The 55,865-nt window shown below is 66.8% G+C and carries 55 protein-coding genes (2 of these 55 cut by a window edge); 24 read left to right on the top strand and 31 right to left on the bottom strand.

Annotation, left to right across the window (positions count from 1 at the left end; translation table 11 throughout):
• The 4 genes from tldD to TSH20_RS02055 all read left to right on the top strand — a co-directional run.
• On the top strand, window positions 1-10 hold the end of the coding sequence (tldD, locus tag TSH20_RS02070; protein WP_109073163.1) for a metalloprotease TldD. The gene continues 1,424 nt to the left of window position 1, outside the view; only the last 10 of its 1,434 coding nucleotides appear in the window; the start codon falls outside the window, past its left edge; the stop codon is at window positions 8-10.
• 150 nt (window positions 11-160) lie between these two features.
• Entirely contained in the window at window positions 161-721 is a 561-nt protein-coding gene (locus TSH20_RS02065; RefSeq protein ID WP_109073162.1) for a polymorphic toxin type 46 domain-containing protein, read from the top strand.
• A gap of 86 nt (window positions 722-807) precedes the next feature.
• The gene (locus tag TSH20_RS02060) at window positions 808-1,095 is read left to right on the top strand and encodes an immunity protein Tsi6 family protein (RefSeq protein WP_109073161.1); all 288 of its coding nucleotides are present in this window, start codon (window positions 808-810) and stop codon (window positions 1,093-1,095) included.
• Between the two features lie 130 nt (window positions 1,096-1,225).
• Complete coding sequence (locus TSH20_RS02055; protein WP_109073160.1) at window positions 1,226-1,765, top strand: ACT domain-containing protein; 540 nt, start codon at window positions 1,226-1,228, stop codon at window positions 1,763-1,765.
• An 82-nt stretch (window positions 1,766-1,847) separates the two neighbouring features.
• On the opposite strand, the gene sugE is transcribed toward TSH20_RS02055, so the two are convergent.
• Complete coding sequence (sugE, locus tag TSH20_RS02050) at window positions 1,848-2,165, bottom strand: quaternary ammonium compound efflux SMR transporter SugE (RefSeq protein ID WP_109073159.1); 318 nt, start codon at window positions 2,163-2,165, stop codon at window positions 1,848-1,850.
• A gap of 223 nt (window positions 2,166-2,388) precedes the next feature.
• Between sugE and TSH20_RS02045 the strand changes: the two genes are divergently transcribed.
• The 3 genes from TSH20_RS02045 to TSH20_RS02035 are packed head-to-tail and all read left to right on the top strand — an operon-like array spanning window position 2,389 to window position 7,368.
• Window positions 2,389-2,712 (top strand): succinate dehydrogenase assembly factor 2, encoded by a 324-nt coding sequence (locus TSH20_RS02045; protein WP_109073158.1) that lies wholly within the window; start codon window positions 2,389-2,391, stop codon window positions 2,710-2,712.
• A 59-nt stretch (window positions 2,713-2,771) separates the two neighbouring features.
• Window positions 2,772-6,413: a transcription-repair coupling factor gene (mfd, locus tag TSH20_RS02040; RefSeq protein ID WP_109073157.1), complete on the top strand. Its 3,642-nt coding sequence runs from the start codon at window positions 2,772-2,774 to the stop codon at window positions 6,411-6,413.
• A 1-nt stretch (window position 6,414) separates the two neighbouring features.
• Window positions 6,415-7,368: an ACT domain-containing protein gene (locus TSH20_RS02035; protein WP_109073156.1), complete on the top strand. Its 954-nt coding sequence runs from the start codon at window positions 6,415-6,417 to the stop codon at window positions 7,366-7,368.
• Between the two features lie 154 nt (window positions 7,369-7,522).
• On the opposite strand, the gene TSH20_RS02030 is transcribed toward TSH20_RS02035, so the two are convergent.
• On the bottom strand, window positions 7,523-7,720 hold the full coding sequence (locus tag TSH20_RS02030; protein WP_109073155.1) for a hypothetical protein: 198 nt from the start codon (window positions 7,718-7,720) through the stop codon (window positions 7,523-7,525).
• Window positions 7,721-7,777: 57 nt separating this feature from the next.
• Complete coding sequence (locus tag TSH20_RS02025) at window positions 7,778-8,188, bottom strand: HIT family protein (protein ID WP_109073154.1); 411 nt, start codon at window positions 8,186-8,188, stop codon at window positions 7,778-7,780.
• Between the two features lie 256 nt (window positions 8,189-8,444).
• On the opposite strand from TSH20_RS02025, the gene TSH20_RS02020 reads away from it, so the two are divergent.
• Together TSH20_RS02020 and TSH20_RS02015 are read left to right on the top strand one after the other, a co-directional pair.
• The gene (locus TSH20_RS02020) at window positions 8,445-11,057 is read left to right on the top strand and encodes a glycosyltransferase family 2 protein (RefSeq protein WP_109073153.1); all 2,613 of its coding nucleotides are present in this window, start codon (window positions 8,445-8,447) and stop codon (window positions 11,055-11,057) included.
• Window positions 11,058-11,145: 88 nt separating this feature from the next.
• Window positions 11,146-11,721: a hypothetical protein gene (locus tag TSH20_RS02015; RefSeq protein ID WP_109073152.1), complete on the top strand. Its 576-nt coding sequence runs from the start codon at window positions 11,146-11,148 to the stop codon at window positions 11,719-11,721.
• A gap of 248 nt (window positions 11,722-11,969) precedes the next feature.
• Here TSH20_RS02015 and recA read toward each other — a convergent pair whose 3' ends face one another.
• The 8 genes from recA to flgB all read right to left on the bottom strand — a co-directional run bounded on the left by recA (window position 11,970) and on the right by flgB (window position 19,346).
• Window positions 11,970-13,049, bottom strand: coding sequence for a recombinase RecA (gene recA, locus TSH20_RS02010; RefSeq protein ID WP_085089587.1), 1,080 nt, complete (start codon window positions 13,047-13,049; stop codon window positions 11,970-11,972).
• Window positions 13,050-13,201: 152 nt separating this feature from the next.
• Window positions 13,202-15,673: an ATP-binding protein gene (locus TSH20_RS02005; protein WP_247871540.1), complete on the bottom strand. Its 2,472-nt coding sequence runs from the start codon at window positions 15,671-15,673 to the stop codon at window positions 13,202-13,204.
• A 205-nt stretch (window positions 15,674-15,878) separates the two neighbouring features.
• On the bottom strand, window positions 15,879-16,955 hold the full coding sequence (gene flhB / locus TSH20_RS02000) for a flagellar biosynthesis protein FlhB (RefSeq protein WP_109073151.1): 1,077 nt from the start codon (window positions 16,953-16,955) through the stop codon (window positions 15,879-15,881).
• A gap of 13 nt (window positions 16,956-16,968) precedes the next feature.
• Complete coding sequence (gene fliR, locus TSH20_RS01995; RefSeq protein ID WP_109073150.1) at window positions 16,969-17,739, bottom strand: flagellar biosynthetic protein FliR; 771 nt, start codon at window positions 17,737-17,739, stop codon at window positions 16,969-16,971.
• On the bottom strand, window positions 17,736-18,095 hold the full coding sequence (locus TSH20_RS01990; protein ID WP_109073149.1) for a flagellar biosynthetic protein FliQ: 360 nt from the start codon (window positions 18,093-18,095) through the stop codon (window positions 17,736-17,738). The genes fliR and TSH20_RS01990 overlap by 4 nt, the downstream gene beginning before the upstream one ends.
• A gap of 42 nt (window positions 18,096-18,137) precedes the next feature.
• A complete protein-coding gene (gene fliE, locus TSH20_RS01985) occupies window positions 18,138-18,437 on the bottom strand; it encodes a flagellar hook-basal body complex protein FliE (protein ID WP_109073148.1) in 300 nt (99 codons plus the stop codon).
• A gap of 52 nt (window positions 18,438-18,489) precedes the next feature.
• Window positions 18,490-18,900: a flagellar basal body rod protein FlgC gene (gene flgC / locus TSH20_RS01980; protein WP_109073147.1), complete on the bottom strand. Its 411-nt coding sequence runs from the start codon at window positions 18,898-18,900 to the stop codon at window positions 18,490-18,492.
• A 41-nt stretch (window positions 18,901-18,941) separates the two neighbouring features.
• Complete coding sequence (gene flgB / locus TSH20_RS01975) at window positions 18,942-19,346, bottom strand: flagellar basal body rod protein FlgB (RefSeq protein WP_109073146.1); 405 nt, start codon at window positions 19,344-19,346, stop codon at window positions 18,942-18,944.
• Window positions 19,347-19,540: 194 nt separating this feature from the next.
• On the opposite strand from flgB, the gene TSH20_RS01970 reads away from it, so the two are divergent.
• The 6 genes from TSH20_RS01970 to TSH20_RS01945 all read left to right on the top strand — a co-directional run bounded on the left by TSH20_RS01970 (window position 19,541) and on the right by TSH20_RS01945 (window position 24,317).
• Complete coding sequence (locus TSH20_RS01970) at window positions 19,541-19,900, top strand: EscU/YscU/HrcU family type III secretion system export apparatus switch protein (protein ID WP_109073145.1); 360 nt, start codon at window positions 19,541-19,543, stop codon at window positions 19,898-19,900.
• Window positions 19,897-20,310 (top strand): hypothetical protein, encoded by a 414-nt coding sequence (locus TSH20_RS01965; RefSeq protein ID WP_109073144.1) that lies wholly within the window; start codon window positions 19,897-19,899, stop codon window positions 20,308-20,310. The genes TSH20_RS01970 and TSH20_RS01965 overlap by 4 nt, the downstream gene beginning before the upstream one ends.
• Before the next feature lie 21 nt (window positions 20,311-20,331).
• Window positions 20,332-20,670: a flagellar biosynthetic protein FliO gene (locus TSH20_RS01960; RefSeq protein ID WP_109073143.1), complete on the top strand. Its 339-nt coding sequence runs from the start codon at window positions 20,332-20,334 to the stop codon at window positions 20,668-20,670.
• On the top strand, window positions 20,667-21,455 hold the full coding sequence (gene fliP / locus TSH20_RS01955; protein ID WP_109073142.1) for a flagellar type III secretion system pore protein FliP: 789 nt from the start codon (window positions 20,667-20,669) through the stop codon (window positions 21,453-21,455). Before TSH20_RS01960 ends, fliP begins: the two co-directional genes overlap by 4 nt.
• A gap of 260 nt (window positions 21,456-21,715) precedes the next feature.
• Window positions 21,716-23,614 carry a potassium transporter Kup gene (locus TSH20_RS01950; RefSeq protein ID WP_109073141.1) on the top strand — a complete coding sequence of 633 codons (1,899 nt, stop codon included), beginning with the start codon at window positions 21,716-21,718 and terminating at the stop codon, window positions 23,612-23,614.
• A 157-nt stretch (window positions 23,615-23,771) separates the two neighbouring features.
• Window positions 23,772-24,317 (top strand): fasciclin domain-containing protein, encoded by a 546-nt coding sequence (locus TSH20_RS01945; protein WP_109073140.1) that lies wholly within the window; start codon window positions 23,772-23,774, stop codon window positions 24,315-24,317.
• 82 nt (window positions 24,318-24,399) lie between these two features.
• On the opposite strand, the gene TSH20_RS01940 is transcribed toward TSH20_RS01945, so the two are convergent.
• The 5 genes from TSH20_RS01940 to TSH20_RS36090 all read right to left on the bottom strand — a co-directional run bounded on the left by TSH20_RS01940 (window position 24,400) and on the right by TSH20_RS36090 (window position 30,623).
• Window positions 24,400-27,951: a tetratricopeptide repeat protein gene (locus TSH20_RS01940; protein ID WP_109073139.1), complete on the bottom strand. Its 3,552-nt coding sequence runs from the start codon at window positions 27,949-27,951 to the stop codon at window positions 24,400-24,402.
• Window position 27,952: 1 nt separating this feature from the next.
• Window positions 27,953-28,675: a flagellar motor protein MotB gene (locus TSH20_RS01935; RefSeq protein WP_109073138.1), complete on the bottom strand. Its 723-nt coding sequence runs from the start codon at window positions 28,673-28,675 to the stop codon at window positions 27,953-27,955.
• The gene (locus tag TSH20_RS01930; protein ID WP_247871539.1) at window positions 28,672-29,499 is read right to left on the bottom strand and encodes a hypothetical protein; all 828 of its coding nucleotides are present in this window, start codon (window positions 29,497-29,499) and stop codon (window positions 28,672-28,674) included. Before TSH20_RS01930 ends, TSH20_RS01935 begins: the two co-directional genes overlap by 4 nt.
• Before the next feature lie 4 nt (window positions 29,500-29,503).
• Window positions 29,504-30,211, bottom strand: a complete 708-nt coding sequence (locus tag TSH20_RS01925) for a protein phosphatase CheZ (RefSeq protein ID WP_109073137.1) — start codon at window positions 30,209-30,211, stop codon at window positions 29,504-29,506.
• Window positions 30,212-30,494: 283 nt separating this feature from the next.
• A complete protein-coding gene (locus TSH20_RS36090) occupies window positions 30,495-30,623 on the bottom strand; it encodes a hypothetical protein (protein WP_256379245.1) in 129 nt (42 codons plus the stop codon).
• Window positions 30,624-30,953: 330 nt separating this feature from the next.
• On the opposite strand from TSH20_RS36090, the gene TSH20_RS36085 reads away from it, so the two are divergent.
• Together TSH20_RS36085 and TSH20_RS01915 are read left to right on the top strand one after the other, a co-directional pair.
• Window positions 30,954-31,949, top strand: coding sequence for a patatin-like phospholipase family protein (locus tag TSH20_RS36085; RefSeq protein ID WP_109073136.1), 996 nt, complete (start codon window positions 30,954-30,956; stop codon window positions 31,947-31,949).
• 95 nt (window positions 31,950-32,044) lie between these two features.
• Window positions 32,045-33,625 carry a matrixin family metalloprotease gene (locus tag TSH20_RS01915; protein WP_109073135.1) on the top strand — a complete coding sequence of 527 codons (1,581 nt, stop codon included), beginning with the start codon at window positions 32,045-32,047 and terminating at the stop codon, window positions 33,623-33,625.
• 24 nt (window positions 33,626-33,649) lie between these two features.
• Here TSH20_RS01915 and TSH20_RS01910 read toward each other — a convergent pair whose 3' ends face one another.
• Window positions 33,650-34,621 carry an SAM-dependent methyltransferase gene (locus tag TSH20_RS01910; RefSeq protein ID WP_247871538.1) on the bottom strand — a complete coding sequence of 324 codons (972 nt, stop codon included), beginning with the start codon at window positions 34,619-34,621 and terminating at the stop codon, window positions 33,650-33,652.
• Window positions 34,622-34,828: 207 nt separating this feature from the next.
• On the opposite strand from TSH20_RS01910, the gene TSH20_RS01905 reads away from it, so the two are divergent.
• Both TSH20_RS01905 and TSH20_RS01900 read left to right on the top strand, forming a co-directional pair.
• Window positions 34,829-35,110, top strand: a complete 282-nt coding sequence (locus tag TSH20_RS01905; protein WP_109073134.1) for a (2Fe-2S)-binding protein — start codon at window positions 34,829-34,831, stop codon at window positions 35,108-35,110.
• Window positions 35,111-35,582: 472 nt separating this feature from the next.
• The gene (locus TSH20_RS01900) at window positions 35,583-35,888 is read left to right on the top strand and encodes a hypothetical protein (protein ID WP_109073133.1); all 306 of its coding nucleotides are present in this window, start codon (window positions 35,583-35,585) and stop codon (window positions 35,886-35,888) included.
• 58 nt (window positions 35,889-35,946) lie between these two features.
• Here TSH20_RS01900 and era read toward each other — a convergent pair whose 3' ends face one another.
• From era to rpoZ, 8 genes are all read right to left on the bottom strand, one after another.
• The gene (gene era, locus TSH20_RS01895) at window positions 35,947-36,852 is read right to left on the bottom strand and encodes a GTPase Era (protein ID WP_109073170.1); all 906 of its coding nucleotides are present in this window, start codon (window positions 36,850-36,852) and stop codon (window positions 35,947-35,949) included.
• A gap of 265 nt (window positions 36,853-37,117) precedes the next feature.
• Entirely contained in the window at window positions 37,118-37,903 is a 786-nt protein-coding gene (rnc, locus tag TSH20_RS01890) for a ribonuclease III (RefSeq protein WP_109073132.1), read from the bottom strand.
• Complete coding sequence (gene lepB / locus TSH20_RS01885) at window positions 37,904-38,671, bottom strand: signal peptidase I (protein WP_109073131.1); 768 nt, start codon at window positions 38,669-38,671, stop codon at window positions 37,904-37,906.
• Window positions 38,668-39,168, bottom strand: a complete 501-nt coding sequence (gene acpS, locus TSH20_RS01880; protein ID WP_109073130.1) for a holo-ACP synthase — start codon at window positions 39,166-39,168, stop codon at window positions 38,668-38,670. The genes lepB and acpS overlap by 4 nt, the downstream gene beginning before the upstream one ends.
• Window positions 39,165-39,917, bottom strand: a complete 753-nt coding sequence (locus TSH20_RS01875) for a pyridoxine 5'-phosphate synthase (RefSeq protein WP_109073129.1) — start codon at window positions 39,915-39,917, stop codon at window positions 39,165-39,167. Before TSH20_RS01875 ends, acpS begins: the two co-directional genes overlap by 4 nt.
• A gap of 178 nt (window positions 39,918-40,095) precedes the next feature.
• Window positions 40,096-40,476 carry a cytochrome c gene (locus TSH20_RS01870; RefSeq protein WP_109073128.1) on the bottom strand — a complete coding sequence of 127 codons (381 nt, stop codon included), beginning with the start codon at window positions 40,474-40,476 and terminating at the stop codon, window positions 40,096-40,098.
• A gap of 145 nt (window positions 40,477-40,621) precedes the next feature.
• Window positions 40,622-42,781 (bottom strand): bifunctional (p)ppGpp synthetase/guanosine-3',5'-bis(diphosphate) 3'-pyrophosphohydrolase, encoded by a 2,160-nt coding sequence (locus TSH20_RS01865; RefSeq protein WP_109073127.1) that lies wholly within the window; start codon window positions 42,779-42,781, stop codon window positions 40,622-40,624.
• A gap of 142 nt (window positions 42,782-42,923) precedes the next feature.
• Window positions 42,924-43,358 carry a DNA-directed RNA polymerase subunit omega gene (gene rpoZ, locus TSH20_RS01860; RefSeq protein WP_109073126.1) on the bottom strand — a complete coding sequence of 145 codons (435 nt, stop codon included), beginning with the start codon at window positions 43,356-43,358 and terminating at the stop codon, window positions 42,924-42,926.
• A gap of 267 nt (window positions 43,359-43,625) precedes the next feature.
• Here rpoZ and TSH20_RS01855 point away from each other — a divergent pair, with 267 nt between their 5' ends.
• Window positions 43,626-44,267, top strand: a complete 642-nt coding sequence (locus tag TSH20_RS01855; protein WP_247871537.1) for an NYN domain-containing protein — start codon at window positions 43,626-43,628, stop codon at window positions 44,265-44,267.
• Window positions 44,268-44,353: 86 nt separating this feature from the next.
• Here TSH20_RS01855 and pdxA read toward each other — a convergent pair whose 3' ends face one another.
• The 3 genes from pdxA to lptG form a co-directional block, all read right to left on the bottom strand.
• Window positions 44,354-45,382, bottom strand: coding sequence for a 4-hydroxythreonine-4-phosphate dehydrogenase PdxA (gene pdxA / locus TSH20_RS01850; RefSeq protein ID WP_109073125.1), 1,029 nt, complete (start codon window positions 45,380-45,382; stop codon window positions 44,354-44,356).
• The gene (locus TSH20_RS01845) at window positions 45,379-46,839 is read right to left on the bottom strand and encodes a peptidylprolyl isomerase (protein ID WP_109073124.1); all 1,461 of its coding nucleotides are present in this window, start codon (window positions 46,837-46,839) and stop codon (window positions 45,379-45,381) included. Before TSH20_RS01845 ends, pdxA begins: the two co-directional genes overlap by 4 nt.
• 172 nt (window positions 46,840-47,011) lie before the next feature.
• Window positions 47,012-48,106 carry an LPS export ABC transporter permease LptG gene (gene lptG / locus TSH20_RS01840; protein WP_109073123.1) on the bottom strand — a complete coding sequence of 365 codons (1,095 nt, stop codon included), beginning with the start codon at window positions 48,104-48,106 and terminating at the stop codon, window positions 47,012-47,014.
• Window positions 48,107-48,386: 280 nt separating this feature from the next.
• On the opposite strand from lptG, the gene TSH20_RS01835 reads away from it, so the two are divergent.
• Together TSH20_RS01835 and guaA are read left to right on the top strand one after the other, a co-directional pair.
• A complete protein-coding gene (locus TSH20_RS01835) occupies window positions 48,387-48,965 on the top strand; it encodes a GNAT family N-acetyltransferase (protein WP_109073122.1) in 579 nt (192 codons plus the stop codon).
• A 36-nt stretch (window positions 48,966-49,001) separates the two neighbouring features.
• On the top strand, window positions 49,002-50,570 hold the full coding sequence (gene guaA, locus TSH20_RS01830) for a glutamine-hydrolyzing GMP synthase (RefSeq protein ID WP_085089616.1): 1,569 nt from the start codon (window positions 49,002-49,004) through the stop codon (window positions 50,568-50,570).
• 80 nt (window positions 50,571-50,650) lie between these two features.
• Here the strand turns inward: guaA and TSH20_RS01825 are convergent, their stop codons facing one another.
• From TSH20_RS01825 to TSH20_RS01815, 3 genes are all read right to left on the bottom strand, one after another.
• The gene (locus TSH20_RS01825; protein ID WP_109073121.1) at window positions 50,651-51,082 is read right to left on the bottom strand and encodes a type II toxin-antitoxin system VapC family toxin; all 432 of its coding nucleotides are present in this window, start codon (window positions 51,080-51,082) and stop codon (window positions 50,651-50,653) included.
• Window positions 51,082-51,378: a hypothetical protein gene (locus tag TSH20_RS01820; RefSeq protein ID WP_109073169.1), complete on the bottom strand. Its 297-nt coding sequence runs from the start codon at window positions 51,376-51,378 to the stop codon at window positions 51,082-51,084. Before TSH20_RS01820 ends, TSH20_RS01825 begins: the two co-directional genes overlap by 1 nt.
• A gap of 446 nt (window positions 51,379-51,824) precedes the next feature.
• Window positions 51,825-52,883 (bottom strand): lytic transglycosylase domain-containing protein, encoded by a 1,059-nt coding sequence (locus tag TSH20_RS01815; RefSeq protein ID WP_247871536.1) that lies wholly within the window; start codon window positions 52,881-52,883, stop codon window positions 51,825-51,827.
• Between the two features lie 374 nt (window positions 52,884-53,257).
• Here TSH20_RS01815 and TSH20_RS01810 point away from each other — a divergent pair, with 374 nt between their 5' ends.
• Window positions 53,258-54,475: an efflux RND transporter periplasmic adaptor subunit gene (locus TSH20_RS01810; RefSeq protein ID WP_109073119.1), complete on the top strand. Its 1,218-nt coding sequence runs from the start codon at window positions 53,258-53,260 to the stop codon at window positions 54,473-54,475.
• 15 nt (window positions 54,476-54,490) lie between these two features.
• A protein-coding gene (locus TSH20_RS01805) for an efflux RND transporter permease subunit (protein WP_109073118.1) crosses the window boundary here: on the top strand, window positions 54,491-55,865 show its 5' portion. Its footprint extends 1,751 nt past the window's final position; only the first 1,375 of its 3,126 coding nucleotides appear in the window; it begins with the start codon at window positions 54,491-54,493; its stop codon lies off the right edge, out of view.

Genomic DNA, 55,865 nt, shown 5'->3' with positions numbered 1-55,865 from the left:
CGCCGCCTGACGCCCGAGGGCATCCCCACTCCCGTGCCTTGAAGAGGGGTCGGACCGTAGATGCGGTCCGGCCCCTCTTCGCATTTCGGGCTTGGAGCGGCCGATTGCATGGGTATCGTCCTTTGGAAGATTTTCAACCTTCCGGATCGGATGATTGCCCATGCATTCGCTTTCGCGCATCTTCAAGTCCGCAACACTCGCATTGGGACTGGCGCTTGTCTCGGCGCTGCCGGGAAACGCCCAGACCGCCCCCACCGCCGAGCAGGTGAGCGCCGCCAAGTCCGCCGGCGCCAACGCGGACCAGCTGAACGCCCGGGTGGTGGTGGCGAGCTATTTCTACGCCTCGACCGACCTCACCTCCGCCCGCTACGCCGATGACTCCAAGGGCATCGATTTCTCCAAGCCGCTGGAGGTGATCGATGTCACCGCCGGCACCAGCTGGTACCAATATGTCCGCACCGGCTACGACAGCATCCGATTCGGCAACTTCTTCTCTCCGGTTGTGACGGCGACGCCCGACTGCCTCGGCATCTCCGGCACCGGCCGGGCCGAGTACAAGGCGGTTCTGCCCGCCGGCCAGGGGCTGAAATCGGTCGCCGCCCCCATCGTCGACAGTTGGACCACCCCCGGCACCAGCGTGCAGACCAAGGGCGGCTGCGCCCAGGTCGTGGTGCCGAACACCGTCAAGGCCGGCGTCGCCAGCGGCGGACTGGTTCAGTAGGGTCGTGACCAACCACCGCCGTCGCTGTTCTCCCGATGGCGGCGGAGGTCCAGACTGGCCGCCGCCTTTCGCAACGGAGTCCCGCAATGCCCGACATCGCCACCACGGACGAGCTGTGCCGCCGGATCGCGCAGGCCCAGGCCGGGGTTGCCGCGCTGGCACGGCGGGAGCCGGAGAACAGCTGGCTGACCAGCATCCAGCGCCAGCTCGACTATGTCGGCGGCGCGGCGCGCGACGGAGCCAAGCGGCTGGACCGCGCCGACGAGCTGAATTTCGGCTTGCTCGCCTCCCATTATGTCGACGATGTCGATCCGGCGCTGGCGACCGAACTGCATGCCATCAGCGACGCCGCGCGCCGGTTGTTTGGCGGCTGAGTTGGGTCTGACCGGGGGCTGAACGCGATTTTGTTCTGGCGTTCCCGCCACCCCGCTTCGATGATCGGCCATCCGGACGGCACGGCCGAACCCGTGCCCCTCGAAGAAAACCGATCACGGGAGACGTGCGATGGCGACGGAATCGACTGCTGGCTTGGCCCTGGTTTCCACCTTCTGCCCCGACCGGGTCGGTCTGGTCTCCGGCGTCACCAGCCATCTGTTCGAACAGGGCATCAACCTGCGCGACGCCACCTTCGCTTCGCTGGGCAGCGGTGCGGAGTTCTCCGCCGTTTGCGAACTGCCCGACGGCCTGACTGTGGCGGAGCTTCAGGCCAGTCTGTCGTCCCTGCCCGTCCTGGCCGGTGCCGAAGTGAAGGTCAGCCCCTTCGTCTTCGACCCGCAGCCCGGCCCGCAGGCGCTGATCACCCACCGCGTCGAGGTGTCGGGCGGTGACCAGCCCGGCCTCGTGGCGCGTCTGTCGGAGATCTTCACCCAGTTCGACGCCAACATCGTCCGTCTGGACGCGCAGACCCTGCCCGACCGTGCCGGCGAACGCTACGTCCTACGCTTCTCGGTGTCGATCCCGGCGGAGCGGGCGGAGGTCTGCCTGTCGGCGGTGGCCAACACGGCGGAGACATTGGGGCTGACCTGCCGGACGGAAGCGCTTTGAAGGGGTGCTGTACGCCCCCTCCCCATCCCTCTCCCGCGTTAGCGGGGGAGGGTTAGGGAGGGGGCAATATCTTGCTCCCCACTCACCCATGCAGAACCTTCAGCCCCAAGATCCCGCCGATGATCGCCGCGATGCACAGCATCCGCAGCGCTCCGGCGGGTTCGCCGAACAGCATCATCCCCAGCACCGCGGTGCCGACCGTGCCGATTCCCGTCCACACCGCATAGGCGGTCCCCAGCGGCAGGCTCTTCAGCGCCGCCCCCAGCAGCAGGATGCTTGCCAGCATCGCCGCGGCGGTCAACACGCTCGGAACCAGACGGGTGAAGCCTTCGGTGTATTTCAGGCCGACGGCCCAGCCGATTTCGAAAAGACCGGCGAAGAACAGCGTGACCCACGCCATGACGGTACCTCCGTCTTGGAATGGCGGGGTCGTCCCCACCCGGATACCCTCTGCGATCGGCGGGGTCGTCCCCGCGGGCCAGACCGCAGATAGGACAGGCTGTCCGCGGGGTCAAGGCACGCAGCCAAGGTTGCATCACCGTGCCGGCCCGTGCAGGATGGGGTTCCTGAATGGTTCCCCCTTCGCCGCTGGTGGCGCTGGGGGCTTTCGACATTGGACAGCAATGACCGAAAACGGCAACCCCCCGGCTTCCAAGACACAAGCTCCCGAGAAGGCCGAATCGCTTGAAAACCGACGCAAGCGCCTGCGCTTCCGCTCCTGGCACCGCGGCACGCGCGAGATGGACCTGCTGATGGGCAGCTTCGCCGACGCCCATGTCGGCGACTTCGACCACGCCATGCTCGACCGATTCGAGGCGCTGCTGGAGCTTGGCGATCCCGACCTCTATGACTGGATGTCGGGACGGGAGCCGGTGCCGGCCGAGCATGACAATGACGTGATGCGCCTGTTGACGGCATTCCGTTACACACCACGTCAAGGGTCCTGACGGAGCCGCGGCCAACAAGGCTCCCCGACAAGCACTCCCCTTCTCCGAGGCATCCTCCTTTGGTCAGTTACGATCTCCAGCCCGGCCGCGCCGGCCGTCTCCTGATCGGCGGCGCGCCCGAGGGTCATGACGCCCGCATTCTGGCGGAGCTTGCGCAGAAGGCCGGGGCCTATGGCCTGCTGCATGTGGCGCTGGACGACACGCGCTGTGCCCTGCTGGCGGAGGCGCTGGCCTTCTTCGCGCCGAAGCTGGAGGTGCTGACCTTCCCGGCCTGGGACTGCCTTCCCTACGACCGGGTGTCGCCGAACGGCGGCATCGTCGCCCGCCGCATCGACACTCTGACCCGTCTGATCGCAAGGCGCGAGGCGGCGTCGAACCGCGACGGACTGGCGCCGCTGATCGTGTTGACCACCGTCAACGCCGTGGTGCAGAAGGTGCCGCCGCGCAGTGCCTTCAAGAACGCGGTCTTCTCGGCCAAGCTGCGCGACCGCATCGACCTGGAGAAGCTGCAGCGCTACCTCGCCGGCAACGGCTACACCCGCGCCCAGACGGTGCGGGAGCCGGGCGAGTTCGCGGTGCGCGGCGGCATCGTCGACCTGTTCCCGCCGGGCACCGAGGAGCCGCTGCGCCTCGACCTGTTCGGCGACGAGCTGGAGGGGGTGCGCGCCTTCGACCCCATGACCCAGCGCACCACCGACAAGCGCGACAAAGTCGAGCTGAAGCCAATGTCGGAGGTGTTTCTGGACGAGGCCGGGATCGCCCGTTTCCGCTCAGGCTACCGCGAACTGTTCGGCGCGGTGACCGACGACGATCCGCTTTATGAGGCGATTTCCGCCGGCCGGTCCTATGGCGGGATGGAGCACTGGCTGCCGCTGTTTCATGAGAGCATGGACACGGTGCTGGATTACCTGCCGCGCGGCATCGTCAGCCTGGACCATCAGGCCAACGAGGCCCGCGACGCCCGCATCGCCCAGGTGGTCGATTTCCACGCCTCCCGCGATTCGATGATGACCATCGAGAAGCGGGCGGGATCGCCGGTCTACAAGCCGGTGCCGGTCGCCTCGATGTTCCTCGACGCCACCGTCTGGGACGCGCTGATGGCGGAGCGCGCGGTGGCGCAGCTCCAGATCTTCTCCACGCCCCCCGGCATCAAGGGCACGGTCGATGCCGGCGGCAAGCGCGGCCACGACTTCGCCGAGGAGCGCAACCGCCCCGACGTGAACGTCTTCGACGCGGTGAAGGACCATATCCGAGCGCTGCGCGCCGACGGGCGGCGGGTGCTGATCGCCGGCTATTCCGCCGGATCGCGCGACCGCCTGTCCAACGTGCTGGCCGACCACGGGATCCCCGGCCTGGAGCCGGCGGAAAGCATGGAGGATGTGCGCCGCTTCGACCGCGGCATCATCGGCACCATCGTGCTGGGGATGGAGCATGGCTTCACCTCCCCCGACCTCGCCGTCATCACCGAACAGGACATATTGGGCGACCGTCTGGTCCGCCCGGCCAAGAAGAAGCGCAAGGCCGCCAACTTCATCGCCGAGCATTCGGCCCTGCATGAAGGCGACATCGTCGTCCATATGGACCACGGCATCGGCCGCTATGACGGGCTGGAGACGCTGGAGGTCACCGGCGCCCCGCACGACTGCCTGCGCATCATCTACGAGGGCGGCGACAAGCTGTATGTCCCCGTCGAGAACATCGAGGTGCTGTCGCGCTACGGCTCCGAGGACGCCAACGTCCAGCTCGACAAGCTGGGCGGCGCCGGCTGGCAGGGCCGCAAGGCGCGGGTCAAGAAGCGCCTGAAGGACATGGCGGAAGCCCTGCTGAAGATCGCGGCGGAACGCATGCTGAAGAAGGCCGATCCGGTGCTGACCCCGGAAGGCGTCTATCAGGAGTTTGCCGCCCGCTTCCCCTATCCCGAGACCGACGACCAGCTGAAGGCGATCGAGGACATCTTCACCGACCTCGGCAGCGGCCGGCCGATGGACCGTCTGGTCTGCGGCGACGTCGGATTCGGCAAGACCGAGGTGGCCCTGCGCGCCGCCTTCATGGTGGCGATGAGCGGCAAGCAGGTCGCGGTCGTCGTGCCCACCACCCTGCTCGCCCGCCAGCATTTCCGCACCTTCTCGACCCGCTTCAACGGGCTGCCGGTGCGCGTGGTCCAGCTGTCGCGCATGGTCACCGCCCGCGAACAGACGCTGGTCAAGAAGGAACTGGCGGAGGGCACGGCCGACATCGTCGTCGGCACCCATGCCCTGCTCGCCAAGGGTCTCGACTTCAAGCGGCTCGGCATGGTCATCGTCGACGAGGAGCAGCATTTCGGGGTGAAGCAGAAGGAGCGGCTGAAGGAACTGCGCGCCGACATCCATGTGCTGACGCTGACCGCCACGCCGATCCCACGCACGCTGCAGATGGCGCTGTCCGGCGTGCGCGAGCTGTCGCTGATCGCCACCCCGCCGGTCGACCGTCTGGCGGTGCGCACCTTCGTCCTGCCCTACGACCCGGTGGTGATTCGCGAGGCGATCCTGCGCGAGCATTACCGCGGCGGCCAGACCTTCTATGTCTGCCCGCGCATCGAGGATCTGGCGAAGGTGGCCGAGCGGGTGCGCGATCTGGTGCCGGAGGTCAAGATCGTCACCGCCCACGGCCAGATGCCGGCCAGCGAGTTGGAAGACGTGATGACCGCCTTCGACGAAGGCAAGTTCGAGGTCCTGCTCGCCACCAACATCATTGAAAGCGGCCTGGACATCCCCAACGCCAACACGCTGATCGTCCATCGCGCCGACCTGTTCGGACTGGCCCAGCTCTACCAGATCCGCGGCCGCGTCGGCCGGTCGAAGAAGCGCGGCTATGCCTATCTGACCTATGCCCCGAACAAGCCGCTGAACGCTACCGCCCAGCAGCGCCTGCACGTCATCGAAACGCTGGACAGCCTGGGCGCCGGCTTCCAGCTTGCCAGCCACGACATGGACATCCGCGGCGCCGGCAACCTGCTGGGCGAGGAGCAGTCGGGTCAGGTGCGCGAGGTCGGTGTCGAGCTTTACCAGCAGATGCTGGAGGAGGCGGTCGCCAACGCCCGCGCCGCCATGCAGGAGGGTGCCGTCGCTGCTGCGGCGGCGCAGGAATGGGTGCCGCAGATCAACCTCGGCACGCCGGTGCTGATCCCGGAAAGCTACGTCCCCGACCTGACGGTGCGTCTGTCGCTCTACCGCCGCATCGCCGATCTGGTCGACCGGGCCGAGGTGGACGGCTTCGCCGCCGAACTGATCGATCGCTTCGGCAAGCTGCCCGAGGAGGTCGAGAACCTGCTGGACGTCGTCACCATCAAGCGCTGGTGCAAACAGGCCAACATCGACCGGGTCGATGCCGGGCCGAAGGGGCTGGTCCTGGCCTTCCACGACAATTTCTATGCCGAGCCGGCCAAGCTGCTGACCTACATCGCCCAGCATCTGACGTTGATGAAGCTGCGGCCGGACCACAAGCTGGTCTATATCCGCGAATGGCCCGACCCGCAGGCCCGCGTGCGCAGCGTGCAGAAGCTGGTGAAGGATCTGGCGGAGATGGCGTCGGGCGGCGGCGTGCCGCGTGGCGAAACCCCGCCGCCGCCCCCTCCCCCGCCGCCGCCCAAGCCGACCGGCGCCAAGATCGCCTCGCGTTTCGGCACGCCGTCGCGCTTCGGCCGCCCGACCGGACGGCGCTGAAATGGATGAACTGATTCGGAACGCCTCGCTCGCCCGCCGGCTGGCGATTGGCGACCGGCGGACGGTGGGCGACGCCCCTTCCGTCGCCGACGAGGTGTCGGCCGACCGCGGCAAGCTGGCGGAGCTGGTCGGCTGCCTGTTCGACCGCAACGCCAGCGTGCGCATGCGCGCCGCCGACGCGCTGGAACGGGTGTCGCGCGGCAATCCCGGCTGGCTCGACCCTTATGTCGAACATCTGCTGACCGACGCCGTCGCCATCGAGCAGGCGGAGGTGCGCTGGCACCTTGCCCAGATCGTGCCGCGCCTGACCATGACGGAGGAGCAGCGCCACCGCGCCGCCGTCCTGCTGGCCGACTGGTTCGAGAACAGCCCCAGCCGCATCGTCCAGACCAGTGCGTTGCAGGCGGTGGTCGATCTGGCCGAGTCGGACGCCGGCCTGCGCGCCACCTCGGCGGAGATGCTGGGCCGCGCCATGCGCTCCGGCGTGCCGTCGCTGGCCGCCCGCGCCCGCCGCATCCTGAAGCCCTTCGAGGTGGACGAGGCGACGCTGACAGCAGCATTGGTGCGCGAGCAGACCGGCTTGACCCTGACGATCCTGCCCGACCGTCTGGCGGTGGCGCAGCTTCCGCCCGGCAGCGGCCTGCCGGACTGGCTCGACTGGACCGACCCGCTGGTCGGCGCCACCCGGACGGGAGAGGAACTGTCGATCCTCTGCCGCGAGGATCGGGTGCCCGAGGGCGTCAAGGCCGAACGCGGCTGGCGCGCCTTCCGGGTGGAGGGGGTCGTCGATTTCTCGCTGTTCGGCATTCTGGCCCGCATCGCCGTGCCGCTGGCCCAGGCGCACCTGCCGATCTTCGCAATTTCCACCTACAACACCGATTATGTGCTGGTCCGCGCCGACGATCTGGACAAGGCGGCGGACGTGCTGGCGCTGAGTTGCACGGTGAAGCGGTAGGACGCTCGCCGACGCCACTTGCCCCCACCCCATCCCTCCCCCGCTAACGCGGGAGAGGGGGCATGACGCTTGTCAGAGTAACTGAAATGCAGAGCAGCGGAGTTCCCTCTCCCTCGAAGAGGGGGAGGGTTAGGGAGGGGGCAAAACTTTTCCTTTAAGTCCCGCCGCCCTCACGCTGGCTCCGCTCGATGATCTCCTCCCGCTCTCCCATCTCCTCCCACTTCTGCTGAACGGGCTTGTCGGGATCGCCCGACGCCTTGCCGGTCTTGTCGACCAGCTTGTCCTCGATTCGCTGGGCGGCGTCCGACGGCGCGTCGGAGGTCACGGATTTGGAGCGGTCCTGGTCGGCCATGATGGCGGTCTCCCGAAAAGATGGTTGACCACCAAAACACTCACGGCCCGACAAAGTTCACGGCGTCGATCGGAACGCCTCGGCCAGTCGGTCCACCAGGGCATCGGCCTCCGCCGCCTCATACGGTTCGGCATGGCCGGACCCCCACACCGGACCCGGCCATGCCGGATCGCCCCGCGTCCGCCCGATCACATGGACGTGCAGCTGCGGCACCATGTTGCCCAGCGCCCCGACATTCATCTTGTCGGGCGCGAACAGCCGCTCCACCACGCGGGACGCCTGCGCGATCTCGCGCATCAGCGTCGCCTGATCGACTTCCTCCAGCCGGTGGATCTCCACGGCCCCCTCGCGCATCGGCACCAGGATCAGCCAGGGCCACAGCCGGTTGTTCATCAGCAGCACCCGGCTCAGCCCCAGATCGGTCACAGGGCGGGTGTCGGCCCGTAGCCGTTCGTTAAGGGAAAACATGCTTCACTCCATTCATTGCCTGCGCCGGGTGCCGCCGGAGGAATAAACCGGTGGCTGCCCTGTTATAGCCGGCAGTGGCGGGGCAACCGCGAAGCTTGTATAGATTGCCGTGCGCGCCGGGCATACGGCGCAGCGGCATTCGTTGGACGATTGTAGAGTTCGGTCCGAGGACATGGTCGGGGCGGCAACGGTCCCCTTGCGCCATATCCACGGGCCGTATCCATGTTTTCTGGTGCGGCGAGCGAGAACGACCCACATGCGCAAATCGGCCTTTGCGGTTCTGATCCTGGTGATCCTCGGCAACATCGCCTTCTGGGCGCTGTGGAACCGACCGGTGGACGAGCGGTCCTGGGCGGGCGCCATCACCGGCGTCGCCTATACCCCCTTCCACTCGGACAAGAGCCCGTCGAAGGGCGACAAGGCGTCCGCCGAGGACATCGAACAGGACATGGACGCGCTGGAAGGCGCGGTAAAGGCCGTCAGGACCTATTCGACCACCGACGGCTCCGAAATGGTGGCGGCCATTGCCGCCAAGCACGGGCTGCCGGTCACCGCCGGCGCCTGGACGACCGGAAAGCCGGAGATCGACGAGCCCGAACTGGCCGGCCTGATCAAGCTGGCCCGCGCCAACAGCAACGTGCGCCGCGTCCTGGTCGGCAACGAGGCGATCCTGCGCGCGGACCTGACCGTCCCGCAGGCCATCGAATACATCAAGCGGGTGAAGAAGAAGGTCAACGTCCCGGTCTCCATCGCCGAGCCGTGGCACGTCTGGCTGAAGAATCCCGAATTGGCCGACGCGGTCGACTTCCTCGCCGTCCATCTGCTGCCCTATTGGGAAGGCGTGCCGGTCGACCAGTCGGTCGATTACGCCATGTTCCGCTACAACGAGCTGAAGGCGAAGTTCCCGAACAAACACATCCTGATCGGCGAGATCGGCTGGCCGGCCGACGGACCGTGGCGCCGGGGCGCCGAGGCCAGCCAGGTCAATCAGGCCAAGTTCATCCGCAACTTCCTGAACGTCGCCGCCCAGAACAAGCTCGACTACTTCATCATGGAGGCCTTCGACCAGCCGTGGAAGCGGGAGATCGAGGGCACCGCCGGCACCAGCTGGGGCCTGTGGGATTATCAGCGCAACCCGAAGTTCCCGATGATCGGCGGGGTGCACGAGGTCCGCAACTGGGAGATCAAGTGCGCCACCGCCATCGCGCTGGGCTTCCTGCCGCTGGTGTTCTTCCTGTGGCGCCGCAGCGACCTGAAGATCGGCGGCCAGATCTTCTACGGCGCGCTGATCCAGGCGGTGGCCTCCGTCCTTGTCTTCACCGTCAGCGCGGCATCCGCCGCCGGTCTCGCGCTCACCACCGAAATCGCCTGGGGCCTGCTGATCTTCTGCCAGCTGGTGCTGTTCGCGGTCATGCTGATCGACGGCATGGAGCTGACGGAGGTCGTCTGGCAGCACAAGTTCAAGCGCAAGTTCATCCCCTGCTCCGCCGCCCCGCTGCCCAATGCGGCTAAGGTGTCGATCCATGTGCCCTGCTACAACGAGCCGCCGCACATGGTCATGCAGACGCTGGACGCGCTGGCCAATCTCGATTACCCGAACTACGAAGTCCTGCTGCTGGACAACAACACCAAGGACCCGGCCGTCTGGCGTCCGATCGAGGAATACTGCAAGAAGCTGGGGCCGAAGTTCCGCTTCTTCCACCTCGACAACTGGCCGGGCTTCAAGGCCGGTGCGCTGAATTTCGGTCTGGCGCAGACCGCCCCCGACGCCGAACACATCGCCGTCATCGACAGCGACTATCAGGTCCATCCCGACTGGCTGAAGGCGACGATTCCGCACTTCAACCGGCCGGAGGTCGGCTTCGTCCAGTCGCCGCAGGACTATCGCGAGTGGGAACACGACCTGTTCCAGCGCATGACCAACTGGGAATATGCCGGCTTCTTCCACATCGGCATGATCCAGCGGAACGAGCGCAACGCGATCATCCAGCACGGCACCATGACCATCATCCGCAAGTCGGCCCTGGAAAAGGTCGGCCGCTGGGGTGAGTGGTGCATCACCGAGGACGCCGACCTCGGCCTGCGCCTGTTCGAGCATGGCTATGAGGCCGTCTATATGCCGGAGAGCTACGGCAAGGGCCTGGTTCCCGACAGCTTCTCCGCCTACAAGACGCAGCGGTTCCGCTGGGCCTATGGCGCCGTGCAGATCCTGAAGCACCATTGGCGCCAGCTGTCGCCGGGCGCGAAGGAGCTGACGGCCGGCCAGAAGTACCATTTCATCACCGGCTGGCTGCCCTGGTTCGCCGACGCCGCCCACATGATCTTCGGCATCGCCGGCATCATTTGGTCCATCGGCCTGATGGCTTTCCCCAAGTACTTCGAGTTCCCGCCGAACGTCTTCATGATCCCGACGCTCAGCGTCTTCGCCTTCAAGGTCGGCGCTTCGCTCTGGCTCTACGAGGCGCGGGTGAAGTGCGGCTTCTGGGACAAGGTCGGGGCGGCGGTGGCCGGCATGGCGCTGACCCATACGGTCGGCCGCGCCATGTGGCTGGGCATCTTCACCTCCGGCCGGCCCTTCGTCCGTACGCCGAAGTGCGAGAACCAGCCGGCGCTGATGCAGGCCTTCCTGATGGCGCGGGAGGAGTTGGTGCTGCTGGTGTCGCTGTGGGGTGCGGCGCTGGCCATCGTCATGGTCTTCGGCCACGAGAACCGCGACGCCTTCATGTGGTCGGGCCTGCTGGTGGTGCAGTCGCTGCCCTATCTGGCGGCCTTCATCACCGCGCTGATCAACGTCTTCCCCACCATCGGCTTCGGCAAGAGCAAGCCGGAAGCCGCCGACGGCGCCGTGAGTGCCGGGGCCGGCGACTGACCAATGGGGGCCGGCGCTTTCGAATTGACGAAAGCGCCGGCTCTGCCAGACTTGACCGCCAGGGAGAACCAAACCCGGGAGGCGGCTCATGTCCGGCAATCTCACCTCCGGGCGCGGCATCGGCCCGCCGGAGTTCAGCGTCCGCACCACTGCAGGCGTCGAGCGGAGCGGCAACGCCACCGACCGCAACAGCCGCCGCAACCCCCGCCAGGAACGGCACGACCGCGAGCAGGAGCGGCGCGACCACAACCCGCCCAACCCGCAGCGCCGCCGCCTCTATGACCTTCTGTTCGACGAGGTCGACCAGTTCGACGGGTTGGACGAGCGTCAGCGGACAAGGCTGAAGGACAATCTCCGGAGCCATCTGTCCAGCCGAGCACCGCCACCTCCGGCCGCTCCACCCCCGGTCCACCATGACGAAGAGGCGCTGGCCGAAGCCCTGCTGAAGGATCCGGCGGCAGAGGTCCCCGTCGATCCGGAGCACATCGTCCAGGCTGCAATCGCCGCCGCACCGGAGATGGATCCGGAAACCGCGCGGCTGGCCGAACAACTGCGCGACTGCCTATCCCGCAACAGCGACCGCGCGCGCAAGGTGGCGGTCTACCTGCACCTGCTGCTGACGCTGGAGGGAGCCTTCCGGCCGCATATGGTGGTGGATGTGTAGGTGTGGCGTTGGTGAGGTGTTGGCTGGCTGATGCCCCCTCCCCATCCCTCCCCCTCTTCGAGGGAGAGGGGGCAGGACGCTTGGCGACGTAGGTTATTCGTGAAGCCGCGGAGTTCCCTCTCCCACCGAAGGTGGGGGAGGGTTAGGGAGGGGGCATTTGCCTTCCGCAACTCCATACCCCCCAAACAGAAAAGCCCCGCCTCCCTTGCGGAAGGCGGGGCTTTTCAACCCACATACCCTACTAAGCCTCACTCCGGAGTGGAGGCTTCGCCGTCGGCTTCCGGGGTGCCCATCATCGCATCGGCGACCAGACCGGCGTTGCCGCGGATCTTGGCCTCGATCGCGTCGGCCATCTCGGGATTGTTGCGCAGATAGGTCTTGGCGTTCTCGCGACCCTGGCCGATGCGGGTGCCGTCATAGCTGAACCACGCGCCCGACTTGTCGACAACGCCGGCCTGGATGCCAAGGTCGAGCAGTTCGCCCACCTTCGATACGCCCTCGCCGTACATGATGTCGAACTCGACCACGCGGAACGGCGGGGCCATCTTGTTCTTCACCACCTTGACGCGGGTCTGGTTGCCGACGACGGTGTCGCGGTCCTTGATCGAGCCGATGCGGCGGATGTCGAGACGGACGGAGGCGTAGAACTTCAGCGCGTTGCCGCCGGTCGTCGTCTCCGGATTGCCGAACATCACGCCGATCTTCAGGCGGATCTGGTTGATGAAGATCACCAGGCAGTTCGACTTGGAGATGGAGCCGGTCAGCTTGCGCAGAGCCTGGCTCATCAGGCGGGCGTGCAGGCCGACATGGCTGTCGCCCATCTCGCCTTCCAGTTCGGCGCGCGGCACCAGCGCGGCGACCGAGTCGACCACCAGCACGTCGATGGCGCCGGAGCGCACCAGCGTGTCGGCGATCTCCAGCGCCTGCTCGCCGGCATCCGGCTGGGAGATCAGCAGTTCGTCGATGTTGACGCCCAGCTTGCGGGCATAGGACGGGTCGAGCGCGTGCTCGGCATCGACGAAGGCGCAGGTACCGCCGGCCTTCTGGGCCTGGGCGATGGCGTGCAGCGCCAGCGTCGTCTTGCCCGAGCTTTCCGGCCCGTAGATTTCGATGATGCGGCCCTTCGGCAGGCCACCGATGCCCAGCGCGATATCGAGACCCAGGGAGCCGGTGGAGATGACCTCCGTCTCGACCAGGTTCTCACGGGCGCCAAGCTTCATGATCGAGCCCTTGCCGAACGCGCGTTCGATCTGGCTCAGGGCGGCATCGAGCGCCTTCTGCTTGTCCATGGAATCCTTCTCGACCAAACGAAGCTGTGCGGACGACATGCCCGGTACCCCTCTCTTAGAACACACGGTCGGCGCTCTTGCAACGAGGCTGAATGTACTCTCTTCGTTCTCGTTTGCAAGGACTGATGTTGCCTGTGCGTTCCTATTTTACGGGGTATGTCCGGGTATGCCGTTGCGGGCGGAGTCGCCCCTCACCGACCGTCACGGATGACCTCCTTCACCTTGGAGGCCAGCTGTTTCAGCGAGAAGGGCTTGGGCAGGAAATGGGCGACTTCGACGCCGTCGATCTCGCCCAGACGGTCCTCGGCATAGCCGGAGATGAAGATCACCCGCATTTCCGGGCGCAGCTTGCGGACATGGCGGGCGAGCGTCGGGCCATCCATCTGCGGCATCACCACGTCGGTGATCAGCAGGTCGATGGAAGCGCCGTTGGTCTCGATCTGCTGCAGCGCCGCCTCACCGTTCTTGGCTTCCAGCACCTGATAGCCCTTGTTGCGCAGCGCACGGGCGGAGAAGACGCGCACGGCGTCCTCGTCCTCCACCAGCAGGATGGTGCCGGTGCCGGTCAGGTCGCTGCCGCGCCGCTCGCGCGGTTCGGCGGTATCGACCGGGCGCAGTTCGCCCTGGTGGTGCGGCAGCAGGATGGTGAAGGTCGTCCCCTCCCCCACCGCCGAATCGACCAGCACGAAGCCGCCGGTCTGCCGAACGATGCCGTACACCGTCGACAGGCCGAGCCCGGTGCCCGACCCGACCTCCTTGGTCGTATAGAAGGGCTCGAAGATGCGCTGCAGATTCTCCCGCGCGATGCCGCAGCCGGTGTCGATCACCTCAATGGAGACATAGCTGCCGGGCGGGATCGTCTCATGCTCCCGCCGTTCCGGCTGGCTGACGACGTAGTTGGTGGTGTTGATGGTCAGCTTGCCGCCGCCGGCCATGGCGTCGCGGGCATTGACCACCAGATTGATGATGACCTGCTCCAGCTGGTTCTGGTCGACCTTGACCAGCCCCAGGTCGCGGCCGTGGATCATCTTCAGTTCGATGTTCTCGCCGATCAGCCGCCGCAGCAGGTTCGCCAATTCGGCCAGCACATCGGTCACGTTGATGACGCGCGGCTGCAAGGTCTGCTGGCGCGAGAAGGCCAGCAGCTGCCGCACGAGGTTGGCGGCGCGGTTGGCGTTCTGCTTGATCTGCATGATGTCGCTGAAGGACTGGTCGCCCGGCTTGTGCCGCAGAAGCAGCAGGTCGCAGAAGCCGATCATCGCCGTCAGCAGATTGTTGAAGTCGTGCGCCACGCCGCCGGCCAACTGGCCGACCGCCTGCATCTTCTGCGACTGGGCGAACTGCGCCTCCAGACTCTTGCGCTCGGTCATGTCGATGAAGTGCAGGATCAGGCCGACCCCATCCGCCCGACTGCCATCCGCCTTGCCGCCATCCGTGCGGCTATCCGTCCGTACCGGGTTGGCGAGGCGCCGGGCATAGAGCTGGGCCGTCAGTTCCCGCCCGCCGGACAGCCGCACCTCCAGAGGGTGGGCAGGGTCGGCGCCGCCCTGCACGGATTTCAGCCGCGCGGTCACCGCCTCGCGCTCCGCCGGGACGATCAGGTCGGCCATCGGGCGGTTGATGACGCTGCCGGCCTCGCTGCCGATCAGCGCCAGGAAGGCCTCGTTGCATTCGGTCAGCTGGCCGGTCTCGTTGACCAGGGCGATCCCGATCGGCGCGTCTTCGAAAAAGCGCTGGAAGCGCTGTTCGGACTGGCGCAGGGCCTCCTGCCATTCCCGTTCGGGCGACAGGTCGCGCACGACCGACCGGGTGTGGATGGTGCCGTCGTCGGCCCGCACCACGCTCTGCGCCACAGCAACCTGGAAACGCCGGCCGCGCAGCCCCACCATGGTCAGTTCGCCGCGCTGCTCGCCGCCACCGTGATCGAACAGGTCGAAGGGGGCCGCGGAGACCGGGGGCACGGCCAGAATGCCGTGCAGCCGCGATTCGCCGTCGGTCAGATCGCCGGGTGCCGCCTCCAGCCATTGCGCCAGTGTGGCGTTGACGAACAGGAAGTGGCCGTTCTGATCGACCGAGAAGAAGCCGACCGGCGCATGCTCCATGAAGTCGGCCAGCTTGGCCTGCTCGCGCAGCATGACATGCTCAAGCTCCCACCGCGCGGTGATGTCCTCGATCCGCCAATGGACGGAACCGGGGAAGCCGGCGACCGGCTGCCCCTGCACCTTGCGCCATTCCGGCGGGCGGTTGTCCAGCGCCGGGATCGCCAGCTCGGCCGAAGCGGCGGCACCGGCCCTCACCCGCTCGCGCAGGCGGCGGAATTCACGCGCGCTGTCGGGGTCGCCGGAAAACTGGCGCGCCAGGGCGTCCAGCGGCCGTTCGCCGCGGCGCCAGCCCGCGAGTTCGCGGAAGGCGGCATTGACGAACACCACCTCGTCGGCCCCGTCGCAGACCAACTGCCCGGCCGGCATCCCTTCCAGCGCCCCGCTCAGCAGCGCGCCGATCCGCGCCGACCGCCGCACCACCGACACGCTTCGGCCGATCAGCAGCGCCACGCCCGCCGCCGCCAGCCCGGCGCCCAGCCAGCCGACTTCGTCGCGGTCCAGCAGCAGGCCGGCGGCCAGCACCAGCAGCCCGGCCGGCGCCAGCGCATATTGGATGAGCATCAGCACTCCGCCGGACGACGCCCGGTGGTTCGCTGCATTGCGTGCGGTGTCGGCAAGGGAAGTTGTGTCGTCCACCAATACTCCAAACCCCACACGGTCTTCCTGGGAGTTGCCCCGGACCGGATGTTACCGGCCGGGCATCTCCATCACGCCACCTGCGATGGTCGGCCGCTCCACCGGTCCCGTCAACCGTTACGGAGCCGGATCAGTTGCGCAGCGCCCGCCCTTTGAGCTTGAAGACATAGGTAATGACTTCGGCGACCGCCCGATAGTGCTCGGACGGAACTTCTTCGTCGATATCGCAAGCGGCATAGAGCGCACGGGCGAGGGGCGGGTTTTCTATGACCGGAACATTGTTCGATTCGGCGATCTCGCGAATCTTGAAGGCGACCTGGTCGACGCCCTTCGCCAGGACCATCGGCGCGCCCATCTGGGTCGGGTCGTATTTCAGCGCGACCGCGAAGTGGGTCGGGTTGGTGACCACCACGTCGGCGTTCGGCACCGCGGCCATCATGCGCTTGCGCGCACGCTCGAACCGGATCTGTCGGATGCGGCCCTTGACGACGGGATCGCCTTCCTGCTGCTTGTGCTCGTCCTTCACCTCCTGCTTGGTCATCTTCATCTTCTTGTCGAACTGCTGCTTCTGCCACAGGAAGTCCCCGGCGGCGATGAAGGTGAGGACCACCAGGACCCAGATCAGCAGCCGGTGGGCCAGCCCGTCCATCTGCAGCAGCATGGTGACGATGTCGATGCCGATATAGGCCTCGATTCCGCCGAACATCGGCACGAGCGCCATGTAGGCGACGCCACCGACCACCGCCAGCTTGACGATGCTCTTCAGCAGTTCCACCCCCTGGTTGGCCTTGAACATGTTCATCAGGCCGGGCAGCGGGTTCAGCTTGCTGAACTTCGGGGAGATCAGTTCCCAGGAGACGTGGAAACCGGTCTGCCCGATGGTCGACACCACGCCCGCCACCACGAACAGCAGGATGGGCAGCCACAGCGCCCACATGACGTCGCGCATCACCCGGAACAGCAGCGCGCCGACCCCGGCCCTGTCGAAGGTGAACTGGTCCAGATTCTCGAAATAGTAATTCAGCCGGAACACCAGCCCCTTCAGGGTGCCGGGGAGGATGGAGACCAGCACCACCAGCATCGCCGCGACCATCAACCAGTTCGCGGCCTCACGGGTCATCGCGAACTGGCCCTGCTTGTGGGCCTCGTCGAGTTTCTTGGATGTCGGGTCCTCTGTTTTGGAGGACTCGTCCGCCTCTTCCGACACGGGCGTCCCCCCTCTACAGCGGCTTCAGGAATTCGATGAAGGTCGATTCGAAGCGCGACAGCCAGAACAGCATCATCGCGCCCAGCGTCAACGCGAACATGAACAGACCCAGCAGCACTTGGACCGAGGTGAACAGCTGGAACACCTGCACCTGCGGCGCCAGCTTGTTCAGCAATCCCAGCGCCAGCGCGAACAGCATGCCGGTGATCAGGAAGGGGGCGGACATCTGCACCCCCAACATGAAGCTTTTCGAGACCAGCTGCCCGACCACGTTCGCCATGTCGTCGATCGGGATCGCCGCCCCCGGCGTGAAGGTGGCGTAGCTGTCGACCACCGCCATGATCAGCAGATGATGCAGGTCGGTGACGAAAATCAGAAGCAGCCCCAGCCAGCCCATCAGCGAGCCGGGCAGAGAACCCGACGTCGCCAGCGCCGGGTTGAAGATCTGCGCGTTGGCGAGGCCGCTCTGCAGGCTGATGATGGTGCCGGCAACCTCCAGCGCGCCCATCAGCAGCCGGGCGATGGTGCCGAGGAAAATCCCCACCGTCATCTCGCCGGCGGCCAGCACCATCAGTTGGAACGGACTGCCGGGCATCGGCGGCAGCATCGGCCGGATCGCCGGCGCCACCAGCGTGCTGACCGCCAACGCGAACAGCAGGCGCATGCGGGTGGGAACGAAGGCGTCGCCGATGGTGGGCATTACGCTGAAGGCGGTGCCGACCCGCATGAAGACCAACATCCAGACGAAGATCTGCTCGCCCAGAAGCTGCTGCAGGACGTTCATTGGCCCGCCGCGGCCGCGGTCGGCGCCGGGGGCGGTGTCACGCTGGTGCCGGGCGTGAAGGGCGCGCCGCCATTGTCGGTGGCGCCGACGCCGATCGCGACGATGCGGTCGGCGACCTCATGTTCGAAGAAGTCGGTCAGCTTGCCCAGCATGAAGGGCATCAGCAGGATGCTGAGACCGAAGACCAGCAGCACCTTCGGCACCATGGCGAGGGTCTGCTCGCTGATCTGGGTAACCGCCTGGAAGATGGAGATGACGGTGCCGACCGCCATCATGATGACCAGAATCGGCCCGCAGACCATCACCAGCGTGACGATGGACGTGCGGCAGAGTTCGATGACTTCGGTCTCGTTCATGACGACTGGTTCAGAACGGCGGAGGGTGCGGAACGGACGCCGTCACATCGGCATGCGCAGGATTTCCTGATAGGCGTTCAGCACCTTGTCGCGCACGGCGGTGACGGTCTGCAGCGTCACCTCGGCATTGGTCACGGCCTGGACGACGTCGTTCAGGTCCGCCTTGCCGACGGCTGCCATGGCCGACATGTCCTCGCTCTTCTTCAGGGTGCCGATGCTTTCCTTGGCCGCCTGTTCCAGCACGTCGCCGAAGGAGAGGCCGTCGCGCGCGGCCATGCCGGGGCCGGTCGTCTTGGCGGCGGTGGTGGCGTAGGCCGCGGCGGCGTTCAGCGGATTGATCATGGCGGCGATTCCGGTCGGTCGAGAGGTTCAGGAGCGATTGGGCGGGACGAGGTCAGGCACGCAGGATGTCGATGGTGCGGGTCAGCATCTGGCGCGCGGTGTCGATGGCCGACAGGTTGGCTTCGTAGCTGCGCTGGGCCTCGCGCATGTCCATCGCCTCGACCACCGAATTGACGTTCGGCATCAGCACATAGCCGTCGGCGTCGGCCGACGGGTGGGAGGGATCGTAGCGGCGCTGGAAATCGCTCTTGTCCACATCGACCTTGGCGACGCGGACCTTGTCGACGTCCATCGCGCGGTCCAGCTCGTTCTTGAAGATGACCGTCTTGCGGCGGTAGGGCAGATCGCCCGGCGTTTCCGCGGTGGTGTTGGCGTTCGCCAGATTCTCCGAGATGACCTTCAGGCGCGTGCCCTGCGCCTTCATGCCGGAGGCGGAAACCGCCATCGACTTGTAGAGATCCATCGCACCGCCTCCTCAAAAACCCGCCGGCAAATCCAAGCCGATCAACTGCCCGAGCGGATCGCCGACTTGATCATCGCCACCTGTTTTTTGTACAGGTTGGTGATGGTCTGGTAATCCATCGAATTCTGGCTCATCCGCATCATCTGGTCTTCCAGGACGACGTTGTTGCCGTCCGGCGCCGTCTCGTACGGATCGCGCACCTTCTGTTCCTGCGCCAAGCCGCCCGGTCCGCGGGTGCCGGCCAGATGGGACGCGTTGGTCGCCACCGGGGTGAGCCGCCGGCTGTCGCCGAGCGCGTCGCGGAAGGTGAAGGGCTTCAGGTCGCGGCCCTTGTACTCCGGCGTGTCGGCGTTGGCGATGTTCTGCGAGATGACTTCCTGACGCTGGGTCAGCCAGTCCATCTTGCGCGACATCAGTTTGAAGATGCCGAGATTACCGAGGTCCATGGCCCTGATCCCGCCCCAATGCCGCCGAACGCTGCCCAGGCCGGGCATCGTCACAGCCTCCGATGGTCGCCCGTTTGCGTTAACGAAGGATGAATCCCTGCAGGTGGAACCGCGCAGACACCCCGCCTTTACAGTTCGTTAAGCCTACCGGTCCAGGATGCGGCGCAGGAAGGACCCTTCGATAAGGCCGCCTGTTGTCCGCGCAAGCCCGCCCTCCCGCCTCACCGCCAGCCGGCAAGAGGCCGTCCCCTGCCCGGCGGCCGGTCGCGGTTGCGCTGAAATACCAATTGGGGACGGAGACGCTGCCGCGGATCGTCGCCACCGGCAAGGGCACGGTGGCGGAGCAGATCCTGGAGGTTGCCTTCGCCAACGGCGTTAAGGTGCGCGAGGACGCCGATCTGGTCGAGATCCTGTCCGCCATCGAGGTCGACAGCGACATCCCCGTCGAGGCCATCGCCGCGGTGGCGGAAATTCTCGCTTATGTCTACCGCGCCAACGGCACGATGCCGTCGGAGCCGCACTCCGAGGACATCGTCGAGGAGGACAAGCCGTGACCCGTCCGCCAACCGCCTCCCCTTCGCCCGAAAGCACCGAGTCGGCCAGCCGGATTGCGGACCGGGCGGTGGCTCTGGGTGCAACGCTCGACGATGCGCGCGCGCAGGCCGAGGCCGGGGTGCTGATCGACCTCGCCGGGCTGGAGGAGCGCGTCGCCCATCTTTGCCTCGCCGCCGAAGCCCTGCCGCGGGGGGAGGCGCGGACCCTGCTCGGCCCGCTCGGCGATCTGGTTGCGGCGCTGGCTCCGCTGGCCGCCGCGCTGACCGACCAGCAGGCCCGGCGGGAGGAAACCATCGCCGCCGCGCTGGCCGGTCGCGACGATCCGCACACCGCCCGTCAGCGCGCCGCCGCCGCCTATGGCCGCAACGGCGCCCCGGCCGCTCCGGGCCGCCCTGACGATACGCCCTGATACAGAAAGCCTGCCGTTTCCATGGATCTCGACCAGTATATCCGTTTCCTGATGGCGCTCGTCTTCGTAGTGGCGCTCATCATGGTCGTCGCCTGGGTGATGCGCCGGGTCGGCATGGCCGGCGGCACCGTGCGCGGACGCGCGCGCCAGCGCCGGCTGAGCGTGGTGGAGGCGCTGCCGATCGACGCCAAGCGGCGGCTGATCCTGGTCCGCCGCGACGACCGCGAGCATCTGATCCTGCTGAGCGCCAACGGCGACCTGCTGGTTGACAGCGCCCCCGCCGGGGGATTCGACACGGCGCTCGCGGGGACGGCGGATGCCCCCGCCGCGTCCGCACCGGCCGGGAGCCAGCCGCGATGACGGGGGCCGTCCTGAGGCGCGTGGGATCCTGGTGGAAGCCGGCAGCCGCCGGGCTGGCGCTGGCGCTCGTTGTGGGCGTGGTGCTGGGATTGAGCGCCGGGCCGGCGCTGGCGCAGAGCCTGACCTTCGACCTGGGCGACGCCGGCGGCACCGCCACCGGCCGCATCGTCCAGACCATCGGCCTGATCACGGTGCTGTCGCTGGCGCCGTCGATCCTCATCATGATGACGGCCTTCACCCGCATCGTCATCGTGCTGTCCTTCCTGCGCAATGCGCTGGGCGTGCAGCAGGTGCCGCCGACCACGGTGATGATGTCGCTGGCGCTGTTCCTGACCTTCTTCGTCATGGCCCCGGTGTTCGAGCGCAGCTACACCCAGGGCATCCAGCCGCTGATGAACCAGGAAATCGACGAGATGGAGGCGTTCCGCCGCACGGTGGCGCCCTTGCGCGATTTCATGCTGCATCACACCAGCGAGAAGGACCTGCGCCTGTTCATGGACATGGCCCGCCTGCAGAATGTGCAGGAGCCGAACGACATGCCGCTGCACGTCCTGGTCCCGGCCTTCATGATCTCGGAGATCAAGCGCGGGTTCGAGATCGGCTTCCTGCTGTTCCTGCCTTTCCTCATCATCGACATGGTGGTGTCGTCCATCCTGATGTCGATGGGCATGATGATGCTACCGCCGACCATGGTCGCCATCCCGTTCAAGATCATCTTCTTCGTGCTGGTCGACGGGTGGTACCTGATCGCCGGATCGCTGGCGCGCAGCTTCGGCACTCTCTGAAATTGCGCGCATAGCGCGAACAGCCCTGCGCACTTCGTCGCAGCCCCCGGGCTTGGCCTTCGCGGCGCAAGCCCGCGCTGGCGTTGTGCGCAGTAAGCGCGTATGAGGAAAGGCGATGTGCGTCGGTGGGATGATTGGCAAGGACGCCGATCCCGCCGGATGGATCCGACCGTTCGCAGCCGCCGAAGGGGCGACGGGCCGGGACATCGCCGCGATGGGCGCCATCGAACGACGGACCAACTTCGGACCGCAATCACTGCATGACTGATACCGCTTTGAAGGCCGCGCCGCCCGACTCCGGCAAGCTCGCGACGCTGACCCTGGGTGCCCTCGGTGTCGTCTATGGCGACATCGGCACCAGCCCGCTCTACACGCTGCGAGAATGCTTCGCCGGCGAGCATGGGCTCGCCCTGACCCACGACAATGTCCTGGGCATCATGTCGCTGGTGTTCTGGGCCCTGGTGATGGTCGTCACCGTCAAATATGTGGGCTTCGTCATGCGGGCCGACAACAAGGGCGAGGGCGGAATCCTCTCGCTTCTGGCGCTGGCGTCCAAGACGCGGCCGGATGCGTCGGGCAAGCTGACCATCCTGACGGCGCTCGGCCTGTTCGGCGCCTCGCTGTTCTACGGCGACGGCATGATCACCCCGGCCATGTCCGTGCTGTCGGCGGTCGAGGGGTTGGGCGTGGCGGAACCGGCGCTGGAGTCGGCGGTGGTGCCGCTGACCGTCGCCATCCTGATCGCCCTGTTCGCCATCCAGAGCCACGGCACCTCGCGCGTCGGCGCGCTGTTCGGTCCGATCATGCTGGCGTGGTTCTCCACGCTCGGCATCCTGGGCCTGCTGGAGGTGATCCGGCAGCCGAGCGTGCTGGTCGCCTTCAACCCCTACTATGCAATCGCCTTCTTCGCCGATCATGGCGTCGCCGGCTTCCTGGTGCTGGGCGCGGTGGTGCTGGCGGTGACCGGCGGCGAGGCGCTCTATGCCGACATGGGCCATTTCGGCCGCCGCCCGATCCAGGTCGCGTGGCTGGCGGTGGTGTTGCCGGGCCTGCTGCTGAACTATCTGGGCCAGTGCGCGCTTCTGCTGAACGACCCGACGGCGGTGCGCAGCCCCTTCTACCTGCTGGCGCCGGAGTGGGGGCTCTACCCGCTGATCGGCCTGTCCACCGCCGCCACCGTCATCGCCAGCCAGGCGGTGATCTCCGGCGTCTTCTCGCTGACCCGGCAGGCGGTGCAATTGGGCCTCTGCCCGCGCCTCGACATCCGCCACACCTCCAACGAGGAGGAGGGGCAGATCTACATTCCCCGCGCCAACTGGGGCCTGCTGGCCGCGGTGCTGGGGCTGGTGCTGGTCTTCCAATCCTCCAGCCGTCTCGCCGCCGCCTATGGCATCGCGGTGACCGGCGACATGATCATCACCACCACCCTGTTCCTTGTGGTGGCGCGGCGCCGCTGGAACTGGAGCCTGCCGCTCTGCTTCGCGGTCGGCGCGACCTTCCTGACGGTGGAGGTTTCCTTCTTCGCCGCCAACGCGGTGAAGATCCCCCATGGCGGCTGGGTGCCGCTGGTGATCGCCTGCGTCACGCTGGGGTTGATGTCGACATGGCGCCGCGGCCGGGCCGTGCTGACCAAACGGCTGGCCGAGGAATCGCTGCCGCTGGACGCCTTCATCCAGCGCCAGGCGAAGAAGGGCGACATCCAGCGGGTGAAGGGCACGGCGGTCTTCATGACCTCCAGTTCCAACACCGTGCCGATCGCCCTGCTGCACAACCTGAAGCACAATCAGGTCCTGCACGAGCGCATCGTCTTCGTCACCGTGGTGGTGGAGGATGTGCCGCGCGTCCCCGCCAAGGACCGCGTGGTGGTGGAGGGGTTGGCCGACGGCTTCTACCGCATCACCGTGCGCTACGGCTTCTCGCAGGAACCGAACATCCCCAAGGCGCTGCGCCTGTGCAAGGCCTTCGGGCTGGAGTTCGACGTGATGGCGACCTCCTTCTTCCTGGGCCGGGAGACGCTGATCCCGCAGATGAACTCCCAGATGGCGCTGTGGCGGGAGAAGCTGTTCGTGGTGATGTCCCGCACCTCCGTCAGCGCCACCGACTTCTTCAAGCTGCCGCCCAACCGCGTGGTGGAGCTGGGGACGCAGGTGCAGCTCTAGCCGGCGGGAGGCGGCGCCGCACCACCGGAGTATTACCTCTTTCGCGCAAACAAAAATCGGTGCCACGCACAGAATCTGCTGTGATCTGATCGGAAGCCTCCCCCGTAACGGTGTTGTGTCCGCGGGAAGCGGACCTTCACCGACAAGAGGGAATGCTATGAAGAAGGTTGCCACCGTGGCGATCGCCACCCTTCTTTTTGCCGGTTGCGCCAATGCGGCCATGGAAAAGATGGTCGGCGGCGCGCCGATGTACCCCAGCAAGACCATCGTGGAGAATGCGTCCCAGTCCAAGGACCACACCACCCTCGTCGCCGCCGTGAAGGCCGCCGGGCTGGTCGATACGCTGAACAGCAAGGGCCCCTTCACCGTCTTCGCACCCACCAACGAGGCCTTCGCCGCCCTGCCCGCCGGCACCGTCGATACTCTGCTGAAGCCGGAGAACAAGGCGCAGCTGACCAAGGTGCTGACCTACCACGTCATTCCCGGCAAGCTGGACGCCAAGGACATCGTGGCCGACATCAAGAAGCGCAACGGCAAGGCGATGCTGAAGACGGTGGAAGGCATGCCGCTGACCTTCACCCAGTCCGGCGATGCCGTGATGGTCGCCGATGCTTCCGGCAACATGGCGCGCGTCACCATCGCAAACGTCGAACAGTCCAACGGCGTCATCCACGTCATCGACAAGGTTCTGCTGCCGAAGTAAGCGCCCAAGGCTGTCGGCCCGGAGCGGACGGCGGGGCGCCGGAATCCCCCGCAAGGCGTCCTGCCGCCTTATGAGGTCGGCTTTAGGAAGTCGGCTTATCGGCCGACTGCTTTCCGCCGCGATATTCCTTCAAAAACTTCTTGAACATATCCACTTCCGCGACGCGGGAGCGGATGGTGCCGACGTCGATCAGGCCCATCGCCTGTTCGGGGCGGGTCAGAATGCGGAAGGCGTCCTCATTCGGCCCGCCCTTCATCGACCCTTCAAAATCCTTCTTCAGCAGGTTCAGCCCGTTGCCGTCGCCGGCCAGTGCCAGCGCCACCGCCCGGTTCAGCACCAGCTGCGACATGTTGGGGTCCAGCGGCTTGCCGGATGCGGGCGGCGGACCAATCACCTTGTTCAGGGCCAGCGCCGCGGCATCCCATTTCTGACCCTTCCACGCGATGTCGACGCGCAGCAGGTTGGCGTTGGTGCTGTCGTCCTGGGCCAGAAGCTGCATCGCCTCGTCGCCGCGGTTCAGCTCGGCCAGCGCCTTGGCCTGCATCAACCGCCGTTCAGCAGTCAGATCGGCCGGCAGTCCGGCGACATTGGACAGTTCCAGCGCCTTCAGCGCCTCTTCCGGCTTGTTGTCGAGCAGCCGGACGGAGGCCAGCCGCGTGCCGACCCGCGCCTTGTCCAGACCGGACAGGCGGTATTCCACCTGATGCTGCAGCAGGTCGGCCGCACGATTCAGCAGATCGATGGAGATCAGCCGTTCCGCCAGCTGCCGGATGATCTCGTCCCCGGCCTCGCCCACCGGCGTCAGCTCGCGGAACTGGTCGTAGAGCTGCAGGGCGTCTAACGTCGGCAGGCGCTGCGCCCCGTCCTTGAACAGGTCGGCGAAGATGCGCGACATCTCCTTGGTGATCGCCTCGGCCCTGGGCGTGTCGGCGACCAGGGCCGCCGTTTCCTTCATCGTGTTGAAGCCCTTGGCATATTCGCCACCGGCGATCAGCACCTCGCCCATGCGCGAGCGGATCTGCATCTCCAGATCGTCGCCGCGCCAGGTGAAGGTCAGGCCGGCCAGCTGCTCCGCCGCGGCGGTCGGCGACATCTTGCCTTCCGACAGCTCCAGATTGGTCAGCGCCAGCCCGGCCTTGGCGCGATAGAGCCGGTCATAGCTGTTGTAGGCGGCGGTCAGCTGTTCCCGCGCCTGATCGATCTCGCCGGTCTGGGCGAAGAGAAGGCCGCGCAGATATTGCGTCTGCGGGTTCTCTTCCTGATCCGGGCCGCTGTGTTCGATCACGCGGTCGAACAGCCGCTTGGCGGTGGCGGAGTCGCGCGTCTCCAGCGCCGCTTCCGCCGCCCGCAGGCCGAGCTTGCCGATCATGGGTTCGGGGTAGCTGTTCAGGATCGGGCCGGACGCCTTGAAGCCGGCCATCGCCTTGGGCCAGTCGCGGCGGTCGGCGGCGATGGCGGCGCGCCACAGATTGGCTTCCGGATTGCCGGCCAGCGACGGGATCGACAGGTCGGCCTCCGCCCCATCGAGATCGCCGGTCAGCACGCGGGCGGCGCCGCGCAGCGCGCGGAACTCCGGCCAGCCCTCCAGATCAGGTTGGTTCTGCTGCAGCACGTCCAGCATGCCGAGCGTCTCCTGCCCGAAACCGTTGGCGAAATAGAACCGCGCGAGGTCGAGCTGCGCCTTCGGCCGCTCCGATTCCGGCGCATTGACGACGGCCAGCTGCAGGTCCTGCCGCGCCTCGGTGAAATGGTCGAGGTCGCCATGCTTCCAGGCCGGCAGGTTGAACAGGCGGCGGCCCTGCATCTGGGCGGGCTGCGCCTTCGGCGGCTCCATGGCGGACGAGGCGCCGCCGGCCGGCGGATTGACCGGAAGCGGCGCCGCGGCCAGCTGCGATGGAACCGGCTGGGGGGCGGATGCCGGTGATGGTGGCGGCGCAACAGCCGGATTGCCGGCATCGGCGGCCGGCGACAGGTGCAGCCCGCCGGCGGTGGTCAGTTCAACCCCCTCCTTGATCGCGCGCACCGTCACATTGTCGGAGATCGGCCGCACCACCACGCCCTGATAGGACGGCATGACTTCCAGGTCGGGGTAACGGTGCGGTTCGGGCACGCCCTGCCCCGGGCTGGGCAGCGGAACCACCTGGATGCGGTCGCCGACGTCGGGATCGGCGAACTGCACGACGTTCGCCGCGTCGGGCGCGCGCACCAGCAGGCGGGCCCCGAGAAGGAAGTCAGGGTCGGGTTCCACCCGGAGATCGCCGGCGCTGCCCATGTTGGCCGGACGGGCGGAGGACAGGATGCGCCATGTGGTGCCCTGCCGTTCGACCGTCGGCCAGACCATCGGGCCGATCTTGGTGCGGAACACGGTGCCGCCGGTCGCCGGTACCGGCTCCACCGCTCCCATCAGTTCGGAGCCCGGACCGCTGAGCTTGCCGGCGCCGATCGGCATGGGCCGGTCGAACACGACGTAAAGCTGGCCCGCCCGCGGATAGACGGCGATGGAGGCCGGTCCGCCGGTGTCGAAGGTCAGCACCGGACCCTTCGGGCCTGCCGCCGGCTGGGCCTTGGCATCGACAGGCGCTGCGGGTGCGGCCTTCGCCTCCGCCGGCGGAACGCTGGGGGCCGCAGCATTGGCCGCAGAGTGGGGCGCCGCGGCATTGGCCGCGATGGCGGAGCGGTTGGAGGTCGCCGACGCCGTCGTGGGCGTGTCCCTGCCGCCTTCCCTGGCTGTTTCCTTGGCCGGCGCCGGCTGGCTGCTTCCCTGGCGGCTGCCCTGCCCCGCAGCCGCCCCCTGGGAACCGGCGGCGGGCGGGGCGTCGCTCTTGGGCAGGCCGGCGCGGGAGCCGGGATTGCCGACGGACAGCACCACCGACTTGCCGGATGCGCTGTCGGTCACCTCGGCATCCTGCGGGACGGCCAGCGTCACCGCCAGCGCGCCATCGGCCCGCCGATAGGATTCCACATTCCGGATGTTGCGCAACGCCGCCTTGGAAACGGCCGACAGGTCGGCGGTGCCGCCCTTGTCGAAGGCGACCGTCACGGCGGCGCCGTCGCGCGTGACCGTGTAGCCGACCGGCGACGGCCAGTCGAAGGTCAGGCGGCTCTGGTCCGGCTGGTCGGCCCCGCGCACGCGCAGCCGCCCGGCGGACGGCACCGGCTTCAGCGCCTCGGCTTTCGCGGGCTCGGGATTGGCGGGTTCGGGTTTCGCGTCCTCCGCCTTGGCGGCCGTCTGCGGCGCGGCCGGCGACAGGTCGATGGCGATGGCGTTGCCATTGCGGAAGCTTTTCAGCGAGACCGGGCGCTTCAGGTCGAACGAGACCGTCTTGCCATCCGCCTCGACCCGTCCGGCGGCCAGATAGCCGGGCAGCGCCCGCACCAGTCGGTCGAGCGGGGCGTCGATGCTGTCCGTGAAGGTGACGACCAGCCGGTCGCCTTCGACCGACGCGGTGTAATCGACCTTGCCGGGCCAATCGAAGACCAGCCGGCCGAAATCCTTGTGGGTGCCGCCGCGCACCGGAACCGTGGCGGCTTCCGCGCCCAGGGGAGACAGCAGGACCGGCACGGCAAGCAGCGCCACCGCAGCGGCACAGCCGCGCAGCCAACGCTTCCACTCTTGGGCCGTCCGGTCCGTCACCTCAATCCGCTCCTTCCTCTCGCACCACGATGTCCACCGGCAGGCGCCCGTTGCCGGCGCCCCCTGCCCCATCAATCGGCATCATCACCGCCCGTGCCACCAGATCGCGGCGATAGCCGGTCTCGCGCAGCGCGGCGGAAACGGCGACCGCCCGCGTCAGCGCCCGTTCCCAGGCCACGCCGCCGGTCGCATCCTCGTGCTCCGCATGGCCGACCAGCTCGATCCGGTTGCCGATCCGGCCGATGACGGCGCCCAGCAGGAACAGCACCCGCCGCCCCTCCTCGGTGAAGGCGGCACCGGTGGGATCAAACATCCGCTCGCCCGGCAGACGAATGACGACACGGTCATCTTCGCGCCGAACTTCAACCACCGCCAGTTCCGTATTCGACCGCAGCTGGCTTCCCAGCAGGGCCGCCAGATAATGCAGATCGATGGCCGCCCTGGCCTCCACCGCCTTGGCGTTGAAGGCGGCGCCGGGATCAGTGGGCCGATCCGACGGGGTGCTGGCCGTCGACCGCGCGGCGGGGATCGCCTCCGCCACGCCCTTCGCCAGACGGGTCCAGCGCTCCGCCTCCGGTTCGCTCATCGAATACATCAGGACGAAGAAGGCGAGCATCAGGGAGATCAGGTCGGTGAAGCTGATCAGCCACAGCGTCTTGCGCTGGCCGCCGCGATCGTCCGCTTCCGCCCCGGCCTTGCTGACGACGCCCGGAATGCGGATCATTTCCGCACCTCCGTCTTCGCCGCCTTCGGGTCCAGCTTGGGAGCCGTCTTCGCCGCCGCCCCATCCTCGTCCCAGCGCAGGGAGAACAGCAGGCGCACGCCGCCCGGCTCCCCGCGCTCGATCCCGATGGTGACGTTGCCGGCCGGCGCCCCATCCTCGACCAGTGCGCGGGCCAGAACCCCGGCACGGGCGACCGGACCCGGCGGCTGGCTGGGCGTTCCCGTCGGCCCGATGCCGAGCAGCGCGTCCAGTTCCACCCGCTCGCCCTGGCGCGACTGGCGCAGGGCATCGGCGATGCGGTCGATCAGGCCCTGGCGGTCCGGGCGGAGGGTCATGGTGCCGGGAAGGAACAGGTCGTCGGCCGGCAGCCGGACCTCCAGCAACTGGCCGGGGGCGACCACCTCCACCTTGGCGACCGCCACCGCCGTGGCGAACAGGGTGCCGACATCGTCCAGCCGCTGCACGGCAAAGACGGTCCCGGCGCGCGAGGCCACCGGTTCGGCCCCCTCGCGCAGGCGCGGATCGATGACGAAGCTGGGAAAGGTCCGCTCCAGCGAGGCGGCGACCGCCTTCACCTTCTGCACCGTCTGCACCGAATTGGCGTTCAGCACGATGAAGAAGACCAGAAGCAGCAGGAACAGCGACAGCAGAAGCAGGATGCTGCCGTTGTTCGGGTTGGCATGGCCGCCAACACCGGACCTGGCACCGACACCGCCGGCACCCGCGACCCGCAGCGGCGGCAGCCCGGCGTTCCCCGTCCCCGGTCCTGCACCTTGGGCCGTGTGGCCGCCGGTGGGCCTGCTGATGGGTGCGCCGGGCAGCATGGCGTCAGTCGAAGCTGGCCAGCAGACGGTCGATCTCGTCCTGGTCCATGGCGTTGCCCGGCATCTGCGGCCCGTGCAGAAGCTGCTTGTCCGCCTCTTCCTCGCTCATCGGCTCGTAATGGACGGCGGCCTCCGCGTCCTCCGCCGCCAGCTTGGCCAGCCGCGGCGCGTGGTTCTGCCGCACTTCGCTGCCGAAGGCGGCGACGATCATGTCGACCTTCGATTCGATGTGCTTCAGCGTCCGCACCACCTTGCTGATGCGCTGGCCGGTAATGTCCTGGAAGTTGCAGGCCTCGTAGATTTTGGTGATCTGGTCGTTCAGCTTCGCCGAGCTGTCCGCGTCCGTCTGGCCGGCGATGGCGCCGATGGCGTCGCAGGCGTCGAAAATGGCGAAGGTCGCCTTCTCGGTCGCGCCGATCACCGCATCCAGCTCGTCCGTGGCGGTGCGGATATGTTCGTCGCGGATTTCGGCCGGCTGCAGCGCCGCGATTTCCTGCTTGGCCGTCTCGATGAACTTGGCGAGGTCCACAACCTCCTTGTAGAGGCGCAGGTCGGTGGCGGAAATGTCGCCGTCCATGCTGCCCAGGATGTTGCGGACGATGTCCGTCACCTCGTCACGCGACAGCGGCTTTGCTGCTTCCGCGAAGGCGGCGTCGAGGCGCTGTCTCAGGAGCTTCTGTTCCGTCACGGCGGATTGGGCGGAGAAGGTCATCGGGCGTGTCCAGCGAGAGGGGCAAGGCCTTGGCGGAGTATGCCGGAACCACCCCGGTCCGCGCCCTCCAGCGAGCGCCCGTCGAGTGCCCTTGCGGCGGAGGTTCGACGCTCCGTCCGATCGTGGCGCCCAACCGTCCCAGGAACTGTCCGAGCCGACCAAGCCTATGGTCGTGAGGGTTAATAGCCCGTAAAGAGGACCGCGCCGCAGCTTCCTTGGCGGCGCCGAAGTTGCCGGCGCGCCACACTGTGGCGCGTTCGACCGGATTGCAGCAGGCCGGGGCTCAGAACAGCCCGGCGGCGGCCGGCGCACCAAGAAGCGCCGCCAGGACCAGCAGGGTAACGGCAATCAGCCGCTCCGCGGTCGACCAGCGTTTCCAGTCCTTTCTGAAGCTTTTCAGTTCGTCGGCCATGGCGAGCCTTCCGGGTTCGGGGACTACACTGCAACGCAACGAAAATGCACCGGGTCCAGTTGACGCATGGTTAAAATCAGCCCGAATGACGATCACACCTTCGTACTGGCACAGAAATGCCACAGTCACGGCCTTGAAAACGATGATCCAAGTCAAAGGTCGAATAAATTTTCGCCATTTGCCATTTCAACTGCGGCGATCGCCGGCACTCCGGCGGCGTGCCACTTCCGGCAGCTTCCGATACCGGCCGGCGATGCCTAGATGATAAGCTCTAGATCAAGCCGCCGGCCGGTATCGGATTCTGGTGGGGGGCGCTGACAGGGGAAGCGGATGGCGAAGGAAACCGACCTGAAGATCGGGCTTGCCCTGGGCAGCGGCGCTGCGCGCGGCTGGGCGCATATCGGTGTCCTGCGCGCGCTGGAGGAGATCGGGATCAAGCCCGACATCATCTGCGGAACCTCCATCGGGGCCGCGGTCGGGGCCGCCTATCTGACCGACCAGATGGACGAGTTGCAGTCCTGGGCGCAAAAGATGGGCTGGCTGGGCATGCTGGGCATCATCGATCTCACCTTCCGCCGGGGCGGTCTGGTCGCCGCCGAGAAGGCATTCGGCCGGTTCGACAACGAACGCAGCAATGTCCTGATCGAAGACCTGCCGATGCCCTTCGCCACCGTCGCCACGGATCTGTCGACCGGGCGCGAGATGTGGCTGCGCGACGGTCCGCTGATGTCGGCGGTGCTGGCGTCGGCCGCCATGCCCGGCCTGTTCCCGGCGGTGCGGCGCGATCATCACCTGCTGGTCGACGGCGCACTGGTCAATCCGGTGCCGGTCTCGCTTTGTCGGGCACTTGGGGCCGACGTTGTGGTGGCGGTCAACCTGAACAGCGAGCTGTCGCCGCTGGGACGGCCGAACGGCCGCGGCAAATCGGATGGAGTCAAAGCGGTGTCGGCCAAGGTGCCGGAACCGGTGGTCGCCGGCGGCGATGCCGGCTCGCCCGCCTTTTCGCACCTGACCAGCCAGATTTCCACCTGGCTCGGCCGCAAGCCCACCCAGCGGACCCGTTTCCTGGCCGATCAGATCGACGACGCCCACGCCCATAAGCCGATGCCGAACGCCCTGGAGGTTATGGCGGGCTCCATCGACATCATGCAGGACCGCATCACCCGCTCGCGGCTGGCCGGCGAGCCGCCGGATGTGCTGATCGCGCCGCGGCTGGCCCATATCGGCATCCTGGAGTTCGACCGCGCGGCGGAGGCGGTGGAGATCGGCCATGCCGCCGCCTCGATGCTGCGTCCGTCCATCGAACTTGCGTTGCGCCGTGCCTGACCTGTTGCGCTCGAGACCTTGCTCGTATTTCGTATAAGCGGTAGTCCGGAATCTCCCTGGACACCCCAACCGACCGCCGCGGGAACCGAGCGTCCATGAGCCAATCTGCCCCGACCGACAGCATTTCCGCCCTGCTCGCCAGCGGGACGCCACATTGGGGCAACAACGGCACCGTGCTGAACGGCAGGTCCGTCGGCGCCGCCGCGACCGTGACCTATGGTTTCCTGACCAGCGCGCGGCAAATCTCCACCGCCGATGCCGACGGTTTCGCCGCCATGAGCAGCGCCCAGCGCGCGGCTGTTCAGCAGGCGCTGGCGGCATGGAGCGCGGTCGCCAACATCACCTTCACCGAGATCGCCGACCCCACCGCCGCCGCCGTCGCCTTCGGGACCAACCGTCAGTACGGCCAGTCGGCGGCCTATGCCTATTACCCCTCCACCGCCTCCCAGGGCGGTAAGGTCTTCCTGGCCAACGACAGTTCCACGAACACCAACCCGACGACGGGCAGCTACGGCTACATGACGATCATCCACGAGATCGGCCATGCGCTGGGCCTGAAGCATCCCGGCAACTACAATGCCGGCTCCAGCGAGGGGACGGAGGGTCCGTACCTGTCGTCCGCGCAGGACAATTATGCCTACAGCATCATGTCCTACAACGACAGCGACGCCCTGCCGTCGGGCGTCTATCTGACCGGCCCCAGCCTCTACGACATCGCGGCGATCCAGTATCTCTACGGCGCCAACATGTCGGCCGCCCCCGGCGACACCAGCTACACGCTGAACACCGGCGGCTTCATCACCCTGTGGGACCCCAACGGACACAACAGCCTGAACGGCAGTGCCCAGACGGCGGCGCTGTCGCTGGACCTGCGCGACGGGCAGTTCAGCAGCGCCGGATCCACTACCTTCCTGGCGCTCGCCTACGGCACGAAGATGCAGCAGGCGATCGGCGGCAGCGGCAACGACAGCTTCACCGTCAACAGCCTGGGCAATGCGCTGGATGGCGGCGGCGGCACGGATACCGTGGTGTTCAGCGGCAGCCGCGCGCAATACAGCGTCCAGCAGCTGGACAGCAGCCACACCATCGTCAACGGCCCCAACGGCACCGATGTCCTGACCAACATCGAGTATCTGCGCTTTTCCGACAGCAGCAGCGCGCTGTCGGCCACGGTGTCCGGCAGCTTCGACGCCCTGCGCTACATCGCGTCGAATGGCGACCTGATCGCCGCGTTCGGCGCCGACACGGCCGCCGCGGCCCAGCATCTCGCCAACTCCGGCGTTTACGAAGGCCGCAGCCTGAGCGGATTCGACCCCTACAATTATCTGGCCGGCTATGGCGATCTGATGGCGGCCTTCGGAACCGATGCCACCGCGGCGACCCGTCACTTCATCAGCAACGGCTATCGCGAGGGCCGCAACGCCAGCCTGTTCGACACGCTGTCCTACGAAGCCAGCAACCCCGACCTGATCGCCGCCTACGGCAACAACCGCGAGGCCGTGGAACTGCATTACATCCAGTTCGGCCGCTTCGAGGGACGGTCCCTCAGCAGATTCAATGCCGCCACCTATCTGGCCGCCAACCCGGACGTCAACGCCGCCGTCGGCGGCAGCCTGTCCGGCGCCCGGCAGCATTATGTCAGCTTCGGCTATGCCGAAGGGCGGGCGCTGGCCTGAGGGAAATGGGCAAAGGGGCGGCGCTCACTGCGCCGGCCACATCCAGGTCAGTTCGTGCTTGTTGTGGTGCAGGTGGATCACCCGGCCGCCGGGGATCGCCGCGAAGGCGCGGGCGGTCTCATGGTCGGTCTCCGCCTGGAACTTCAGCGTGCAGATGAAGCGCTTGGCCAGCCCGCTGTCCATCCACTCCTTCACCAGCCGCAGCAGCCGGGTCGGGTAGCAGATCACGTCGCAGCACAGCCAATCGACCGGGCCGACCGCCGCCGGCTTCAGGCCGAATGCGCTTTCCTGGCGGATCTCCACCCGCGGCAGGGCGGCGATGGCGGGGTCGAGCGGCGCCTTGTCGACGCTGACCACCGACGCCCCCAACTCATGCAGCACCCAAGTCCAGCCGCCCGGACAGGCGCCGAGATCGAGGCAGCGGTCGCCCGGCCCCGGCTGCTCCCCGAACAGGGTCAGCGCCTCCCACAGCTTCAGATAGGCGCGGTTGGGCGGCACCGTGCGATTCTCGACGAAGGTCACCTCGCCGTTGCGGAAGGGGCTGGAACAATGTGCCGCGGCGATGATGGTGGACTCGTCGGTCAGTGTCCAGGAGCCCAGCGGCGCCGTCGGCAGGGGCGACGGAAAGACCACCGGCTTGGCCGACACATGCGGCAGGTTCTCCTGGATCAGGGCGGCGCGGCGGTGATGCCGCTGCGACCACAGCGCCCAATTGCGCTGGATCCCGCGCAGCGCCTTGGCGCCGCCCTTGATCGAGGAGAACTCGATGCGCACCGGGTCGTACCAGATGTTTTGTGCCCAGGCGGCCGGGCGCGCCGGGCCGTCGACGAAGACCAGCCGGCCGTCGACCGAAGCGACCTCTCCCAATTCCGCCACCAGATCGTCGAGGAAGCCGTCCGCCGCCAGATAGACCGTCTGGCCAAGAGGGGTCACCACCGCGCCCGGCGAGGGCTGCGGAGCGTTTTCGGAAGCATTTTTGGGGGTGCTGTCGTCCATGCCCCACGGGCTACCGCCGACGGCCGCCGAATGCAAGCGCAAGGATGCGGCACGCCCCTTTCGAACTGACGCGAAGGGGGCTGTGACAAAGCGTCTCGAAACCTCTTATATGCGATCGGTTCGCAATAGCAGCATTGACAACGATTCTCACTCTCAGCTATTGCTGGACGCAGGAAATGCTCCGCAACCGACCGTCGCCGAGGGCTAATGTACGTCTGCATCTGCCACGCGTTGAACGACAAGAAGGTCAAGGCCGCGCTGGATCAAGGCGCCACGACCCCGGCCTCGGTGTTCCGCCATCACAATTGTCAGGTCCAATGCGGCAAATGCGTGCCCACCATGCGCAGCATGGCCAGCGAGCATCGCGCCGTCATGGCCCAACAGTCCGCCATCGCCGCGACGCCGGTGGCCGCCCCCTGCTGCGGCACGGCGATGCCGGAGCCGGCCAATGCCGAAGCCATCCCCGCCTACGCCGTCGCGGCCGAGTGAGCACGCGCACGAAGGCTCTACCACTTCCGACTTTCTGCCCGATTTGAGGGTTACAACCTCGCCTTTAGGCTGCGACAGATTGCGCGCCGTCTATGATTTTTGGGCGGATTGACCCTGCCCTGCCAATCCGGCACAAAAGCGTCACCAAAACAAAAGAACGCCGTCAAAAAGGCGGCGTATAAAAACGCCAACGGGCCGGATGAAACCGGCCCTGGAGGAAACGCAATCCAACCAGGAAGACTTCCTCGGCCACCGGGTTTGCCTTGTCCTTTTCGGGCCGGGGCAACCCGGCGGGATTTGGATTCGGACGGATATCCCGCAACTGCTAAATCGCATCGCAAAATCGTTACGGCTTCTCCCAAAGGGGCTGTGACGACTGCGCTTCCGGTGCGTTTGCGCAGTATCGGCGCGGGGCTAACCTGCCAACCGGCCGAGAGGTCAAAATCGGTTGAGGATCAAAGGAGGACATCTCATGAGCCGCCGCAACCGGCAAGCCTTCGACACGCTGAGCCGTGAGCTCGTGCTGCGCGCCACCGACCGCATGGAAACCCTGCGATCCATGGTGGAGCGCGCGGGCAGCGACCGGCGAGAGACGTGGGAGCGCACGCTCGACCGCCTCCGCGGACTGAACAATCGCGCCATCGCCCGCATCGAGGCCGCCCACATGGCCGATGACGACGCTTGGCCATTCGCCCGTGCCCAGGCCGATCAGGCGATGATGGCTCTGATGCGCGCGCTGGACGAATTCGACGGCCATCTGCGCCTGCTGGCCGCCTGAGGTTTTAGAAGCCCTGGAATGGAAAAGGCCCTCTCCCGCGGGAGAGGGCCTTTGTCGTTCAGGACGCTCCGAAATCCAGCCCCCAGGCCGAATAGCGTTCCGGGTCGTCGACCCAGCCCTCGCGCACCTTCACGAACAGGATCAGGTGGACGCGGCGCTCCAGCATCGCCGTCAACTCGGACCGCGCGGCGGAGCCCAGAGCCTTGATCCGCTGGCCGCCCTTGCCCAGCACGATGGCCTTCTGGCTTTCGCGTTGCACGAAGATGACCTGCGAGATCTTCACCGATCCGTCGTCGAACTCCTCCCACACCTCGGTCTCGACCGTGGCGGAATAGGGAAGCTCCTGGTGAAGCTGCAGGAACAGCTTCTCGCGGGTGATCTCCGCCGCCAGCAGGCGCATCGGCATGTCGGAGATCTGGTCCTCCGGGAAATGCCACGGCCCTTCCGGCAAGCGGTCGGCCAAAAACTGCTTCAGATCGGCGACGCCGTCCTCGGTGAAGGCCGACACCATGAAGATGTCGGAAAAGATCCCTTCCTGCCGGAAGGCGTCGGCGATGCCCAGCAGGACGTCGCGCTTCACCAGATCGATCTTGTTCAGGATCAGGATCGCCTCGCGCCCCTGCTCCTTCAGCCGGGCGACGATGCTGCGGGTGTCCTCGTCGATCGAGCGGCGCGACACGTCGTACAGCACGCCGATCACGTCGGCGTCCTCCGCCCCCTGCCAGGCCGCCGCCACCATGGCGCGGTCCAGCCGGCGCTTCGGCTTGAAGATGCCGGGGGTGTCGACGAAGATCATCTGGGCGTCGCCCTGGATGGTGATGCCCAGCACGCGGGTGCGGGTGGTCTGCACCTTCGGGCTGACGATCGACACCTTGCTGCCGATCATCGCGTTCAGCAGCGTCGACTTGCCGGCATTGGGCGCGCCGACCAGGGCGATGAAGCCGCAGCGCGGATGCTCCGGCATCGTCGGCAGCGGCGGCAGGACGGAGATGGGCTGTCCGCGCGGAGCATCCTCATCGTCCTCGTACTCATCGTCCTCGTATTCGCCGTCTTCGTCGTCGACGTCGCCCTCGTCGGCGTTCTCGTCGGCGTCCTCACCCTCGACGTCGCCGTCCTCGCCGCCATCCTCATGGTCGAGCGCTTCGTCGTCCGTCACCGGCTCCGGTGACGGCTCCACGGCTTCGGAACCGGGCGTCTTGTTCTGCATCTTGTCGATGTCGTCGCGACCGTCAGTCATCGACCTGTACTCCCACCTGGCGCAGCAATGTGCTGGCCGCCTTCTTTTCCGCGATGCGCTTCGACGAGCCGGAGCCGCTGACCGGTTCCATTCCCGCGACATGCACCGCAACCACGAACAGCGGCTCGTGCGCCGGGCCGCTGCGTTCGATCAGTTCATAACGGGGCAGCGGCTTTCCGCGCCCCTGCGCCCATTCCTGCAGCGTCGTCTTGCTGTCCAGCGGCGGCGGCGTCGCCTTGTCGATCTCGCCCGCCAACGCCTCCCGGACGAAGCGCGTCACCGGCTCCAGCCCGCCGTCGAGATACATGGCGCCCAGCACCGCCTCGCAGGCATCGCCCAGGATGGTGCGATTCTCCCGGCCGCCACTCTGCGCTTCTGCCGGCGACAGGCGCAGATAGGCGCCCAGCCCGAGGGCGTCGGCGACGCGGCCCAGCGATTCCCGGCGAACCAGCGCCGCATGCCGCTTGGCCAGCGCCCCTTCGCGCTCGTTCGGATAACGCTCCAGCAGCCATTGCGCGACCACAAGCCCGACGACGCGGTCGCCCAGGAACTCCAGCCGCTCATAGGCGATGCCCGGCCCCTTGTGCGACTTGCGCCCGGCCCGTTCCAGCCCCATCAGGCTCGGATGGGTGACGGCGTCGCGCAGGAGCGACGGGTTGGAAAACTCGTAGCCCAGCGCACGCGCGAGGCCGGCGACGTCCGCGGACTGGACGGCGCCATCGACCTCGGGTTCAGAGCCGGCGCCTGCATCGGCAGGCGCCTTGGTGACGGTGGACACTTACCGGACTCCGTTGAACAGACGGCTGAAGCGCAGATCGACCGGCCAGCGCCAGATCTCGTAGAAGCGCGTGCCCTCGTCGAGTGAGAAGAACAGGAATTCAGCGCGGCCGACCATGTTTTCGATGGGAACGAAGCCGACCTGCGACGGCACGCGGCTGTCCAGCGAGTTGTCGCGGTTGTCGCCCATCATGAACAGATGGCCGGCCGGCACCTTGAACACCGGGGTGTTGTCGAGCGGACCGTTGTCCGACTCCTCGATGATGCGGTGGGTGCGGCCGTTCGGCAGCGTCTCGATGAACTGCGCGGTGCGGATGCTGCGGCCCAGCGGATCGGTGGTGACGTAGTCCTCGATCCGCTCGCGCTTCACCGGCTGGCCGTTGATGTGCAGGATGCCGCCGATCATCTGGATGCTGTCGCCCGGCAGCCCGATCACCCGCTTGATGTAGTCGGTCTTGTTGTCGCGCGGCAGCTTGAACACCGCCACGTCGCCCCGCTCCGGCATGGAGCCGAAGATGCGGCCCTCGAACAGCGGCAGGCCGAAGCCGACCGTGTATTTGCTGTAGCCGTAGCTGTATTTCGACACGAACAGGTAATCGCCGATCAGCAGGGTCGGGATCATCGACCCCGACGGAATGTTGAACGGCTCGAAGGCGAACGTCCGCACGCCGAAGGCGATCAGCACGGCGAAGATCACCGTCTTGACGGTCTCGGCGAACCCGGATTCCTTGGTCTTGGCGCTGGACGCCGTTTCTTTCTGAAAGGTCATTCTGGGTTCGCCGTATTGGTGGGCATTGTGGGCTTGGTTGGGGCGGGCTCGGTGAGGGCGGACTCGATCGGTTCGGCGCTGATGACGACGAAGGCCTCGGCCATCGGGTATTCGTCGGTCAGCGTCACATGGATGCGGGCGCGCATGCCTGGCGGCGTGATCGCCTCCAGCCGGGCCAGCGCCCCGCCGGTCAGGCGCATGGTCGGTTGGCCGGACGGCAGGTTGACCACCCCCATGTCGCGCCAGAACACCCCGTCGCGGAACCCGGTGCCCAGCGCCTTGGAGCACGCCTCCTTGGCGGCAAAGCGCTTGGCATAAGTTGAGGCGCGGGCGTTGTTCTTCGCGGCAGAGCCGGCGCGGCGTTCCGACTTGGCCTGCTCGACCTCGGTGAAGATGCGGTCGATGAAGCGCTGTCCGAAACGCTCCAGCGACTTCTCGACCCGCCGGATGTCGATCAGGTCGTTGCCGATGCCGAGGATGGTGCCGGACATCATCATGAGGCGGGCGCCGCCGCGTTCCGCGCCGTGTCCATGGCCTTGCGCATGCGGGCGATGGCGTTGGTCAATCCGACGAAGATCGCCTCGCCGATCAGGAAATGGCCGATGTTCAGCTCGACGATGGTCTGGATCGCCGCGACCGGACCGACGGTGTCGTAGCTCAGCCCATGGCCGGCATGGCACTCCAGCCCGATGGCCTCGGCATGGGCGGCGGCGCGGACGATGCGCGCCAACTCCGCCTCGCGCGTCGCCGGGTCATGAGCGTCGCAATAGGCGCCGGTGTGCAGTTCCACCACCGGAGCGCCAAGGCGCTTGGCGGCGTCGAGCTGCGCCGGCTCCGGATCGATGAACAGGGAGACGCGGATGCCGGCGGCGCCCAACTCACCCACCGGGCGGACCAGCTGGTCGTACTGGCCAATCACGTCCAGCCCGCCTTCGGTGGTGACCTCGGTGCGCTTTTCCGGAACGAGGCAGGCGGCGTGCGGCTTGTGGCGCAGCGCGATGGCCAGCATCTCGCCGGTGGCCGCCATTTCGAAGTTCAGCGGACGATCGATCTCGGCCATCAGCCGGTCGATGTCGCGATCCACGATGTGGCGCCGGTCCTCGCGCAGGTGGGCGGTGATCCCGTCGGCCCCGGCCTCGATGGCGAGCCTCGCCGCACGCACCGGATCGGGATGCGCCCCGCCGCGCGCATTGCGGACGGTCGCCACATGGTCGATGTTCACGCCGAGGCGCAGGAAACGGGACATGCACGGACTCCAAAGCGCCGCCGCCCGCCGGAACGGGCGGGAGCGATTCCGTCTATATAGCGGTGCACCGGCCTTCCGTCACGCCGAACCGACCGGTGCAGCCGCGGATGACAGGGAATTTACCGTCCCCGCGCCCTCCCGACCGAGTGGCCGGATCGATGACCCTGGCGGATTTTCCTTATTTCGACTTGTAAATCACGCCGCTCAGATACTCGTTCAGATCGCGAAAGTCCTTGACGGTCCATGCGTGCGGAGGAAGCCGGTAGCCATTTTCCTTCAATGTTCTCGGGATCAAATCTCCGTTTGGGCGGAGTATGATCGACGACACGATAACGCCAGGATAGTCCGCCAAGCGCTTCCTGAAGGCCGGCGTCGTCAAATCGGGGGTCGGAGGGTTACTTTTGCTCGCCAACGGACCGGAGCCCTTCGCATCCGTCCCGTGACACATCGCGCATCGCTCCACGAACAACGTCTCCCCGTTGCTGCCATAGGCGCCATAAATTGGCGTCAAGCACAATGCAACAGCCAAAAACCGCAGAAGCAGCCTATCGAGCCGCATGTTCCCTTCTCCCGTCGCACAGCATCAATGGTGCGTCTTCACGCAAAAAACGAATTCTGTGCGCAATTATCAGAGAATCGTCGACGCCGCAGCAGAGCGGCAGCACAGCGAGCATGGCCGGCTGTGCCGCATGGCAGCGGGAGCATCACCGTCCCCGCGCCCGCTCCACCGAATGGATGGCCGGAGTGGCGCGCAGGGCGGCCATGATGTTGGTCAGGTGCTTGGCATCCTTCACGTCGATATCGATCAGCAGCTCGAAATAGTCGGTGCTGCGGTTCGTGATCTTCTGATGGATGACGTTGCCCTGGTTCTTGCCGATCACCGTGAACAGCGTGCCGAGCGAGCCCTGTTCATTGGCGATGACGACGCTGATGCGGCCGACATGCTCCTCCGGCGAATCCGGGCCGGTCTCCCACGACACGTCGATCCAGCGTTCCGGCGATTCGTGGAAGCTTTCCAGAGTCTCGCAGTCGATGGTGTGGATCGTCACGCCCTTGCCGGTGGTGACGATGCCGACAATGCGGTCGCCGGGCAGCGGATGGCAGCAGCGGGCGTAATGCACGGCCATGCCGGGGATCAGGCCACGGATCGGCAGCGCCGATTCCTTGCGGGCCTTCGCCTTCGACTTCGGTGCGCTCTCCTCCGTCTCGCGGACGGCGGGGGCGGCCTGCGCCTTGTGGCCGGGGAAGACCGCGTGGAAAACCTCGCGCACCGAATGCAGGCCGGAGCCGACACCGGCCATCAGATCGTCCACCGTAGGCTGCTGGAAGATTTTGGTGGCGGCTTCCAGAGCCTTTTCGGTGAACTCGTAGCCTTCCGACTTGAACTGCCGCATCAGCATGCCGCGGCCCAGTTCCATATACTGGGCGCGCTGCTGGGTGCGCAGGAACTTGCGGATTCGGGCGCGGGCCTTGCCGGTGACGACGAAGCGTTCCCAGCCCGGGACAGGCGTCTGCGCCTTGGAGGTGACGATGTCGACCTGATCGCCGTTCTGCAGCTGGGTGCGCAGCGGCAGCATGCGGCCGTTGATCTTGGCCCCGACGCAATGATCGCCGACCTGCGAATGGACGGCATAGGCGAAGTCGACCGGCGTGGCGCCGCGCGGCAGCGCGATCAGGTCACCCTTCGGCGTGAAGCAGAAGACCTGATCCTGGAACAGCTCCAGCTTGGTGTGTTCCAGGAACTCTTCCGGCTTCTGCGCATGCTCCAGGATGTCCAGCAGCTCGCGCAGCCAGCGGTATTCGCCACCATTCGGGCGCGGCTGGTGATCCTGCTTGTAGGCCCAGTGGGCGGCGACGCCGAGCTCGGCGATCTCGTGCATGTCCTGGGTGCGGATCTGCACCTCGATCCGATTGCGGCCGGGACCGATCACGCCGGTGTGCAGGCTGCGGTAGCCGTTGGGCTTGGGCGTGGAAATGTAGTCCTTGAAGCGACCCGGCACGACCGGATAATGGGCGTGCACGATGCCCAGCGCCTGATAGCATTCGCCGACGGTGCCGACCGTGATGCGGAAGGCCATGATGTCGGACAGCTGTTCGAAGCTGACATTCTTGCGCTGCAGCTTGCGCCAGATCGAATAGGCCGACTTCTCGCGGCCGGTCACCGATACGTCGGGCAGCCCTTCGGCCGCCAGCAGCTCGCGCAGCTCGGTGATGATGGTTTGGACGCGGTTCTCACCCTCGCTGCGCAGGCGCGCCAACTGGGCCAGGATGCTGTCGCGCGCGTCGGGGTTCAGTTCGGCGAAGGCAAGATCGTCCAGCTCGTCCTTGATCTTGTGCATGCCGATGCGTTCGGCCAAGGGCGAGTAGATTTCGATGGTTTCGCGGGCGATGCGGCGGCGCTTTTCCGGCTTTTTCAGGTGGAACAGCGTGCGCATATTGTGAAGCCGGTCGGCCAGCTTCACCAGCAGGACACGGATGTCCTCCGACATGGCGATGACCAGCTTGCGGAAATTCTCCGCCTGCTTGGCCTGCTCGCTGTTCAGTTCCAGCCGCGACAGCTTGGTGACGCCGTCGACCAGCCGGGCGATTTCCTTGCCGAACACCCGCTCGATATCTTCGAGCGTGGCGACGGTGTCCTCGACCGTATCGTGAAGCAGCGCCGTGGCGATGGTGCCGGCGTCCAGCTTCATCTGGGTCAGGATACCGGCGACCTCCAGCGGATGGAGGAAGTAGGGATCGCCCGACGCGCGCGTCTGCGACCCGTGCGCCTTCATCGAGAAGACGTAGGCGCGGTTGAGCAGATCCTCGTCGGCCGAGGGATCATACGCCTTGACGCGCTCGACAAGCTCGTATTGCCGGATCATGCGGCCCGACCCGGCGCGCGCGGCGCCTCAAATGTGTGCGTGGTGGTCCTGAGCGAACCAAAAGGGAGCCGGATGCTCCCCACCCCATTCTTCGATGAGGGGGCGTGGAGCCCCCTCCGTGTTCTGCGGTCGTTGTCCAGAATCAGAGGTCTCCGTCGGGATCCTCGGTCATGGCGAAACCAGCGCCCGGCTCGGCATCCATGTCCGCGGCGATGTCGTCCTCTTCGCCCAGTTCCTCGCCGTCGCTCTCGCTCATGCCGTCTTCGTCGCCCAGCGAGGTGTTGCCGCGCGCAGCCCAGTCGTTCTCGCCGGCCATCAGCTCGACGATCTCTTCCTCCGGCTCGTCCGGCTCGACATGCTTCTGATGGCCCTTGATCAGGGCGTTCTTCAAATACTCCAGCGACACCGTCTCGTCCGCGATCTCGCGGAGCGCCACGACCGGGTTCTTGTCGTTGTCGCGGTCGATCGACAGCGGAGCGCCGCTAGCGACCTCACGGGCGCGCTGGGCAGCCATCATGACCAGCTCGAAACGGTTCGGAACCTTCAGGACGCAATCTTCAACGGTAACGCGGGCCATGCCAGACGAACTCCGGAGTCATAGGAGGCTCTAGACTATATGGATGTGGCCCGATAGGTGCAAGCGCGAACGACAGCGCTGCTGCATTGCGCCAGGGGAACGCCCCAGAAAAATGTCCCTATACATCAATGTGGTGTCCCGGAACAGTCGGTGGCCGCTGCCCCCTTGTATGTTCGCGTCCAATACACTAGATTTCAAAATTGGAACGCGGGTCTTTCCGCGTAATCCATGCATTTTTTCACAAGCAACGATGGAAGGATCCTGGCATTGGACCGCAATTCGACTTTGCCGCGTGATGTCAGCAAGTTGTTTTACAAGGAAGAGCGTCTCGCTCTGTTCATAGACGGCGCCAACCTCTACGCCGCAGCGCGTTCGTTGGGCTTCGACATTGATTACAAAAGGTTGCGTGACGGGTTCGCCGGGGAAGGCCGGCTGGTTCGCGCCTTCTACTACACCGCGCTGGTCGAAGACCAGGAATACTCCCCGATTCGTCCGCTGGTCGACTGGCTCGACTACAACGGCTATACCATGGTCACCAAGCCGACCAAGGAATTCACCGACGCATCGGGCCGGCGCAAGATCAAGGGCAATATGGACATTGAGCTGGCCATCGACGTGATGGAGATGGCCGACCATGTCGATCACATCCTGCTCTTCTCCGGCGACGGCGACTTCCGCCGGCTGGTGGAGGCGGTACAGCGCAAGGGCGTGCGCTTCAGCGTCGTCAGCACCGTCCGCTCGCAGCCGCCGATGGTCGCCGACGAACTGCGCCGTCAGGCCGACAACTTCATCGAACTCCAGGAACTGGCGCCCTTCATCGCCCGCACCCACCATCACCGCGAGCAGGCGCCGTCCCACCATGACCAACAGGGTGGGCCGACGATGTACGATCCCGACGACCGGGGCTGATCGCACCGGAAGGCCGTCCATGAAAAAAGGAGCGCACGAGCGCTCCTTTTTCATTCGTGGCAGCGATTTGTTCGGTAGTGCCGCGGCTAGGGGGCACTCACCCGGCGCCGGTTCCGTGCCATCCGGTCGGCCGTTTTCAGCGCCGCGATCAGGCTGGTCGCGTTGGCGACGCCCGTGCCGGCGATGTCCAGCGCGGTCCCGTGATCGGGCGAAGTGCGGACGAAGGGCAGCCCCAGCGTGATGTTCACGCCGCCGTCGAAATCCACCGTCTTCACCGGGATCAGCGCCTGATCATGGTACATGCACAACGCGGCGTCATAGCCGCGGCGGGCGGCGGCGTGGAACATGGTGTCGGGCGGGCGCGGGCCGGAAACGTCGATGCCGTCCGCGCGCAGGATGGCGATCGCCGGCTCGATGATGTCGATCTCTTCGCGGCCCATCGCCCCACCCTCCCCCGCATGGGGATTGAGCCCGGCGACGGCCAGCCTCGGCCGCTCGATGCCGAAGTCACGCGCCAGTGAAGCCGCGGTGACGCGGCCGGCATGAACGATGGCCTCTGTGGTCAGCAGGGTCACCGCGTCACGCACCGAGACATGGATGGTGACCGGCACCACCCGCAGATCGGCTGCCGCCAGCATCATGATCGGCTCGTCGGCCAGTCCGGCGAGATGCGCCAGATATTCGGTGTGGCCGGGATGACGGAAGCCGGCGGCGTAGAGCGAGGATTTTTGGATCGGGTTGGTGACCACGGCCGCCGCTTGGCCTCCCTGCACCAGGGCGACCGCCCGGTCGATGCTGGCGATCACCGCCGCACCATTGGCAGGGTCAGGTTTTCCGGCGATGACAGCGGTACCGAGCCCCACCGGCAGAACCGGCAGCGCACTGTCGAACAGCGCCACAGCCTCGTCCGGCGACGATACCGCCTGGACCGGAACCGCCAGCCCGAGCTTCGCGGCGAGCGCCGCCAGCCGCGTAGGGTCGTCGAGAACGACGAAGGGCGGCAAGCCGGCCTCATGCCGGGCCGCCCAGGCCTTCAGCGTGATGTCCCCGCCGATGCCGGCCGGCTCTCCCATGGTGAGAGCCAGCGGCACTTTGTCCGGCGGGGCGGCGGTCACAGGCGCGTCTCGATGAAGGCGGTGCGGCGCAGGTCGCGGAGATAACGGCGCGACAGCAGTTCCGCCCGCTCGGCGATCAGCTCGCGCTCGATCTCGTCGCGGCCGGGCAGCTTGGCCTCCTTGATCGGAGTCGGCGCCGCCGGCGGCGGCGGAGCCGGCTGCGCCTGCGGCGGCGGCTGGATCATCGGCATGTCGCGCTTGCAGACGATCAGGATCACCGCGGCGGCCGGGCTCATCAGCACCGGGCTGGCCTGCCCCAGCGGGATTCCCAGCGCAAGGTTCTGCAGGCCCGGCGCCATGTCCTTGACCCGCATGGTGCCCATGTCGCCCGATTCCGGCATGCCGGTTTCCTTGGCTCGGGCCTGGAAGTCGGAGCAGCTCTTGATCGACTTGCGCAGCTTCTCGGCCTGTTCCTTAACGGCCTTGGCCTGCTCCTTGGATTCGATCGGGATGATGATCTGCTTCATGTTGACGGTGGCCTTGGCCACGTCGGGCCGCGCCTGCGGACGGGGCGCCGGCGGCTGGGCGACCGGCATCGGAACTTCGCCGCCGCTGCTGCCGAAGGGCCGCTGGCCGCGCACCAGCAGGATATGATAGCCGGTGGCTGTACGAATCGGCGCCGACAGCTGCCCGCCCCGCATCCCGGCCAGCGCCTTGTCGACCTCGGGCGACAGTTCGCCGCTGCGCACCCAGCCAAGATCGCCGCCCGACGCCGCGCCGGCCGACTGCGAGAACTGGCGGGCCAGCGCGGCGAAGTTGCCGCCGCGCTTCACCTCTTCGACCAGACGTTCGGCATTGCGGCGCACCTCGTCGTCCTGGTCGGGGCTATCCACCGCCAGGAAGATCTCGGCGACCAGATATTCCGGCTTGCCGATGTTGGCCTTCAGCCGCTCCATCGCCGCGTCGATCTCATCCTCGCCGACGACGACCTCCTGACGGATGCGGCGCTGCATCACCTTCTGCCAGCCAAGCAGCGCGCGAATCTGATCCTTCAGGGTGGAGACCGGGACATTCTGCCGCTTCAGGGTTTCCTGAAGCTGCTGGCCATTCATCCGGTTCTGCTCGGCGATGCGCTTGATGGCGTCCTCGATCTCGGAGGCGGACACCGTGATGCCGAGGCGCTTGGCCTCCTGCATCTGCAGGCGCTCGTCGATCAGCAGGCGCATCACCTGCGGGGTCAGGCGCTTGATCGTCTCCGGATTGCCGGCGGCACCGGCGTTCAGCAGAGCCATGCGGATGCGGGCGTTGACGTCCGAAACCGAGACGACCTCGTCATTCACCACGGCGGCGATGCCTTCCGACCCCGGAGCCCGCGCCACCTGCGTGCCCTGGTCGGTCGGCCGGGGGGCCGCAGCGCCGGCGGCCGCCTTGACGGACTGCGCCGCGGCGGGCAGGGCCAGAAGCGCGCAGGCGGTCGCCACGGCGACGGTGGTCCGGACGGCTCGCAAACTCGACATGCTGCTCAAGCTCCAAAAACGGGTCGCCCGTTATTACGGTGGGGCCGGTGCCCCATGCAAACGGAATCGGACCTTGCCATTCAGTGCGAAACCAACTGGGCGGAATTATGACCGAAGGGGATAACCGGTCGCTTTGCGGCGAATGGCCCCACCCCCATCCGGTCATTTTCCGTCAGCCGTCCTCCAGATGAAGAAGGGCCGCGGTTCCCAGCAGCAGGCTGATGCCGGCGGGACTCCAGGCCGCCATCACGATGGGGATCGTCTCCGACATGCCGAAGGTGCGGACCACGTCGGTCATCACGAACAGGACGAATCCGGTCAGCACACCGCCGGTGACCATCGCCATCGTCCCGCCGCGCCTTGGCAGCCGCAGCGAGAATGCGGCGGCAAACAGCACCATCGCCAGGAACAGGAAGGGCTGGGCCAGCAGCGACTGGTAATGCAGCCGGTGCCGCACAGCGGGGAAGCCCGTGGTCTCCAGCGTGTGGATGAAGCGCGGCAGCTCCCAGAAGGAGATCGTCTCCGGCGGGGCGAAGCTCTCCTCGATGGTGGCCATGTCCAACTCGGTCGGGATCGTGTAGCTGTCGAGCTTCTCCGGATCCTTCTTGGCCCGGTTCAGAACGGCGTCCTGCAGTTCCCACTTGCGGTCCTTCAGTTCGGCACTGGGCGCGTCGACGCGGCCGAGATAGTTCTGATCGGCATCGAACAGGAAGACGATGACATTCGACAGCTCGAAGGTCACCGGATTGACCAGCTCCGAATGGATGAAGAACTGTTCCTTCTCGTTGGTCTGGCGCAGCCACAGGCCGGAGCGCGAGATGTTCAGCGTGCTCGACTGCAGTTTCAGATAGCGGTCCTGCAACTGCTCGTACTTGGCGATGAACACGGCGCCGACCGGATTGATCAGCGTCACCTTCACCACGCCGATGGCGGCGGCGGCGAACATCACCGGCATCAGGAATTGCCAGGCCGAAACGCCGACGGCGCGGGCGACCACCAGCTCGGCGCTGCGCGTCAGCCGCCAGAAGGTGAACATGCCCGCGAACAGGATGACGAAGGGGAAGATCTGCTGCCCGATCTCCGGCAGCTTCAGCAGCGCCATTTCCACCACCAGCCCGAAGGTCACATGTGGTTTGGTGCCGGCGCGGCGCAGCAACTCCACCGTGTCCAGCAGCAGCACGATGGCGAGCAGGATCACCATCAGCAAGCAGAACCAGACGATGAACTGCCGCCCGATGTAACGGGAAAGCGTAGGCGAGGAATACATGCGGTGTCCGGTCTCCGGAGCCCCGCCCGGCGCGCCGCCATGGCGCTTGAGGCGGACCGGCGCGGCCCCGCCCGATTGGATCGGTGCGGGCCCCCGCCGGAACAGTCCCGGCTGTTTACCCCTGTTGCGGCGCGATGACAACCGGGCCGGGGGCAGGCCTCCCTCCCGCCAATCGCGCGGCCCTATCGTTGGTGACGCATTCCTGCCTCCTTTTCCGGCTGGACTTCCTGCATCCGCACCCCAAACTGTTGGTATAGAGGCTGCACGGGAGGGTCGGTCGATGACGGACACCACGGTCGCAATCCGCCAGGCGCGCGCGTCGGATGCCGACGGCATGGCCCGCGTCCATGTGCAGAGCTGGCGGTCGACCTATCCCGGCCTGATCCCGGCGCAGTTCCTGGTCAACCTGTCCGAACCGGCCGCCGCCCAGCGCTGGGCAGCCATCGCCGAGACGCGCGGCCCCGGCCAGGGCGCCTTCGTCGCCGTCGATGTCGCTGGCGGGATCGCCGCCCCCGGCACCATCGTCGGCATCGCCTCCTTCGGCACGCGGCGGGTCGCGGTGCAGGGCCACGCGGGTGAGTTCCACGCGCTCTATCTGCTTGACGATGCAAAGGGTTACGGCATCGGCCGGCGGCTGATGGCGGCGATGGCCGACCGTTTCCTGGCGGCCGGCGTCCGGTCGGCCGCGGTGTGGTGCTTGCGCGACAACCCGTCGCGCTGGTTCTACGAACGGTTGGGCGGGATCAAGGTGGCGGAGCGGCCGATCCGCTTCGCCAGCACCGATCTGGTGGAGATCGCCTATGGCTGGCGCGACCTGACGCCGCTTGCACGCTTGTCGGCGGGGCCGGAGGTGCGGTAGTGAGGGGCCTTGAGTCCCCCGCATCAGGATTCGTCGATGTCCAGCGCCGCTTCCCTTTCCGCCGAACGCGTCCTCATTCTCGATTTCGGGTCGCAGGTCACCCAGCTCATCGCCCGCCGTGTGCGCGAGAGCGGGGTCTATTGCGAAATCCATCCCTTCGGCATGAGCGACGAGCGTATCCGCGAGTATGACCCGAAGGCCATCATCCTGTCCGGCAGCCCGGCCTCCGTCACCGAGGCGAACGGCCCGCGCGCGCCGCAGGCGGTGTTCGACCTGAAGGTCCCGGTGCTCGGCATCTGCTATGGCCAGCAGACGATGTGCCAGCAGCTGGGCGGCAACGTCTCCGGCTCCGACCACCGCGAATTCGGCCGCGCCTTCATCGAGATCAAGGAGCCCTGCGCCCTGTTCGACGGGCTGTGGGAGGTCGGATCGAAGGAACAGGTGTGGATGAGCCACGGCGACCGTGTCACCGCCCTACCCGACGGCTTCCGCGCCGTGGCGGTCAGCGATGGCGCCCCCTTCGCCGCCATCGCCAATGACCAGCGCCGCATGTATGGCGTGCAGTTCCACCCGGAGGTGGTCCACACCCCGCACGGCGCCCAGTTGCTGGCGAACTTCGTCCACCGCGTCGCCGGCATCAAGGGCGACTGGACCATGGCCGCGTTCAAGCAGCAGGCCATCGAGAAGATCCGCGCCCAGGTCGGCAAGGGCAAGGTGATCTGCGGCCTGTCCGGCGGCGTCGATTCGTCGGTCGCGGCCGTGCTGATCCACGAGGCCATCGGCGATCAACTGACCTGCATCTTCGTCGACACCGGCCTGATGCGCGCCGGCGAGTCGGAAGAGGTCGTGCGGCTGTTCCGCGACCACTACAACATCCCGCTGGTTCACCGCGAGGCATCGGACCTGTTCCTGGGCAAGCTGGCCGGCGTCACCGATCCGGAGCAGAAGCGCAAGATCATCGGCGGCCTGTTCATCGACGTCTTCGACGAGGAGAGCGCCAAGGTCGGCGGTGCGGAGTTCCTGGCCCAGGGCACCCTCTACCCCGACGTGATCGAGAGCGTGTCCTTCACCGGCGGTCCGTCGGTCACCATCAAGTCTCACCACAATGTCGGCGGCCTGCCGGAGCGGATGAAGCTGAAGCTGGTCGAGCCGCTGCGCGAGCTGTTCAAGGACGAGGTGCGCGCTTTGGGCCGCGAACTCGGCCTGCCGCCGGCCTTCATCGGCCGCCACCCCTTCCCCGGCCCGGGCCTCGCCATCCGCGTCCCCGGCGAGATCACGCCGGAGAAGCTGGAGATCCTGCGCAAGGCCGACACGATCTATCTGGAGGAAATCCGCAACGCCGGCCTCTACGACGCGATCTGGCAGGCTTTCGCCGTTCTGCTGCCGGTCCGCACCGTCGGCGTGATGGGTGACGGCCGCACCTACGACCATGTGCTGGCTCTGCGCGCCGTGACCTCCACCGACGGCATGACCGCCGACTGGTACCCCTTCCCCCACGACTTCCTGGCGCGCGTGTCCAACCGCATCGTCAACGAGGTCCGCGGCGTCAACCGCGTCGTCTACGACATCACGTCGAAGCCGCCGGGGACCATCGAGTGGGAATGAGGCGAGTGGGAGTGAGTCCACACCTCAATTTTGAATATTGAAGAACAGACTGCCCGGATCCCAGTGGTCCGGGCAGTTCTTCAATGGGGATGGTCCCTCAGCGGATTGAGGATCTCAACCCCGGCAAAATCCTTCTCATTGTCGGTGACGACGATACAGCCGTTGGCCTCCGCTACAGCCGCAATGATGGTGTCCAGCGCACTGCGTGGGCGACCGGCCGCCGAACCGTCCGCCATCAACCGCGCCCAGACAAGCGCGGCCCGCTCATCGAAGGGTAGGACTCGGCCGGCAAATAGGGCTTGAGGTCCTTCCGGCCCGGAAAACCAAGTGTCGAGCAGATCTCGCCGCTTGCCCACCGGCATTTGCAATATGCCACGGCGGATTTCCGCCACCGTCAGCGCAGCGATATAAAGATCCTCGTCGGTCTGCCTGACCATCCAAGCCATCAGCGACGGCGATGGTGTCGGCTTGACGATGTTGCTGATGATGTTGGTGTCGAGCAGGAAGCGCATTAAAAATCCACGGAACGTCCGCTCTCATGCGAACGGCTCAGATCGATGTCCGCATCAACCATGGGAGACCGCCGCAATGCGGCAAGGATGCCGCCTTTCGATGGTGGTTCACCGGCCACCGATCGGGTGACCACCGCCCGAAGCGTCGCCGCCTCCGCAGTATCCTCCGCCAGCCTCCGCGCCAACTTGCGGATCAGGTCGCGGTCGCTGCCGCGCCCCACGACCTGAAAGCGGGTCAAGCCGTCATCGCCGGCAGATGGGTGCTCATGGGTCGATCGGCGTTGCGGATTGGTCATCGTCACCCCCTGCCTCACCCCAATTTAGCCGGCGCTCCCGCCCCGGACAAGTGAGGGGAATGTCGCAAGTCGTTCAAAACAGCGACTCGACCGTCTGCGTCCTGAGACTGCGCCGTTTGCCGCGGATTGGCTTGGGGCTGGATGGCAGCATCCCCTCTCTTTGGGCGCAGAGGTCGTGCCAGACATGACCCGGCCGCTCCGGCGTCCAATACATGGGCTCGCCAAGCAGCACCTCTTCACCGCAACAGCTGCAGGGGGGATATGGGCTGGATGTGTGTTCGGACCGGTCCATCTCACCGTTATGCCAGTGGTGAGGCGATCCGTAAGTGATACGGATCAAATCAGACCGCAAGGGCGCAAAAAAATCGCTCAGCTGACGCTGAGAGGACGGAGGCCGGCCCTGCTTTCCCGCAACGGGGAAAAGCGGCCGGCCACCTTCTTTTGTCCTACCGTGCGTCGGCTAGCGCGACGCAGGCGCGGTCGCGGCCGGCGAGGCTGCCGCAGCCGTCGGCGCGCTGGGAGACGAAGCGCATCACCACGCGCTCGCCCTTGCCGACCGATTGCGGGGGAAGCAGCGCTTCGGCGACCTGCGTGGTGAATTGCGGGCTGACCCGATGCGTGGTCGGCGGCGCCGAGTCGAGACTGGCGACCTGGACCGGCTTGGCGGCGGACAGCACGGGTGCGGGCAGTGATGCCACCGCGACGGGTGCCGGGGCTGGATCGGCGAGTTTCGGCTCGGCCGGATGCGGTTCCATTCGGCGCGGCTCGACCGCACGGGATTCGGGGGCGCGGGAGTCCGGCGCGGCGGAGGCGACGACGACCGGCGCCGGCTCGGACCGCTGCGGCGGGGCGGTCGGCCTGCCGCCTTGCGGCTTCGGCGCGTCGTCCGGCACCACCGCGACCTCGATGGCCGAGGCGCCGGCGGCCTGCGACGGCTCGCGCGGCGCTGCGCCGCGCAGAACCGGGGTCAGGGCCGCCAGATACATCTTCGTCTCGCGCGGCAGCCGCTGCTTGCCGGCCAGATGCTGGGCATAGCAGGCGGGGCCGCAATTGTAGGCGGCCAGGAAACCGGGAGCGCCGAACAGGTCGTACATCTCGCGCAGATACGCGGTGCCGGCCATGATGTTGTCGCGCGGGTTCGACGGGTCGGGACCGAGACCGTACTGGGTCCGCATCAGCTCATAGGTGCCGGGCATCACCTGCATCAGCCCGATTGCCCCGGCGGAGCTGGTCAGCACCTTGCCGCTGTTGGTGGTCGCACGGCCATTGCTCTCGCGCATCATCACCGCGCGGATCCATTTCTCCGGCATGTCGTATTTCTGGGAAGCCTCGCGGATCAGCGGGACCCAGCGCGACAGCGGATCGTTCGGGTCCGGTACATAGGCGGCTTCGACCGGCGGGGCCGTCTGCACCTGCGGCGCTTCGGAGGCGCAGCCGGCCAGACCGAGGGCGAGGCACAGCATTGCACCGGCGGCGTTGATCGTCGCGAGGTTTCGTATGACCACGAGTGAATTTCCGTGCTGTTGGCGCGGGCGGGACAAGAGTTGGATCGCTTTTCAATGTATAGGCCACGCCTGTCAAGCGACATCACGGCCGTTTGTCGAATCCTGTCCCGAAGATGCCTCAAAGTTGCCCGATTTATCCCTTGTAACGAAGTCGACAATTAGGATTTTTGGCAAATGCTGGTATGCCAATCTTCGCTGCCCATCTGGATAGGACCATCCCGTGCTCCCATCCTGTCATAGGGCGCGACAATGAGAACCTTGACGGAACATCCGCGCCACCCCTAATGGAGGGCACCGGCCACGCCCTCAACCGACGCCGCCTTGACCGCAAGCCTTGTTGATCGCCTTGGGCCGGCCGAATTGGATCGACGATCATGACCGCCCCGCAACGGACCTTCACACCGGCTCCCCAGCCTTTGCAGCCCCAGCGGTCTCCGCCGCAGGGCGATGCCCCGCCCCCGCCCCGTCCGCGGCGGCGGTTCGGCCGGCTGTTGCTGGTCCTTCTGGTCGTGCTCGCGGCCGGCGGCGGGGTTGCCCTGTGGCGTGCAAGCAGCCCGGCGGCCCTTCCCCCTGCTCCGTCTGTCCCGGCGGCGGAACGGCCGGTGGAACTGACGGCGTTGGAAGTGACGGCCGTCGCGCCGCGCGCGCTGACGGAAACCGTGCGCCTCAGTGGTTCCGTTTCCCCCATGGAGCAGTCGGCGGTGAAGGCCGAAGTGGCCGCGAGGCTGGCCGAGGTGCTGGTGCGCGAGGGGCAGGCGGTCCGCCGCGGCGATGTGCTGGCCCGCTTCGACACGGTCGAGCTGACCGCCCGCCTGAACGAGAAGCAGGCCAATCTGGAGGGCGCCCGCGCCCAGATGGTGCTGGCCGAAAAGACGTTGTCCAAGAACCGCACGCTGAACCGCAGCAACATCGTTTCCGACACCAGCCTGGATCAGGCCGAAAGCAGCTTCGGCTTCCAGCGCGCGCAGGTCGATGCGCTGGCCGCCCAGGTGGAACTGGCGCGCAAGGCCCTGCGCGACGCGGTGGTGGTCAGCCCCATCGACGGCATGGTCGCCACCCGCTCCGTCAATCCGGGGGAAAATCTGGCGGTGAACGCCGCCATGTTCACCATCGTCGACCTGTCCCGGGTGGAGGTCGAGGCGACCGTCCCGGCGGAGCAGGTGGCGCGGCTCGCCGTCGGCCAAGCCGCGACCCTGCGGGTGGAAGGCTTCGGCGAGCGGGAGTTCGCCGGCCGCGTCGCCCGCATCAACCCCATGGCGCGGGCGGGGTCGCGCGCCATTCCCGTCTATGTGACGATCGACAACAAGGACGGCGCTTTGCGCGGGGGCATGTTCGCCAGTGGCGAGGTTCTGGTGGCGCAGGCATCGGGCGCCATCGCCGTGCCGCCGGTCGCCGTCCGCCATGACGAGCGAGGCGATTTCGTTCTGGTCATCACCGATGGCCGCACCGAGCGCCGGCCCGTCACGCGCGTGGGATCGTGGGCGCGCGGCGATCTGGTGCAGGTGGAGGGGCTGGCACCGGGCGACCGCGTGGTCACCGGCAACCTGCCCGGCCTGACCGCCGGCCGGCCCGTCACGATTGCCGGCACCTGATCGGGAGCAGCCGCCATGCCGATCACCCGCATCAGCGTCGACAACCCGGTCTTCGCCACCATGATGATGGTGGCGCTGATGGTGCTCGGCCTCTTCTCCTACAACCGGCTGGGCGTCGACCTGTTTCCCGACGTCGATTTCCCGGTGGTGGTGGTCAGCACCAGCTATCCCGGCGCCAGCCCGGAGACGGTGGAGACCGACATCACCCGGCCGGTCGAGGATGCGATCAACACCATCGCCGGCATCAAGACCCTGACCTCGCGCTCATACGAGGGGCAGTCGGTGGTGATCGCGGAGTTCGAGCTGAAGACCTCCTCGGTCCAGGCATTGCAGGACGTGCGCGAGAAGGTCTCGGCCATCCGCGCCACTTTCCGGGACGAGGTGAAGGATCCGCAGATCACCCGGTTCAACCCGGACGACCAGCCGATCCTGTCCATCGCCGTCACCTCCGACCTGCGGTCCTTGCGCGACCTCACCACGCTGACCGACCAGATCATCCTGAAGCGCCTGCAGAATGTCCGCGGCGTCGGCAAGGCGACCATCGCCGGCGGGGTGAAGCGCCAGATCCTGGTCCGCCTGAAGCCGGAAAAGCTGGAGGCGCTGAACGTAGGCGTCGACGAGGTGATCGCCACCGTCACCGGTGAGAACCAGGACGTTCCCGCTGGCACCGTCACCGGCCAGGGGCGGGAGCGCGTGGTGCAGGTGGAGGGGCGCGTCCGCAATCCGCGCGACCTGCTGGACCTGATCGTCGCCCGCCGCGGCAACAGCCCGGTGCGGCTGGGTCAGGTCGCCGAGGTGGTCGACGGGCAGGAGGAGCAGGACTCCGCCGCCCTGCTGAACGGCAACCCGGCGCTGGCCGTCGATGTGGTCAAGGTCCAGGGCGCCAACACGGTGGAGGTCGCGCGCGGCCTGCAGGCGGCGATCGGGGATCTGCGGACCAACGGCTCCCTGCCGCCGGACGTGACGCTGGCGGTGGTGCGTGACAGCTCCCGCGGCATCACCAACTCGCTCAGCAACGTGCAGAAGACGCTGGTCGAGGGCGGCATCCTGACCATCCTGATCGTCATGGTCTTCCTGGGGTCCTGGCGCAGCACGGTCATCACCGCCCTGACCCTGCCGGTCGCCGTGCTCGGCACCTTCGGGATGCTGGCGGCGATGGGCTTCACGCTGAACATGATGACGCTGATGGCGCTGTCGCTCGCCATCGGCATCCTGATCGACGACGCCATCGTGGTGCGCGAGAACATCATGCGCCACCTCGCCCGCGGCCAGGGCCACCGGCAGGCGGCGCTCGACGGCACGGCGGAGATCGGGCTGGCGGTTCTGGCGACCACGCTCACCATCGTCGCGGTGTTCCTGCCGGTCGCCTTCATGGGCGGCATCATCGGCC

The sequence above is a fragment of the Azospirillum sp. TSH20 genome (assembly GCF_003115935.1).
GTDB lineage: Bacteria > Pseudomonadota > Alphaproteobacteria > Azospirillales > Azospirillaceae > Azospirillum.
The sequence above is the reverse complement of the archived record's forward strand: the minus strand, read 5'-3'. Positions and strand labels throughout refer to the sequence as shown.

Coding starts and splice junctions, on each gene's coding strand:
- TSH20_RS02065 (WP_109073162.1), top strand. CDS start 161: ATGCATTCGCTTTCGCGCATCTTCAAGTCCGCAACACTCGCATTGGGA.
- TSH20_RS02060 (WP_109073161.1), top strand. CDS start 808: ATGCCCGACATCGCCACCACGGACGAGCTGTGCCGCCGGATCGCGCAG.
- TSH20_RS02055 (WP_109073160.1), top strand. CDS start 1,226: ATGGCGACGGAATCGACTGCTGGCTTGGCCCTGGTTTCCACCTTCTGC.
- sugE (WP_109073159.1), bottom strand. CDS start 2,165: ATGGCGTGGGTCACGCTGTTCTTCGCCGGTCTTTTCGAAATCGGCTGG.
- TSH20_RS02045 (WP_109073158.1), top strand. CDS start 2,389: ATGACCGAAAACGGCAACCCCCCGGCTTCCAAGACACAAGCTCCCGAG.
- TSH20_RS02035 (WP_109073156.1), top strand. CDS start 6,415: ATGGATGAACTGATTCGGAACGCCTCGCTCGCCCGCCGGCTGGCGATT.
- TSH20_RS02030 (WP_109073155.1), bottom strand. CDS start 7,720: ATGGCCGACCAGGACCGCTCCAAATCCGTGACCTCCGACGCGCCGTCG.
- TSH20_RS02025 (WP_109073154.1), bottom strand. CDS start 8,188: ATGTTTTCCCTTAACGAACGGCTACGGGCCGACACCCGCCCTGTGACC.
- TSH20_RS02020 (WP_109073153.1), top strand. CDS start 8,445: ATGCGCAAATCGGCCTTTGCGGTTCTGATCCTGGTGATCCTCGGCAAC.
- TSH20_RS02015 (WP_109073152.1), top strand. CDS start 11,146: ATGTCCGGCAATCTCACCTCCGGGCGCGGCATCGGCCCGCCGGAGTTC.
- recA (WP_085089587.1), bottom strand. CDS start 13,049: ATGTCGTCCGCACAGCTTCGTTTGGTCGAGAAGGATTCCATGGACAAG.
- TSH20_RS02005 (WP_247871540.1), bottom strand. CDS start 15,673: ATGCTCATCCAATATGCGCTGGCGCCGGCCGGGCTGCTGGTGCTGGCC.
- fliR (WP_109073150.1), bottom strand. CDS start 17,739: ATGAACGTCCTGCAGCAGCTTCTGGGCGAGCAGATCTTCGTCTGGATG.
- TSH20_RS01990 (WP_109073149.1), bottom strand. CDS start 18,095: ATGAACGAGACCGAAGTCATCGAACTCTGCCGCACGTCCATCGTCACG.
- fliE (WP_109073148.1), bottom strand. CDS start 18,437: ATGATCAATCCGCTGAACGCCGCCGCGGCCTACGCCACCACCGCCGCC.
- flgC (WP_109073147.1), bottom strand. CDS start 18,900: ATGGATCTCTACAAGTCGATGGCGGTTTCCGCCTCCGGCATGAAGGCG.
- flgB (WP_109073146.1), bottom strand. CDS start 19,346: ATGGACCTCGGTAATCTCGGCATCTTCAAACTGATGTCGCGCAAGATG.
- TSH20_RS01960 (WP_109073143.1), top strand. CDS start 20,332: ATGGATCTCGACCAGTATATCCGTTTCCTGATGGCGCTCGTCTTCGTA.
- fliP (WP_109073142.1), top strand. CDS start 20,667: ATGACGGGGGCCGTCCTGAGGCGCGTGGGATCCTGGTGGAAGCCGGCA.
- TSH20_RS01950 (WP_109073141.1), top strand. CDS start 21,716: ATGACTGATACCGCTTTGAAGGCCGCGCCGCCCGACTCCGGCAAGCTC.
- TSH20_RS01945 (WP_109073140.1), top strand. CDS start 23,772: ATGAAGAAGGTTGCCACCGTGGCGATCGCCACCCTTCTTTTTGCCGGT.
- TSH20_RS01935 (WP_109073138.1), bottom strand. CDS start 28,675: ATGATCCGCATTCCGGGCGTCGTCAGCAAGGCCGGGGCGGAAGCGGAC.
- TSH20_RS01930 (WP_247871539.1), bottom strand. CDS start 29,499: ATGCTGCCCGGCGCACCCATCAGCAGGCCCACCGGCGGCCACACGGCC.
- TSH20_RS01925 (WP_109073137.1), bottom strand. CDS start 30,211: ATGACCTTCTCCGCCCAATCCGCCGTGACGGAACAGAAGCTCCTGAGA.
- TSH20_RS36090 (WP_256379245.1), bottom strand. CDS start 30,623: ATGGCCGACGAACTGAAAAGCTTCAGAAAGGACTGGAAACGCTGGTCG.
- TSH20_RS36085 (WP_109073136.1), top strand. CDS start 30,954: ATGGCGAAGGAAACCGACCTGAAGATCGGGCTTGCCCTGGGCAGCGGC.
- TSH20_RS01915 (WP_109073135.1), top strand. CDS start 32,045: ATGAGCCAATCTGCCCCGACCGACAGCATTTCCGCCCTGCTCGCCAGC.
- TSH20_RS01910 (WP_247871538.1), bottom strand. CDS start 34,621: ATGGACGACAGCACCCCCAAAAATGCTTCCGAAAACGCTCCGCAGCCC.
- TSH20_RS01905 (WP_109073134.1), top strand. CDS start 34,829: ATGTACGTCTGCATCTGCCACGCGTTGAACGACAAGAAGGTCAAGGCC.
- TSH20_RS01900 (WP_109073133.1), top strand. CDS start 35,583: ATGAGCCGCCGCAACCGGCAAGCCTTCGACACGCTGAGCCGTGAGCTC.
- era (WP_109073170.1), bottom strand. CDS start 36,852: ATGCCGGAGCATCCGCGCTGCGGCTTCATCGCCCTGGTCGGCGCGCCC.
- lepB (WP_109073131.1), bottom strand. CDS start 38,671: ATGACCTTTCAGAAAGAAACGGCGTCCAGCGCCAAGACCAAGGAATCC.
- acpS (WP_109073130.1), bottom strand. CDS start 39,168: ATGATGATGTCCGGCACCATCCTCGGCATCGGCAACGACCTGATCGAC.
- TSH20_RS01875 (WP_109073129.1), bottom strand. CDS start 39,917: ATGTCCCGTTTCCTGCGCCTCGGCGTGAACATCGACCATGTGGCGACC.
- TSH20_RS01870 (WP_109073128.1), bottom strand. CDS start 40,476: ATGCGGCTCGATAGGCTGCTTCTGCGGTTTTTGGCTGTTGCATTGTGC.
- TSH20_RS01865 (WP_109073127.1), bottom strand. CDS start 42,781: ATGATCCGGCAATACGAGCTTGTCGAGCGCGTCAAGGCGTATGATCCC.
- rpoZ (WP_109073126.1), bottom strand. CDS start 43,358: ATGGCCCGCGTTACCGTTGAAGATTGCGTCCTGAAGGTTCCGAACCGT.
- TSH20_RS01845 (WP_109073124.1), bottom strand. CDS start 46,839: ATGTCGAGTTTGCGAGCCGTCCGGACCACCGTCGCCGTGGCGACCGCC.
- lptG (WP_109073123.1), bottom strand. CDS start 48,106: ATGTATTCCTCGCCTACGCTTTCCCGTTACATCGGGCGGCAGTTCATC.
- TSH20_RS01835 (WP_109073122.1), top strand. CDS start 48,387: ATGACGGACACCACGGTCGCAATCCGCCAGGCGCGCGCGTCGGATGCC.
- guaA (WP_085089616.1), top strand. CDS start 49,002: ATGTCCAGCGCCGCTTCCCTTTCCGCCGAACGCGTCCTCATTCTCGAT.
- TSH20_RS01825 (WP_109073121.1), bottom strand. CDS start 51,082: ATGCGCTTCCTGCTCGACACCAACATCATCAGCAACATCGTCAAGCCG.
- TSH20_RS01820 (WP_109073169.1), bottom strand. CDS start 51,378: ATGACCAATCCGCAACGCCGATCGACCCATGAGCACCCATCTGCCGGC.
- TSH20_RS01810 (WP_109073119.1), top strand. CDS start 53,258: ATGACCGCCCCGCAACGGACCTTCACACCGGCTCCCCAGCCTTTGCAG.